Source organism: Variovorax atrisoli 110B, assembly GCF_000382045.1.
Taxonomy (GTDB): Bacteria; Pseudomonadota; Gammaproteobacteria; order Burkholderiales; family Burkholderiaceae_C; genus Variovorax; species Variovorax atrisoli.
In genome coordinates, this window is the sequence record NZ_KB907450.1 from 446,532 (window position 1) to 502,021 (window position 55,490).

General features: G+C 68.9%; 54 protein-coding genes and 1 riboswitch (2 of these 55 cut by a window edge). Of the genes, 36 read left to right on the forward strand and 18 right to left on the reverse strand.

The genetic code is table 11. The annotated features are described in order from the left end of the window. The 5 genes from murI to proV all read right to left on the reverse strand — a co-directional run. A protein-coding gene (murI, locus tag G369_RS0102180) for a glutamate racemase (RefSeq protein WP_019652334.1) crosses the window boundary here: on the reverse strand, positions 1-567 show its 5' portion. Its footprint begins 237 nt before the window's first position; the window shows 567 of its 804 coding nt (coding positions 1-567); it begins with the start codon at positions 565-567; its stop codon lies off the left edge, out of view. Position 568: 1 nt separating this feature from the next. Then, positions 569-2,122 (reverse strand): fumarate hydratase, encoded by a 1,554-nt coding sequence (locus tag G369_RS0102185; protein WP_019652335.1) that lies wholly within the window; start codon positions 2,120-2,122, stop codon positions 569-571. A 92-nt stretch (positions 2,123-2,214) separates the two neighbouring features. Continuing rightward, positions 2,215-3,237 (reverse strand): glycine betaine/L-proline ABC transporter substrate-binding protein ProX, encoded by a 1,023-nt coding sequence (gene proX, locus G369_RS0102190; RefSeq protein ID WP_019652336.1) that lies wholly within the window; start codon positions 3,235-3,237, stop codon positions 2,215-2,217. 17 nt (positions 3,238-3,254) lie between these two features. Then, the gene (gene proW / locus G369_RS0102195; RefSeq protein WP_019652337.1) at positions 3,255-4,433 is read right to left on the reverse strand and encodes a glycine betaine/L-proline ABC transporter permease ProW; all 1,179 of its coding nucleotides are present in this window, start codon (positions 4,431-4,433) and stop codon (positions 3,255-3,257) included. A gap of 22 nt (positions 4,434-4,455) precedes the next feature. After that, positions 4,456-5,721: a glycine betaine/L-proline ABC transporter ATP-binding protein ProV gene (gene proV / locus G369_RS0102200; protein ID WP_019652338.1), complete on the reverse strand. Its 1,266-nt coding sequence runs from the start codon at positions 5,719-5,721 to the stop codon at positions 4,456-4,458. A 511-nt stretch (positions 5,722-6,232) separates the two neighbouring features. Here proV and fumC point away from each other — a divergent pair. Then, positions 6,233-7,630: a class II fumarate hydratase gene (gene fumC, locus G369_RS0102205; protein WP_019652339.1), complete on the forward strand. Its 1,398-nt coding sequence runs from the start codon at positions 6,233-6,235 to the stop codon at positions 7,628-7,630. A 60-nt stretch (positions 7,631-7,690) separates the two neighbouring features. Here the strand turns inward: fumC and G369_RS0102210 are convergent, their stop codons facing one another. Next, a complete protein-coding gene (locus G369_RS0102210; protein ID WP_019652340.1) occupies positions 7,691-8,308 on the reverse strand; it encodes an NAD(P)-dependent oxidoreductase in 618 nt (205 codons plus the stop codon). A 104-nt stretch (positions 8,309-8,412) separates the two neighbouring features. Between G369_RS0102210 and G369_RS0102215 the strand changes: the two genes are divergently transcribed. After that, complete coding sequence (locus G369_RS0102215) at positions 8,413-9,345, forward strand: LysR family transcriptional regulator (protein WP_019652341.1); 933 nt, start codon at positions 8,413-8,415, stop codon at positions 9,343-9,345. 6 nt (positions 9,346-9,351) lie between these two features. On the opposite strand, the gene G369_RS0102220 is transcribed toward G369_RS0102215, so the two are convergent. Continuing rightward, positions 9,352-9,987, reverse strand: coding sequence for a YqhA family protein (locus tag G369_RS0102220; protein WP_019652342.1), 636 nt, complete (start codon positions 9,985-9,987; stop codon positions 9,352-9,354). Positions 9,988-10,150: 163 nt separating this feature from the next. Between G369_RS0102220 and acs the strand changes: the two genes are divergently transcribed. Continuing rightward, complete coding sequence (acs, locus tag G369_RS0102225) at positions 10,151-12,151, forward strand: acetate--CoA ligase (RefSeq protein WP_019652343.1); 2,001 nt, start codon at positions 10,151-10,153, stop codon at positions 12,149-12,151. 400 nt (positions 12,152-12,551) lie between these two features. After that, the gene (locus tag G369_RS0102235) at positions 12,552-13,052 is read left to right on the forward strand and encodes a DUF485 domain-containing protein (RefSeq protein ID WP_019652344.1); all 501 of its coding nucleotides are present in this window, start codon (positions 12,552-12,554) and stop codon (positions 13,050-13,052) included. A gap of 24 nt (positions 13,053-13,076) precedes the next feature. On the opposite strand, the gene G369_RS0102240 is transcribed toward G369_RS0102235, so the two are convergent. After that, on the reverse strand, positions 13,077-13,391 hold the full coding sequence (locus G369_RS0102240; protein ID WP_019652345.1) for a c-type cytochrome: 315 nt from the start codon (positions 13,389-13,391) through the stop codon (positions 13,077-13,079). A gap of 104 nt (positions 13,392-13,495) precedes the next feature. On the opposite strand from G369_RS0102240, the gene G369_RS0102245 reads away from it, so the two are divergent. Both G369_RS0102245 and G369_RS0102250 read left to right on the forward strand, forming a co-directional pair. Beyond that, positions 13,496-13,750 (forward strand): TIGR04438 family Trp-rich protein, encoded by a 255-nt coding sequence (locus tag G369_RS0102245; protein WP_019652346.1) that lies wholly within the window; start codon positions 13,496-13,498, stop codon positions 13,748-13,750. 57 nt (positions 13,751-13,807) lie between these two features. Then, positions 13,808-14,638 carry a DUF3592 domain-containing protein gene (locus tag G369_RS0102250; protein WP_019652347.1) on the forward strand — a complete coding sequence of 277 codons (831 nt, stop codon included), beginning with the start codon at positions 13,808-13,810 and terminating at the stop codon, positions 14,636-14,638. 108 nt (positions 14,639-14,746) lie between these two features. On the opposite strand, the gene ilvD is transcribed toward G369_RS0102250, so the two are convergent. Next, positions 14,747-16,441, reverse strand: a complete 1,695-nt coding sequence (ilvD, locus tag G369_RS0102255) for a dihydroxy-acid dehydratase (protein ID WP_019652348.1) — start codon at positions 16,439-16,441, stop codon at positions 14,747-14,749. Between the two features lie 100 nt (positions 16,442-16,541). Between ilvD and G369_RS0102260 the strand changes: the two genes are divergently transcribed. Together G369_RS0102260 and G369_RS37010 are read left to right on the forward strand one after the other, a co-directional pair. Then, a complete protein-coding gene (locus G369_RS0102260) occupies positions 16,542-17,510 on the forward strand; it encodes a LysR family transcriptional regulator (protein ID WP_019652349.1) in 969 nt (322 codons plus the stop codon). Next, positions 17,507-18,073, forward strand: coding sequence for a hypothetical protein (locus G369_RS37010; RefSeq protein WP_157773627.1), 567 nt, complete (start codon positions 17,507-17,509; stop codon positions 18,071-18,073). The genes G369_RS0102260 and G369_RS37010 overlap by 4 nt, the downstream gene beginning before the upstream one ends. 18 nt (positions 18,074-18,091) lie before the next feature. On the opposite strand, the gene G369_RS0102270 is transcribed toward G369_RS37010, so the two are convergent. Beyond that, positions 18,092-19,033, reverse strand: coding sequence for a LysR family transcriptional regulator (locus G369_RS0102270; RefSeq protein WP_019652351.1), 942 nt, complete (start codon positions 19,031-19,033; stop codon positions 18,092-18,094). Positions 19,034-19,177: 144 nt separating this feature from the next. Here G369_RS0102270 and G369_RS0102275 point away from each other — a divergent pair, with 144 nt between their 5' ends. The 8 genes from G369_RS0102275 (at position 19,178) to G369_RS0102310 (ending at position 26,921) form a co-directional block, all read left to right on the forward strand. Continuing rightward, positions 19,178-19,951, forward strand: coding sequence for an SDR family oxidoreductase (locus tag G369_RS0102275; RefSeq protein ID WP_019652352.1), 774 nt, complete (start codon positions 19,178-19,180; stop codon positions 19,949-19,951). 32 nt (positions 19,952-19,983) lie between these two features. Beyond that, positions 19,984-20,253 carry a hypothetical protein gene (locus G369_RS0102280; RefSeq protein ID WP_019652353.1) on the forward strand — a complete coding sequence of 90 codons (270 nt, stop codon included), beginning with the start codon at positions 19,984-19,986 and terminating at the stop codon, positions 20,251-20,253. Between the two features lie 57 nt (positions 20,254-20,310). Continuing rightward, complete coding sequence (lgt, locus tag G369_RS0102285; RefSeq protein WP_019652354.1) at positions 20,311-21,144, forward strand: prolipoprotein diacylglyceryl transferase; 834 nt, start codon at positions 20,311-20,313, stop codon at positions 21,142-21,144. Positions 21,145-21,283: 139 nt separating this feature from the next. After that, positions 21,284-21,952 (forward strand): GntR family transcriptional regulator, encoded by a 669-nt coding sequence (locus tag G369_RS0102290; protein ID WP_019652355.1) that lies wholly within the window; start codon positions 21,284-21,286, stop codon positions 21,950-21,952. A 28-nt stretch (positions 21,953-21,980) separates the two neighbouring features. After that, the gene (locus G369_RS0102295) at positions 21,981-23,459 is read left to right on the forward strand and encodes a malonyl-CoA decarboxylase (protein WP_019652356.1); all 1,479 of its coding nucleotides are present in this window, start codon (positions 21,981-21,983) and stop codon (positions 23,457-23,459) included. 134 nt (positions 23,460-23,593) lie between these two features. Then, entirely contained in the window at positions 23,594-24,580 is a 987-nt protein-coding gene (locus G369_RS0102300; RefSeq protein ID WP_019652357.1) for a Bug family tripartite tricarboxylate transporter substrate binding protein, read from the forward strand. Further along, positions 24,577-25,359 (forward strand): enoyl-CoA hydratase/isomerase family protein, encoded by a 783-nt coding sequence (locus G369_RS0102305; protein ID WP_019652358.1) that lies wholly within the window; start codon positions 24,577-24,579, stop codon positions 25,357-25,359. The genes G369_RS0102300 and G369_RS0102305 overlap by 4 nt, the downstream gene beginning before the upstream one ends. 23 nt (positions 25,360-25,382) lie before the next feature. Then, complete coding sequence (locus tag G369_RS0102310) at positions 25,383-26,921, forward strand: malonate--CoA ligase (protein WP_019652359.1); 1,539 nt, start codon at positions 25,383-25,385, stop codon at positions 26,919-26,921. Positions 26,922-26,943: 22 nt separating this feature from the next. On the opposite strand, the gene G369_RS0102315 is transcribed toward G369_RS0102310, so the two are convergent. Together G369_RS0102315 and G369_RS0102320 are read right to left on the reverse strand one after the other, a co-directional pair. Further along, entirely contained in the window at positions 26,944-28,017 is a 1,074-nt protein-coding gene (locus tag G369_RS0102315; RefSeq protein WP_019652360.1) for a phenylacetaldoxime dehydratase family protein, read from the reverse strand. Positions 28,018-28,034: 17 nt separating this feature from the next. Further along, positions 28,035-29,045, reverse strand: a complete 1,011-nt coding sequence (locus tag G369_RS0102320; protein ID WP_019652361.1) for a carbon-nitrogen hydrolase family protein — start codon at positions 29,043-29,045, stop codon at positions 28,035-28,037. Between the two features lie 183 nt (positions 29,046-29,228). On the opposite strand from G369_RS0102320, the gene G369_RS0102325 reads away from it, so the two are divergent. Then, positions 29,229-30,191, forward strand: a complete 963-nt coding sequence (locus G369_RS0102325; protein WP_019652362.1) for an AraC-like ligand-binding domain-containing protein — start codon at positions 29,229-29,231, stop codon at positions 30,189-30,191. A gap of 28 nt (positions 30,192-30,219) precedes the next feature. Here the strand turns inward: G369_RS0102325 and G369_RS0102330 are convergent, their stop codons facing one another. The 4 genes from G369_RS0102330 to G369_RS0102345 all read right to left on the reverse strand — a co-directional run bounded on the left by G369_RS0102330 (position 30,220) and on the right by G369_RS0102345 (position 33,709). Further along, entirely contained in the window at positions 30,220-31,047 is an 828-nt protein-coding gene (locus G369_RS0102330; RefSeq protein WP_019652363.1) for a sulfite exporter TauE/SafE family protein, read from the reverse strand. Positions 31,048-31,328: 281 nt separating this feature from the next. Next, positions 31,329-31,652: a cell division protein ZapA gene (locus tag G369_RS0102335; RefSeq protein WP_019652364.1), complete on the reverse strand. Its 324-nt coding sequence runs from the start codon at positions 31,650-31,652 to the stop codon at positions 31,329-31,331. Next, positions 31,649-31,873, reverse strand: a complete 225-nt coding sequence (locus G369_RS0102340; protein WP_019652365.1) for a hypothetical protein — start codon at positions 31,871-31,873, stop codon at positions 31,649-31,651. The genes G369_RS0102335 and G369_RS0102340 overlap by 4 nt, the downstream gene beginning before the upstream one ends. A gap of 114 nt (positions 31,874-31,987) precedes the next feature. Further along, entirely contained in the window at positions 31,988-33,709 is a 1,722-nt protein-coding gene (locus tag G369_RS0102345; RefSeq protein WP_019652366.1) for a ClcB-like voltage-gated chloride channel protein, read from the reverse strand. Positions 33,710-33,764: 55 nt separating this feature from the next. After that, positions 33,765-34,018, forward strand: a riboswitch (cobalamin riboswitch). 98 nt (positions 34,019-34,116) lie between these two features. Between G369_RS0102345 and G369_RS0102350 the strand changes: the two genes are divergently transcribed. From G369_RS0102350 to G369_RS0102430, 17 genes are all read left to right on the forward strand, one after another. Then, positions 34,117-36,033: a TonB-dependent receptor domain-containing protein gene (locus G369_RS0102350; protein ID WP_026346147.1), complete on the forward strand. Its 1,917-nt coding sequence runs from the start codon at positions 34,117-34,119 to the stop codon at positions 36,031-36,033. After that, positions 36,018-37,445, forward strand: a complete 1,428-nt coding sequence (locus tag G369_RS0102355; protein ID WP_019652368.1) for a cobyrinic acid a,c-diamide synthase CobB — start codon at positions 36,018-36,020, stop codon at positions 37,443-37,445. The genes G369_RS0102350 and G369_RS0102355 overlap by 16 nt, the downstream gene beginning before the upstream one ends. Continuing rightward, on the forward strand, positions 37,423-38,022 hold the full coding sequence (locus tag G369_RS0102360; protein WP_019652369.1) for a bifunctional adenosylcobinamide kinase/adenosylcobinamide-phosphate guanylyltransferase: 600 nt from the start codon (positions 37,423-37,425) through the stop codon (positions 38,020-38,022). The genes G369_RS0102355 and G369_RS0102360 overlap by 23 nt, the downstream gene beginning before the upstream one ends. Continuing rightward, positions 38,019-38,894: an ABC transporter substrate-binding protein gene (locus G369_RS0102365; RefSeq protein WP_019652370.1), complete on the forward strand. Its 876-nt coding sequence runs from the start codon at positions 38,019-38,021 to the stop codon at positions 38,892-38,894. The genes G369_RS0102360 and G369_RS0102365 overlap by 4 nt, the downstream gene beginning before the upstream one ends. Beyond that, positions 38,891-39,919 carry a FecCD family ABC transporter permease gene (locus tag G369_RS0102370; RefSeq protein WP_019652371.1) on the forward strand — a complete coding sequence of 343 codons (1,029 nt, stop codon included), beginning with the start codon at positions 38,891-38,893 and terminating at the stop codon, positions 39,917-39,919. Before G369_RS0102365 ends, G369_RS0102370 begins: the two co-directional genes overlap by 4 nt. Beyond that, complete coding sequence (locus G369_RS0102375; protein WP_019652372.1) at positions 39,916-40,704, forward strand: ABC transporter ATP-binding protein; 789 nt, start codon at positions 39,916-39,918, stop codon at positions 40,702-40,704. Before G369_RS0102370 ends, G369_RS0102375 begins: the two co-directional genes overlap by 4 nt. Before the next feature lie 66 nt (positions 40,705-40,770). Further along, positions 40,771-41,340, forward strand: a complete 570-nt coding sequence (gene cobO / locus G369_RS0102380) for a cob(I)yrinic acid a,c-diamide adenosyltransferase (protein WP_019652373.1) — start codon at positions 40,771-40,773, stop codon at positions 41,338-41,340. Between the two features lie 81 nt (positions 41,341-41,421). Continuing rightward, the gene (gene bluB, locus G369_RS0102385; RefSeq protein WP_019652374.1) at positions 41,422-42,111 is read left to right on the forward strand and encodes a 5,6-dimethylbenzimidazole synthase; all 690 of its coding nucleotides are present in this window, start codon (positions 41,422-41,424) and stop codon (positions 42,109-42,111) included. Next, entirely contained in the window at positions 42,111-42,584 is a 474-nt protein-coding gene (locus tag G369_RS0102390; RefSeq protein WP_019652375.1) for a MotA/TolQ/ExbB proton channel family protein, read from the forward strand. The genes bluB and G369_RS0102390 overlap by 1 nt, the downstream gene beginning before the upstream one ends. After that, a complete protein-coding gene (locus G369_RS35350) occupies positions 42,581-42,937 on the forward strand; it encodes a DUF2149 domain-containing protein (protein WP_019652376.1) in 357 nt (118 codons plus the stop codon). Before G369_RS0102390 ends, G369_RS35350 begins: the two co-directional genes overlap by 4 nt. Next, positions 42,934-46,947, forward strand: a complete 4,014-nt coding sequence (cobN, locus tag G369_RS0102400) for a cobaltochelatase subunit CobN (RefSeq protein WP_026346148.1) — start codon at positions 42,934-42,936, stop codon at positions 46,945-46,947. The genes G369_RS35350 and cobN overlap by 4 nt, the downstream gene beginning before the upstream one ends. Before the next feature lie 21 nt (positions 46,948-46,968). Continuing rightward, a complete protein-coding gene (gene cbiB, locus G369_RS0102405; RefSeq protein ID WP_019652378.1) occupies positions 46,969-47,937 on the forward strand; it encodes an adenosylcobinamide-phosphate synthase CbiB in 969 nt (322 codons plus the stop codon). After that, positions 47,934-48,950 carry an aminotransferase class I/II-fold pyridoxal phosphate-dependent enzyme gene (locus G369_RS0102410; protein ID WP_019652379.1) on the forward strand — a complete coding sequence of 339 codons (1,017 nt, stop codon included), beginning with the start codon at positions 47,934-47,936 and terminating at the stop codon, positions 48,948-48,950. The genes cbiB and G369_RS0102410 overlap by 4 nt, the downstream gene beginning before the upstream one ends. Before the next feature lie 40 nt (positions 48,951-48,990). Beyond that, the gene (locus G369_RS0102415) at positions 48,991-49,344 is read left to right on the forward strand and encodes a CidA/LrgA family protein (RefSeq protein WP_019652380.1); all 354 of its coding nucleotides are present in this window, start codon (positions 48,991-48,993) and stop codon (positions 49,342-49,344) included. Continuing rightward, complete coding sequence (locus tag G369_RS0102420) at positions 49,345-50,073, forward strand: LrgB family protein (protein ID WP_019652381.1); 729 nt, start codon at positions 49,345-49,347, stop codon at positions 50,071-50,073. A 7-nt stretch (positions 50,074-50,080) separates the two neighbouring features. Then, positions 50,081-50,665 carry a GNAT family N-acetyltransferase gene (locus G369_RS0102425; protein WP_019652382.1) on the forward strand — a complete coding sequence of 195 codons (585 nt, stop codon included), beginning with the start codon at positions 50,081-50,083 and terminating at the stop codon, positions 50,663-50,665. Positions 50,666-50,718: 53 nt separating this feature from the next. Next, on the forward strand, positions 50,719-51,183 hold the full coding sequence (locus tag G369_RS0102430) for an OsmC family protein (protein ID WP_019652383.1): 465 nt from the start codon (positions 50,719-50,721) through the stop codon (positions 51,181-51,183). Positions 51,184-51,198: 15 nt separating this feature from the next. Here the strand turns inward: G369_RS0102430 and G369_RS0102435 are convergent, their stop codons facing one another. Further along, the gene (locus tag G369_RS0102435) at positions 51,199-51,936 is read right to left on the reverse strand and encodes a flagellar brake protein (RefSeq protein ID WP_051127540.1); all 738 of its coding nucleotides are present in this window, start codon (positions 51,934-51,936) and stop codon (positions 51,199-51,201) included. A 206-nt stretch (positions 51,937-52,142) separates the two neighbouring features. After that, positions 52,143-53,057 carry a LysR family transcriptional regulator gene (locus G369_RS0102440; RefSeq protein WP_019652385.1) on the reverse strand — a complete coding sequence of 305 codons (915 nt, stop codon included), beginning with the start codon at positions 53,055-53,057 and terminating at the stop codon, positions 52,143-52,145. A 203-nt stretch (positions 53,058-53,260) separates the two neighbouring features. Between G369_RS0102440 and G369_RS0102445 the strand changes: the two genes are divergently transcribed. Both G369_RS0102445 and G369_RS0102450 read left to right on the forward strand, forming a co-directional pair. Next, on the forward strand, positions 53,261-54,145 hold the full coding sequence (locus G369_RS0102445) for an alpha/beta hydrolase (protein WP_019652386.1): 885 nt from the start codon (positions 53,261-53,263) through the stop codon (positions 54,143-54,145). Positions 54,146-54,293: 148 nt separating this feature from the next. Then, positions 54,294-55,490 carry the 5' portion of an efflux RND transporter periplasmic adaptor subunit gene (locus G369_RS0102450; RefSeq protein WP_019652387.1) on the forward strand. The gene runs 54 nt beyond the window's last position, so 1,197 of the gene's 1,251 nt are visible here — the first part of the coding sequence; the start codon lies at positions 54,294-54,296; its stop codon lies beyond the right edge, outside the window.

The following is a 55,490-nucleotide window of genomic DNA, read 5'->3' on the forward strand; positions in this document are numbered from 1 at the left end:
ATAGTGGGTGCAGCCGAGCACCACCGTGTCGACTTCGCCGGGGCCGTCGCCGAAAGGGCCGGCCTCGGCCATGTAGCGCTCGGCCAGCGCCGCGATGCCGGCCGAGTCGAAGCCTTCGATGGCCTTCACCAACCCGTCGCAGGGTACGGGCCGCACGTCGGCCGATCCCGCGAAGGAGGCGCGCAGGGTTGCGTACTTCGCACTGGCCAGCGTGCCGCGCGTGGCAAGCACCGAGACGTGCCCGGTGCGGCTTGCCGCCACCGCGGGCTTGAGGCCGGGTTCCAGCCCGACGATCGGCAGGTCGGGATGGTCTGCCCGCAGCAGGTGGATGGCGGCGGTGGTGGCCGTGTTGCAGGCCACCACCAGCGCCTTGACCCCGTGCTCGCGCAGCAGGTGTTCGACCACCGCGCGCGAGCGTTCGATCACGTAGGCGTCTCCACGCTCGCCGTAGGGCGCATAGGCCGTGTCGGCGAAGTAGACGAAGTGCTCGTGCGGGAGTTCGGCCCTCAGCGCGGCCAGCACGCTGAGCCCGCCGACCCCGCTGTCGAAGACGCCTACCGGGCTCAACTCAGGCTTCTTCCATCATGATGGTCTTGTACTCGCCCGTGGCGATGCGCTTCTGCCACTCGGCCGGGCCGGTGATGTGCGCGCTGGTGCCGCCGGCGTCGACCGCCACCGTCACCGGCATGTCGACCACGTCGAATTCGTAGATGGCTTCCATGCCCAGGTCCTCGAAGCCCACCACCTTGGCGGTCTTGATGGCCTTGCTGACCAAGTAGGCGGCGCCGCCCACGGCCATGAGGTATGCGCTCTTGTGCTTCTTGATGGCCTCGATGGCGACCGGGCCGCGCTCGGCCTTGCCGATCATGGCGATCAGGCCGGTCTGCGCCAGCATCATCTCGGTGAAGCCGTCCATGCGGGTGGCGGTGGTGGGGCCGGCGGGGCCGACGGCCTCGTCGCCCACCGGGTCGACCGGGCCGACGTAGTAGATGACGCGGTTGGTGAAATCGACCGGCAGCTTCTCGCCCTTGGCCAGCATGCCCTGGATGCGCTTGTGTGCGGCGTCGCGGCCGGTGAGCATCTTGCCGTTGAGCAGGAGCGTGTCGCCGGGCTTCCAGCTCGCCACTTCAGCGGGCGTGAGCTTGTCGAGGTCGACGCGCTTGCTCTTCTTCTCGTCGGGGGCCCAGTTCACCTCGGGCCACAGGTCGAGAGAGGGCGCCTCGAGGTAGACCGGACCGCTGCCGTCCATCACGAAGTGCGCGTGGCGCGTGGCCGCGCAGTTGGGGATCATCGCCACGGGCTTGCTCGCCGCATGCGTGGGGTACATCTGGATCTTGACGTCCAGCACGGTGGCCAGGCCGCCCAGGCCCTGCGCGCCGATGCCCAGGGCGTTGACCTTCTCGTACAGCTCGACGCGCAGCGCCTCGACCTTGCTCAGCTCTGCGCCGGAATTCTTCTTGGCCAGCAGCTCGTGCATGTCGAGGTCGTCCATCAGGCTTTCCTTGGCCATCAGCGCGGCCTTCTCGGCCGTGCCGCCGATGCCGATGCCCAGCATGCCCGGCGGGCACCAGCCGGCGCCCATGGTGGGCACGGTCTTGAGCACCCAGTCGACCACGCTGTCGCCGGGGTTGAGCATGACCAGCTTGCTCTTGTTCTCGCTGCCGCCGCCCTTGGCGGCCACGGTGACCTCAAGTTTGTCGCCCGGAACGATCTCCGTGAAGATCACTGCGGGCGTGTTGTCCTTGGTGTTCTTGCGGTCGAACTGCGGATCGGCCACGACCGAGGCGCGCAGCGTGTTGTCGGGGTGGTTGTAGCCGCGGCGCACGCCTTCGTTGATGGCGTCGTCCAGGCTGCCGGTGAAGCCGCCCCAGCGCACGTCCATGCCCACCTTGAGGAACACGTTGACGATGCCGGTGTCCTGGCAGATCGGGCGCTGGCCGGTGGCGCTCATCTTGCTGTTGGTCAGGATCTGCGCGATGGCGTCCTTGGCCGCCGGGCTCTGCTCGCGCTCGTAGGCGCGGGCCAGGTGGGCGATGTAGTCGGCGGGGTGGTAGTAGCTGATGTACTGCAGCGCGGCGCTGATCGATTCGATCAGGTCGGCCTGCTGGATCGTGGTCGTCATGGTGGGGGCTTTGTAGGAGTGTGGAAACGCCCCCCGATTATCTCAGCCGCGGCGCCTGCCCCGTCTGAGCCCACCCGTGCTGCCCGTCCCGCCTACCTTGCCGCGGCACGGGCCTGCTCGACCCAGCCGTCGAACAGCTCCTGGTGCGCCCGGATCCATCCGTCGGCATGGCGCTCCACGTCCTGCTGCGTGTTGGCGCCCTGGCTCATGCGCAGGTTCTGGGCGTTGATGTCGCCGATCGGCAGCTTCATCACCTCGAAGAGCTTCGCCGCGGCGGGGTTCTTCTCGATGAAGGCCCGGTTGGCGACGATCTGCTCGTCGTTGGCCTGGAATCCGTAGTTCCGGCCGTTGGGCAGCTGCGTGTCGACGTTGCCGCCGTCGCCTTGCGACGACGAGAAGGGCACCTGCAGCCACACCACGTCCTTGCCGGGGCGCAGCACGGCGCTGACCCAGTACGGCGTCCACGTGTAGTACAGCACCGGCTTGTCCTGCTTGAATCGCGCGATGGTGTCGGCCATCAGCGCGGCGTAGCTGCCTTGCCGGTGGCTGATGGTGTCGCGCAGCTGGTAGGCCGTCAGGTGGCTCTCGATGGCCAGCTCGCATCCCCAGCCCGGGTTGCAGCCCGTGAGGTCGGCCTTGCCGTCGCCGTCCGTGTCGAACAGCTTCGCGATGGCAGGGTCCTTCAGCTGCGCGATGTTGGTGATGCCGTACTGCTCGGCCGTCTTGCGGTCGATCAGGTAGCCCTGGACCGCGCCTGCGGAATACACGCCCTTGCGCCACAGCTTGGCGTCGCCGCCGCTGTTCTTGTAGAAGTCTGCGTGCAGCAGGCTCCAGTGGTTGGCCATGAAGGTGGCGTCGCCGTTGGCGATGGCCAGGTGCTCGGTGGCGGGCTCCAGGTCCTTCATGGGCTCGACCTTGTAGCCGAGCTTCTCCAGGCCGCGCATCACCAGCAGCGTCTGGAAGGCTTCTTCCGCAAGCGAGCTCTTCAGCGGCTGCACGGTGGCGCCCTTGCCGGGCAGGTCGTTGGAGGCCTGGGCGGCCGCGCCCGAGGCCATGAAGGCTAGGGCGAGCAGGCCGCGGGCGATGAGTCCGGTCTTGTTGCCGACGAAGTTCATGTGGCGGGTTCCTCCGTTCATAGCACCTGGGCGGAAAGGGCGGGCGCGGGCTCGGCGTCGGTACGCGACGGCGCCACGGCACGCTGCAGCAGGCGAAGCGCGAAACCCACCGGCCCGGTGTGCCACCAGCGGCGTCCGCCGCCGCGGCGCGACTTGCCCATGGCCTGCGTCAGGCGGTCCAGCGAGATCGCCAGCAGCACGATGCCCAGGCCGCCCACGGTGGCCAGGCCCATGTCGAGCCGGCCGATGCCGCGCAGCACCATCTGGCCGAGGCCGCCCACCGCGATCATCGAAGCGATGACCACCATCGACAGCGACAGCATCAGCGCCTGGTTGATGCCCGCCATGATCGACGGCATGGCCAGCGGCAGCTGCACCTTCACCAGCATCTGCCAGGGCGAGGCGCCGTAGGCGCGCGCGGCCTCGATCAGGTCGGGGCGCACCTGGCGCAGGCCGAGGTTGGTCAGGCGCACCAGCGGCGCCAGCGCGAAGACGATGGTCACGATCACGCCCGGCACGTTGCCGATGCCGAACAGCATCACCACTGGCACCAGGTACACGAAGGCCGGCGTGGTCTGCATCGCGTCGAGCACCGGGCGCATCACGCGCTGGGCCCGGTCGCTGCTGGCCAGCAGCACGCCCAGCGGCAGGCCGACGGCCATGCAGAACACCAGCGAGGTCAGCACCAGGGACAGCGTCACCATCGCCTCGGGCCAGATGCCCAGCATGGCCACCAGCAGCAGCGCCACCGTGGTGCCGATCGCCAGCGCGCGGCCAGCGAACTGCCAGGCCAGCAGGCCGATGAGCGCAATCATCGCCAGCGTGGGCAGGCCGGTGAGCAGGCCCTGGATCCAGTTCAGCGTGCCGTCGATGGGCAGGCGCACGGTCTGGAAGAAGGGGCGGAAGTGCTCGACCACCCAGCCCAGGCCGCTGTTGATCCAGGATTCGACGGGCAGCGAGCCGTCCCACAGGCGGTGCAGCTGCAGGCCGCCGGCGGCATCCGCGTGGCCGGCGAGTTGATGGGCGCCATCGAGCGGCGCGGGGGCGTCGAGCCAGGCGCTGGTCGCGGAGGTGTCGGGCGCGGCCGACAGCGCTTCCCACGGGTCGACAGGCATCGGCGCAGGCGAGGGCGTCGCGAGCGCGGTCGATGCGTCGTTCAGCGGTGCGAGTTCGGAAGACAGTACGGTGTCGTTCATCTGATGTGTCCTTCGAGTTCGTTCAGGCCGCGTTGGCGGCGTCGGCGATGGCGGCCACGGGTTGCTGCGGCTGGTGCGCCGGGTCGATGGGCGGCGTGTCGCGGTCCAGGAACTTCAGCAGCGTCGTCTTGCTGATCGCGCCGCAGAAGCGGCCGTCGGCCGCCACCACCGGCATTGCGCACGGCACCTGGGCCACCTGGCCGAAGAGTCCCGCCACGGGCGCATCGGCGTCGATCGTGCCGAGGTCGTTCAGGAACGCGTGGCGCAGCCCCAGCGGACCCGAATGGCCGTCGAGCGCGGCGCGCAGGGTGTCGGCCGACACGGTTCCCAGGTAGCGCTTGTTCGGGCTGGTCACGTAGGCGAAGTCGCGGTCCTGGTCTTCCAGCTGCTTGAGCGCCGCACGCGCGCCGCGCTCCGGGTGTTCGCTGACCACGGTGAGCTGCTTGCGCGCGATGTCGCCCGCCTTGAACACCGCCGCTGCGTCCACGCCGCGCACGAAGCTGCGCACGTAGTCGTTGGCGGGGCTGCGCAGGATCTCGTCGGGCGTGCCGACCTGGATCACCTGGCCGTCCTTCATGATCGCGATCCGGTCGCCGATGCGCATCGCCTCGTCGAGGTCGTGCGAGATGAAGACGATCGTGCGGCGCTGCTCTTGCTGCAGGCGCAGCAGCTCCGACTGCATCTCGGTGCGGATGATCGGATCGAGCGCCGAGAAGGCCTCGTCCATCAGCAGGATCGATGGGTCGGATGCCAGCGCGCGCGCCAGGCCCACGCGCTGCTGCATGCCGCCCGAGAGCTCGTCGGGATAGCTGTCGCCCCAGCCCGCCAGGCCCACCTGCGCGAGTGCCTTGTCGGCCTGCGCGAGGCGCTCCTTCTTGCCGGTGCCCGAGAGCTCGAGGCCGAAGGCGGTGTTCTCGCGCACCGTCATGTGCGGCATCAGCGCGAACGACTGGAACACCATGCTGATGTCCTTGCGGCGCAGCGCGCGCAGCTTGATGTCGGAATGTTCGTTGATGTCCGCGCCGTCGATCACGATGCGGCCCGCGGTCGGCTCGATCAGCCGGTTCAGCAGGCGCACCAGCGTCGACTTGCCCGAGCCCGAGAGGCCCATGATGACGAAGATTTCTCCGGCCTGGATCTCGAAGGTGGCGTCGAACACGCCGATCGACTGGCCGGTGCGCGCCAGGATCTCCTTCTTCGAAAGTCCTTGCCGGACCAGCTCCAGGGCTTGTTCGGGCTCGTCGCCGAACACCTTGAAGACATGGTCGATGAGAATTCCTTTGGCCATAAGTCGGGGCTCTCCTTGGTTGAAGGTTGACTGAGAGTTCGCCGTCCCGAAGGAACGGCGCAGCCACGCCCCGGCCCGTCAGAAGAAGGGGCGGCCGACAGGCACTGAAGACGACAGGGCGACGAAGCCAGTGCCCGCCGGATGCTTCATTCGCAGCGCGACGGGCCTGGTCGAGGGGCGCCGGCTGGAGGAGCGTGACGTGGCAATGGAGCCGGAAAGATCCGGCCGGTTTGCCGGGCAGGGCCCGGCGGGAGCACCTTGCACCGCGACGGGATTCGGAGATCCGCGAGTAGTGCAGGCTTGACCAGCGGCGTCATCATCATGACTTGCTGGTCGTCAGAAGACGTTGATTATAACTTTTCGACATGATGCGGTCAAGGCGAGCCGCTGGCCGGCGGTGTCGGCGGCGGCGCAATGCCCTCGTCAGATGAGAGCTACTCTCATCGGGGCGATACTCCGGGTCGCGCCGGCAAGCGGCGCGACCTTTCACGATCCTGCGGAGCTTTTTCTCATGACGACTTCCCCCAAGACCCGTGCCGAGCGCGACACCTTCGGACCGATCGACGTTCCGGCCGACAAGCTGTGGGGCGCGCAGACGCAGCGCTCGCTGCAGAACTTCGACATCTCCGGCGAGCAGCAGCCGCGCGAGATCATCAAGGCGCTGGCCCAGGTCAAGCGCGCCTCCGCCGTGGTCAACCATGCGCTGGGCCTGCAGGACGAGAAGAAGACCCAGGCCATCGTGGCCGCGGCCGACGAAGTCATCGCCGGCAAGCACCCGGGCGAGTTCCCGCTGGTGGTCTGGCAGACCGGCTCTGGCACGCAGACCAACATGAACGTCAACGAGGTGCTGGCCAACCGCGCCAGCGAGATCCTCGGCGGCGAGCGCGGCGAAGGGCGCCTCGTGCACCCCAACGACGACGTGAACCGCAGCCAGTCGAGCAACGACGTGTTCCCGACGGCGATGCACGTGGCCGCCGTCGAGGCCATCACCCACAAGCTGCTGCCGGCCATCGGCAAGCTGCGCGCGACACTGGAGCAGAAGTCGAAGGACTTCGCCGACATCGTGAAGATCGGCCGCACCCACCTGCAGGACGCCACGCCCCTCACGCTGGGCCAGGAGTTCTCGGGCTATGTCGCTCAGCTCGCCCATGGCGAGGCACATGTGCGCGCCGCGCTGCCGCACCTGTGCGAACTGGCGCTGGGCGGCACGGCCGTCGGCACTGGCCTCAACGCGCCCAAGGGCTATGCGGAACAGGTGGCAGCGGAGCTGGCGAAGCTCACCGGCCTGCCTTTCGTGACCGCGCCGAACAAGTTCGAGGCCATGGCCAGCGTCGATGCGCTGGTGCACGCCCACGGCGCGCTGAAGACGCTGGCTGCCAGCATGAACAAGATCGCCAACGACGTGCGCTGGCTCGCCAGCGGCCCGCGCAGCGGCATCGGCGAACTGAGCATTCCCGAGAACGAGCCTGGCTCGTCGATCATGCCGGGCAAGGTCAACCCGACGCAGAGCGAAGCCGTGACGATGCTGGCCGCGCAGGTGTTCGGCAACGACGTCGCCATCAACATCGGCGGCGCCTCGGGCAACTTCGAGCTGAACGTGTTCCGTCCGATGGTGGCGCACAACTTCCTGCAGAGCGTGCGCCTCCTGGCCGACGGCATGGTGAGCTTCAACGACCACTGCGCCGTGGGCATCGAGCCCAACCGCGAGCGCATCACCGAGCTGGTGCAGCGCTCGCTGATGCTGGTCACGGCGCTCAACACGCACATCGGCTACGACAAGGCCGCCTTCATCGCCAAGAAGGCGCACAAGGAAGGCACCAGCCTGCGCGAGGCGGCGATCGCTTCGGGCCACCTGACGGCCGAGCAGTTCGACCAGTGGGTGGTGCCGGAGAACATGACCGGGCGTTGATCCGGCCAGCGCAAGCAAACAAGGACCCGCGAGGGTCCTTTTTTTGTTGTTGCCTGCGGCTCAGTAGCCGATGGTGTAGCGCTGGCGGGAATGCGCCGGCTTTTCCAGCTCGTCGATGAACGCGATCGCGTAGTCCGCGAAGGTGATCCAGCTGCGGCCTTCGGCGCTCACGAGCAGGTCGTCCTTGCCCAGTCGGAACTTGCCGGTGCGCTCGCCTTCGACGAATTCGGCCGAGGGCGAGAGGAAGGTCCAGTCCAGGTCCTTCTCGTTGCGCAGCGTGTCGAGGAACACGCCGCCGGCAGAGGCTTCGGCGCGGTACGCGTCGGGGAAGTTGGGCGTGTCGATCACCTTCAGGCCGGGCGCCGCGAACAGGCTGCCCGCGCCTCCGACGACCAGCAGGCGCTTCACGCCGGCACGCTTCGTCGGCTCGATGATGGCCGCGGGCGGCACGGTGGCGAAGTGCGCTGCGCTGAACACTGCGTCGTGGCCGGCAAGTGCCTTCTCGAGCGCTGCGCCGTCGAGCACGTCGAGGTCGACGGCCTTCACGTTGGCACGGCCCGCCAGCTTGGCGCTGGCCTTGCGGGCGATGGCGGTGACGGTGTGGCCGCGGCGCAGGGCCTCCTCGAGAAGCTGGCTGCCGGCACGTCCGGTGGCGCCGATGATGGCGATGTGGCTCATGGTGACTCCTGTGAAAGATCGGATGGGATGAGCCGCATCTTAGGTTTCTGCTTTCGAAAGAAATACCTCGATTTACGCGCTTGTTTATTCCTAGAATCGTTCGAATGGACCGATTGAACGCAATGCGCGTGTTCGTTACCGTGGTCGATTCGGGCAGTCTTTCGGCCGCGGCCGACAAGCTCGACATGTCCCGCCCGGTCGTCACGCGCTATGTCGCCGAGCTGGAGCAATGGACCGGCGCGCGCCTGCTGCACCGCACGACGCGCCGCCTGAGCCTCACTGCGGCGGGCGAGGAACTGCTGCCGCGATGCCGGCAGGTGCTGGAGCTCACGGGCGACATGCAGGCGGCGGTGCGCCATCCGGCGGAGGCGCCGCGAGGACAGCTTCGGATCACCACCGGCACTTCCTTCGCGCAGGCCCAGCTGGCCGATGCGATCGCGGATTACGTGCGGCTCCATCCGGCCGTGATGGTCGACCTGGTGCTGCTGGATCGCACCGTGAACCTGGTCGATGAGCGCATCGACCTTGCGATCCGCACCGCGGCCGAGATCGACCCCAACCTCATCGCACGCCGTCTCACGACCTGCCGTTCGGTGGTCTGCGCCTCACCGGCCTATCTGGCCCGGCATGGGCACCCGCAGCGCGTGGACGAACTGGCGCAGCGCAACTGCCTCACGCATTCGTATTTCGGCCGCAGCCTCTGGAACTTCACGCGAAAGAGCGACGGCGAGCCGGTGTCGGTGGCAGTCGACGGGAACGTGTCGGCGAACGACGCGGTCAGCCTGATGTCGCTGGCGCGCGCCGGCGCGGGCATCGCGATGCTGCCGACCTACCTGACTGCGCAGCGGGTACATGACGGGGAGCTGGTGCCGCTCTTCCCCGATTTCGAGCCGCAGGTGGTGGGCATGTATGCGGTGTACGCCTCGCGCAAGCACATGCCGGCCACGCTGCGCACGATGCTCGACTTCCTTGCCGAGCGCTTCTCCGACCCGCCCGCCTGGGACGTTGCATCGCAGGCAGGCCAGGGTAGGGGCTAGGGGAGATCAGTGCGGGTCGGCGGGCGGATGGGCGGGCGCCATCAGCCGGTCGGTGTAGGCGATGGCCATCGCCGAGAACAGGAACGCGATGTGGATCACGGTCTGCGCGATCAGCACGCGGTCGGTGTAGTTGTCGGCGTTGATGAAGGTCTTCAGCAGGTGGATGGAGCTGATGCCGATGATGGCGGTGGCCAGCTTCACCTTGAGCACCGAGGCGTTCACGTGGCTCAGCCACTCGGGCTGGTCGCGATGGCCTTCGAGGTCCATGCGGCTCACGAAGGTCTCGTAGCCGCCCACGATCACCATGATGAGCAGGTTGGAGATCATCACCACGTCGATCAGCGCGAGCACCACGAGCATGATGACCGTCTCGTTCAGCGTGCCCACGGGAGCCGTGGTCTTGTAGCCGATGCTGGTGATCAGCGCCTGCAGCGCCTCCTTGGAGCCGAAGGCGGCCTCCACCAGATGCAGCAGCTCGACCAGGAAGTGCACCACGTACACAGCCTGCGCCACGATCAGGCCCAGGTACAGCGGCAGCTGCAGCCAGCGGCTCGCGAAGATCAGCTTGGGCAGGGGGCGAAGCGGCGAACCACGGCGTGGTACGGGCGGGTTCCGGGTGTCGAAAGGTTCGGGAGCAGACATCTGCAGTGCGGTTGTGGAGGACCGGGAATTCTAGGGGTGTCCCGGTGACGCACTCGTGATAACCCCGAGAGGGCCATCGAACAGGCTCTAACATGGCACCCGTCAGTGACCCGTAAGTGGGTCCGCCGACATTACGGCCGCACCCATCCTGGAGACAAAGAGCATGAGCAGCAGCGCATCTAAGAACATTGAATCCGTCCTGGTCGAGAACCGCGTCTTCCCGCCGGACGCCCGCGCCACGCAGGGCGCGCGCATTTCCGGCATGGCCGCCTACGAGGCCCTGTGCAAGGAGGCCGAGCAGGATTTCGAGGGTTTCTGGACCCGCCTGGCCAAGGACAACCTGAACTGGACCAAGCCCTTCACGAAGACGCTCGACGAATCGAATGCGCCGTTCGTCCAGTGGTTCGGCGATGGCGAGCTCAACGCCAGTGCCAACTGCCTCGACAGGCACATCGGCACCCCGGTCGAGAACAAGACCGCCATCGTCTTCGAGGCCGACGACGGCGCCGTCACCAAGGTCACGTACAAGGAACTGCTCGCGCGCGTGAGCCAGTTCGCCAACGCGCTGAAGGCACGCGGCATCAAGAAGGGCGACCGCGTCATCGTCTACATGCCCATGACCATCGAGGGCGTCGTCGCCATGCAGGCCTGTGCGCGCATCGGCGCCACCCACAGCGTGGTGTTCGGCGGCTTCTCTGCCAAGGCGCTGCAGGAGCGCATCATCGACGCGGGCGCGGTGGCCGTCATCACCGCCAACTACCAGCTGCGCGGCGGCAAGGAACTGCCGCTGAAGGCCATCGTGGACGACGGCATCGCGCTGGGCGGCTGCGAGTCGATCAAGACCGTGCTGGTGTACGAGCGCACGCCCACCGCGTGGAACCGCGTCGAGGGGCGCGACATCACCTTCACCGAGGCGCTGAAGGGGCAGGGCACCGAATGCGCGCCCGTTGCTGTCAACGCCGAGCATCCGCTCTTCATCCTCTACACCTCGGGCTCCACCGGCAAGCCCAAGGGCGTGCAGCACTCCACCGGCGGCTACCTGCTGTGGGCGAAGCTCACGATGGACTGGACCTTCGACATCCGCCCCGAGGACGTGTTCTGGTGCACCGCCGACATCGGCTGGATCACCGGCCACACCTACGTCGCCTACGGCCCGCTCGCCGCCGGCGCGACGCAGGTGGTGTTCGAGGGCATCCCGACCTTCCCGCACGCGGGCCGCTTCTGGCAGATGATCGAGAAGCACAAGGTCAGCGTCTTCTACACGGCGCCCACCGCGATCCGCTCGCTCATCAAGGCGGCCGACGGCGACGAGAAGGTGCATCCGAAGAACTGGGACCTCACCAGCCTGCGCATCCTCGGTTCGGTAGGCGAGCCGATCAATCCCGAGGCCTGGATGTGGTACCACCGCAATGTGGGCGGCGAGCGCTGTCCCATCGTCGACACCTTCTGGCAGACCGAGACCGGCGGCCACGTCATCACGCCGCTGCCGGGCGCCACGCCGCTGGTGCCGGGCTCGTGCACGCTGCCGCTGCCGGGCATCATGGCCGCCATCGTCGACGAGACGGGCAAGGACCTGCCCAACGGCGCGGGCGGCATGCTGGTCATCAAGCGGCCCTGGCCCTCGATGATCCGCACGATCTGGAACGACCCCGAGCGCTTCAAGAAGAGCTACTTCCCCGAGGAGATGGGCGGCACGATCTACCTCGCCGGCGACGGCGCGGTGCGCAGCGCCGACCGCGGCTACTTCCGCATCACCGGCCGCATCGACGATGTGCTGAACGTGTCGGGCCACCGCCTGGGCACGATGGAGATCGAATCGGCGCTGGTCGCCAAGACCGACCTGGTGGCCGAGGCCGCGGTGGTGGGCCGCCCCGACGACGTGACCGGCGAGGCCGTGTGTGCCTTCGTCGTGCTCAAGCGCGCCCGCCCGACCGGCGAGGAAGCCAAGCAGATCGCCAACGAACTGCGCAACTGGGTCGCCAAGGAAATCGGCCCGATCGCCAAGCCCAAGGACATCCGCTTCGGCGACAACCTGCCCAAGACCCGTAGCGGCAAGATCATGCGCCGCCTTCTGCGCAGCATCGCCAAGGGCGAGGCGATCACGCAGGACACCTCCACGCTGGAGAACCCTGCGATCCTGGAGCAGTTGTCGCAGACGAACTGATCCGGGATCCGGCCGCAGGCCGGTGCGTGCGAAGCACGTGAGCAGGTGAAGACGGCACTCATATCGCGCAGCGATGTGATGTGCCGGCAGAACCCTGCGATCCTGGAGCAGTTGTCGCAGACGAACTGATCCGGGATCCGGCCGCAGGCCGGTGCGTGCGAAGCACGTGAGCAGGTGAAGACGGCACTCATATCGCGCAGCGATGTGATGTGCCGGCAGAACCCTGCGATCCTGGAGCAGTTGTCGCAGACGAACTGAGCAGTAGTGCTGTAGGACATGGCCGTTTATGCGGCCATTTGCGCCGAACGCGGCTCTTCGCTGAGGTAAAACCATCGGATCACCGCGCGCCTCGAAGCGCGCGAGTCCCAGATGTGTTCGATCTTTCCGAAGGAGGCCTGCAATGGGCGTGAGATCCGCTTTTCTTTTCGTCGTCGTGCTGCTCATCGTGGCGCTTGCCGCGCTCAACTGGGGCACGCTGTCCACGCCCACCGAGGTGTGGCTGGGCTTCATGACCGTATCGGCCCCGCTGGGCCTGATCATGCTGGGGCTGACCGCGGTGCTGGCGGCCTTCTTCCTCGTCTACGTGCTGTACCTGCACAGCTCGGTGCTGATCGACACCAAGCGCCACACCAAGGAAATGCAGGCCCAGCGCGAGCTGGCCGACAAGGCGGAAGCCTCGCGCTTCACCGAGCTGCGCAACTTCCTGGAGGCGCAGGAAAACAAGCACATGGCGCAGAACGCAGAGCGCCAGTCAGCGATCCTCTCGCGGCTCGAGCAGCTCGAAACGGCGATCCGCCTGCGCTCGGACCAGACCGACAACACCCTGGCCGCGCACATCGGCCAGCTCGAGGACCGCATCGAGCGCCGGCCGGTGCCGGTGGACATCAACCCGCAGATCTGACGCGGCCGATGCCCGGGGGCGGGCTTACTTCGTCGACAGCACCCAGGCCGCGAGCTTCTTCGCGTCGGCCTCGCTGACCTGGTTGTTCGCCGGCATGGGCACCGGGCCCCACACGCCGGAGCCGCCCTTCATGATCTTGTTGGCGAGGGTGTCGACGGCACCCTTGTCGTCCTTGTACTTGGCAGCCACGTCCTTGAACGAGGGGCCGAGCACCTTGCGCTCGACCGCATGGCAGCTCATGCAGTTCTTCGACGTGGCCAGCGCCAGATCGGCGAAGGCAGGCGCGGCGAGCACGGTGAGGCCGAGGCCCAGGACTGCCGGCAGGAAGACTCTTTTCATGGGTGTAATTGTTAGGGGCTGAGTTACATTCGTCTCAATGCGATTGTAGGTAGTGCCGTGCACGGCACCGGATGCGTTGCCAATACAACCCCGAGGGATTCGCGATGTGGTTTCTGGGATTGGGCCTGCTTGCTCTGGCCCTCAAGTATTTCGAGATCGGCATGGTCGCCACCTGGAGCTGGTGGATCGTGCTGTCGCCGTTCGCAATGGCCGTCGCGTGGTGGGCCTGGGCCGATTCGTCGGGCTACACCAAGCGCAAGATCGTCGAGCGCGAAAACCGCCGCAAGCAGGAGCGCATCGACCGGCAGAAGAACAACATGGGCATCAAGACCACGAACGGGCAGCGCCCGCGCCGCTGAGCGGCCTCTCTCGTCCCGGCCCGGGTCTTCGCACCGAATGCATCACGCAGGCGTGCCATGGACGAGGAAGCCACCACCCGCGCGCTGATCGTCTTCGGACTTTCGCTGGTGCTCGGCCCGGCCATCGGCGGGCTCGTGGGGTGGCTCAGGAACTTCTTCTGGGGCGTGGGAGTGGGCGCCTTGGTCATCGGCTGCGCAGGCCTTTACGGTGCTGCTTCGCTGGGCTGGAGCCGCTACCAGTCGATCGCCGGCACTGCCAGCGTGCGGGGCAGCCTGGTGGAGTTCGTCGACGAGCAGAACAAGGACAGCAAGGGCCGCGTCACGGTGTCGCGCGCGCCGGTCGTCGAATACGTCACGCCCGATGGCCAGAAACGCCGCGTCAAAGGCCTTGGCGGCGGCCTGGCGGACAAGGAATGGGGCGACCCGGTCGAAGTGCGCTACCGCGTGGCCGACCCCGCGCAGGCGCTGGTGGCCGATTTCCAGAACATGTGGGGCGGCGTCTGGGGGCTGGGCATCTTCGGAGCCTTTCCCGCGATGTTCGGCCTGTTCTTCATCGGCATGGCGCGCAGTGAAGCGCGCGAGAAGCAGGGCATCTACACCCGGCCGCAGCCGCGCGAAGCCACGCCAGGCCAGAAGCGCTGGCGCACGCGCGGCACCGTGTTCGCCAACCTCGTCTTCCTGGCCGGCTTCGCGCTCGTGTTCCTGTGGCCCGATCCGAGCCCGATGAAGCAGTTCGGCGCGGGTTTCACGACCATCGGCGCCGGCGCGATCCTGCACTTTCTCGTGCAGAGCCTTCCGCCGGCGATGGATTTCCAGTCGCGCAGCATCCTCGCGATCGTGGGCCTCGGCTTCATCGCCTTCGGCTACGGTGCCTGGATGATGGCTTAGATGGGGCTCGCCCCCAGGCTCCGTGCACTTCGCGTCACTTCGCCAATTCCCTCTGGGCGGCGACACCGGGGCCCGGCAAAGCCGGTTCCCCGGTGTTTCACGCAGGGGTCAGAACTTGTCGAGCACCGCGCCCGAGCTTGCGCTCGATGCGTTGAACGCGAACTTCGCCTGCACGCCGCGCGTGTAGCGCGGAGCCGGCGCCTTCCAGCCTTCTCGGCGCTTGGCGATCTCGGCTTCGGGCACGTTCAGCTCGAGCTTGAGCTGGTGTGCGTCGATGGTGATCGAGTCGCCCTCGTTCACGAAGGCGATGGTGCCGCCGGCAGCCGCTTCGGGCGCCACGTGGCCCACGACCATGCCCCAGGTGCCGCCGGAGAAGCGGCCGTCGGTGATGAGACCCACGCTCTCGCCGAGGCCAGCGCCGATCAGCGCGCCGGTCGGCGCCAGCATCTCGGGCATGCCCGGGCCGCCCTTGGGGCCCAGGTAGCGGAGCACCATCACGTCGCCGGCCTTGATCTTGCCGTCGAGGATCGCCTTGAGCGCCGACTGCTCGTCGTCGAACACGCGCGCCGGGCCGGTGATGACGGGGTTCTTCAGGCCGGTGATCTTCGCGACTGCGCCTTCGGGCGAGAGGTTGCCCTTCAGGATCGCGAGGTGGCCTTCGTCGTACATCGGGTTGTCGATGGTGCGGATCACGTCCTGGTCGGCGCGCGGCACGTCCGGCACGTCCTTCAGCACCTCGGCGATGGTCTGGCCGCTGATGGTGATGCAGTCGCCGTGCAGCAGGCCCGCGTTCAGCAGCACCTTCATCACCTGCGGAATGCCGCCGGCCTGGTGCAGGTCGACCGCGAGGTACTTGCCCGAGGGCTTGAGGTCGCAGATCACCGGGACCTTCTTGCGCATGCGCTCGAAGTCGTCGATGGACCAGTCCACGCCCGCGGCGTGCGCGATGGCCAGGAAGTGCAGCACCGCGTTGGTCGAGCCGCCGGTGGCCATGATGACGGCCACGGCGTTCTCGATGGCCTTCTTGGTGACGATGTCTCGCGGCTTCAGGTCCTTCTTGATCGCCTCGATCAGCACCTTGGCCGATTCCTTGGCCGAGTTCTGCTTCTCGTCGTGCGGGTTGGCCATGGTCGAGGAGTAGGGCAGCGACATGCCCAGCGCCTCGAAGGCGCTCGACATGGTGTTGGCGGTGTACATGCCGCCGCACGAACCGGTGCCGGGAATGGCGCGCTTCTCGATTTCCTTCAGGTCCTCGTCGCTCATGTTGCCGGCGGCGTTCTGGCCCACGGCCTCGAACACGCTGACGATGTTGAGGTCCTGGCCCTTGTACCTGCCCGGGAGGATGGTGCCGCCGTAGACGTAGATGGCGGGCACGTTGGCGCGCAGCATGCCCATCATGCCACCGGGCATGTTCTTGTCGCAGCCGCCGACCACCAGCACGCCGTCCATCCACTGGCCGCCCACGCAGGTCTCGATGCAGTCGGAGATGACTTCGCGGCTGACCAGCGAGTACTTCATGCCCTCGGTGCCCATGGCCATGCCGTCGGAGATGGTGGGTGTGCCGAACACCTGCGCGTTGCCGCCGGCTTCCTCGATGCCTGCGATGGCCGCGTCGGCCAGCTTCTGCAGGCCCGAGTTGCAGGGCGTGATGGTGCTGTGGCCGTTGGCGACGCCGACCATCGGCTTCTTGAAGTCGCCTTCCTCGTAGCCCATGGCGTAGAACATCGAGCGGTTGGGGGCGCGGCTCTTGCCTTCGACGATGTTGGCGCTGCGGCGGTTGATCTGGATTGGCTTGGTGTCCATGGTGTCTCTTCTGTCGTGGGGAGATCGGGGAGCCCAAGTATCGGACTTCTGATTGATTGCTTCCAATCCATTTTCAATCGTCGATTGATATGCTCGGCATATGAATGAAGCACTCATCGACCTGCGCGCCTGGCGCCAGTTCGTCGCCGTGGCCGAGGAACTGCACTTCGGCCGCGCCGCGCAGCGGCTGCACATGACGCAGCCGCCGGTCACGCAGGCCATCGCCCAGCTCGAGAAGACGCTGGGCGTGGTGCTGTTCGACCGCACCCGCCGGCGCGTGGCGCTCACGCCCGCCGGCGAGGCGTTGCTGCCCGACGTGCGCGAGCTGCTGGCGCGCGCCGCAGCGCTGCCAGCACGGGCGCGCGCTGCGGCCGCGGGGCAGGTGGGGCGCGTGCGCATCGGCTTCGTCTCGACGGTGGGCTTCGAGCAACTGCCGGCCTGGGTGCGCGAATTCCGCGCCCTGTGCCCCGAGGTGGCGCTGGAGCTGGTCGAGGCTACGGGCGACGTGCAGCTCGAAGCCTTCGCACGCGGAGAGATCGACGCCGGCCTGATGCTGCATTCGCCCGGTGCCGCGCCGCCGGGCCTTGCGCGCCTCGCCGTGTCGCAGGAGCCTCTGGTGCTGGCGCTGCCCGGGCGCCACCCGCTCGCGCGTACCGGCAAGCTGCTGCTGGCCGACGTGCTGGCCGAGCCGCTGGTGATCTTTCCGCGCCGCATCGTGCCTTCGCTGCACGACGCCATCTTCGACCTGTACCACGCGGCCGGCCGCACGCCGCAGCTCGGGCAGGAGGCCATACAGATGCAGACCATCGTGAACCTCGTCTCGGGCGGCATCGGCGTGGCCTGGGTGCCCGAGAGCGTCACGCAGTTCCGCCGTGCGGGCGTGGTGTACCGTCGCGCCGAGGAGTTCGCGCCGGCCGCGCGACGCCGCAGTCCGCCGGAGCTGCCCGGCTGCGAGACCAGCCTGGTATGGCCCGAGGGGGCCGTCGATCCGGCGCTTGCGCGCTTCGTCGACTTCGTGCGCGAGCGCGGCGGCGGTCCGGAGCATCGAGAAGAGGAGGTCGAACGATGACGAAGAGACAGAGACAGAGACAGGGCCGATTGGCCCGTTGCCTGCGGTCCGCCATGGCGGCCGCTGCGCTGTGCGCGTCGACGGCCATGGCACAGACGCCGCCCCCGGTGCCCCAGTTCAAGGACTACCCGGCCAATGCCCCCTACACCGGCAAGAACCATCCGCTCGTGCTCGACAGCGATTTCGCCCGCAGCTACCGCACCCGGCTGCGCGAGGCGATCGCCACCGGAAAGCCCAGCTTCGCCGGCCGCTACATCGTCACGCGATGGGGCTGCGGCACGGGCGGCTGCAACGTGGGCGCGGTGATCGATGCGAGCACCGGCCATGCCATCAGCATGCCGTTCGCGCTGATGAGCGTGTATCCACTGAAGCCGCAGTACGAGAAGGAAGACGGCCAGGAGCTGATCTACAGGCTGTCGAGCCGGCTGCTGGTGCAGGCGGGCGACATCGACAGCTCGAACAGCAGCGGCAAGGACGTGGTCGAGTTCTACGAACTGCGCGACGGCGAGTTCAGGTTCATCCGCAGCGCACCCTACGGACGCGCGGCCCAGCCGAAGCCCTGAGCCGATCGCATTGATCGGTCAACGCGCCTTTCGCGGCCGGCCCGGCGCAGGCGGCGCTGGCTTGTCGAGCGCATCCGCCAGCACCGTTTCGAGCCACCCCGCGAAGGCCTGCATGCGCCGCGACAGGTTGCGCCGGTGCGGGTACACCAATTGCACCGGCAGCGGCTCGGCGCGCGCGTCGGGCAGCACCTCGACGAGTTCGCCGGCCGCGAGGTGCTCGCGCACGTCGTAGGCCGGGATCTGGATCAGGCCCAGGCCGGCCAGCGCGCAGGCGATGTAGGTCTCGGCATTGTTCGCAGCCACCTGGCTGCGCATGCGCAGCGTCGCGATCTCGCCATCGCTGAGCCATTCCCAGGGCGCGGCGCGACCGCTGGTCGGTGAGGCGTAGTTGACGGCCAGGTGTTCCGGCAGGTCGGCAGGCGTGCGCGGCGTACCGTGCCGCTCCAGGTAGGCCGGGCTCGCGCAGTTGATCAGCGCGAAGTGCCCCAGCGGCCTTGCCACCAGGCTGCTGCTGGTCAGCGGACCCACGCGCAGCGCGCAGTCGATGCCCTCGAGCACGAGATCCACGGCGCGGTCGGTCGAGCCGAGCTCGAGCTCGATGGCCGGATGCCGCTCGAAGAAGTCCGGCAGTGCCGGAGCGATCAGCAGCCGCGCGATGCGGCTGGGCACGTCGACCTTCAGGCGGCCGCTCACCTGGCCGCGCGCAGGGAGGAACTGCTGCTCCATGTCGTCCATGTCGGCCACCAGCGCGCGAGCCCGCTCCAGCGTCGCCTCGCCGTCGGGCGTGAGGCCCACGCGGCGTGTGGTGCGGTGGAGCAGGCGGGTTCCGAGGCGGGTTTCGAGCTGCTGCACGGCGGTGGTGACGCTGGCGCGCGGAAGGCCCAGACGGTCGGCCGCGCGCGTGAAGCTGCCGGTTTCGGCCACGCGCACGAAGACCTGGAGAAGCTCGATGCGGTCCATGGAGAGGGGGAGGCGGAAAGGAATCGGATTGTTCGTGAAATCCTGAATAGTCTAGCCTTGAATGAGCTATTTATCTGTGCGGAAGCGATCAATAGACTGGCCGCTCCAGTCACACATCCGAGCTTCAACCAAGGAGGTCATTCCATGTCCGCACGTACGCTCAAGAACAAGGTCGCCGTCATCGCCGGCGGCGGCAAGAACCTCGGCGCCCTCATCGGCCACCAGCTGGTCGATGGCGGCGCCCGGGGCATCGCCATCCACTACAACAGTGACGCCTCGCGCGGCGATGCCGAGAAGACCGCCGCCGAACTCAAGGCCAAGGGCGCCGACACGCTGCTGGTGCAGGGCGACCTCTCGGTGGTCGACAACTGCGTCGGCCTGTTCGACAAGGCGGTGAAGCACTTCGGCCAGGTCGACATCGCGATCAACACCGCCGGCGTGGTCATCAAGAAGCCGATCCTCGACGTCACCGAGGCCGACTACGACAAGAGCTTCGACGCCAATGCCAAGGCCGCCTTCTTCTTCATCCAGCAGGCCGGCCGCACGCTGGCCGATGGCGGCAGCATCGTCACGCTGGTGAGTTCGCTGCTGGCGGCCTACACGCCGTTCTATGCGATCTACTCGGGCTCGAAGGCCGCGGTGGAGCACTACACGCGCGCCGCATCGAAGGAGTTCGGCGAGCGCGGCATCTCGGTCAACGCCATCGGCCCCGGCCCCATGGACACGCCGTTCTTCTACGGCCAGGAGAGCAAGGAGGCCGTGGAGTACCACAGCAGTGCCGCCGCGCTCAGCAAGTTCTCGAAGAAGGGCCTGACCGACATCGAGGACATCGCACCCATCGTGCGCTTCCTCGTCACCGAGGGCTGGTGGATCACCGGCCAGACGATCTTCGCCAACGGCGGCTACACCACGCGCTGATCGGGCAAGATGCCGCTAGGAGGACGAGCGACATGCACACGATCTTGGTGATGGGCGGCGGCTTCGTGCTGCTGGCGGTGTTCCTGCTGGCCGGGCGCCTGCTGGGCGACGGCTCTTCGGCGGCGCTGGCCGTGGCGGCCAGGTGGTTCATTCCGGCGTGGTTCGTAGGCGCGGGCATCAACATGGCCGTGGGCGTGATCAAGGCCGGCTATTCGGTGGCGGAGGAACTGCCGATCTTCCTGCTCATCTTCGCGGTGCCGGCCGTGGTCGCGGGGCTCGTGTGGTGGAAGTTCGGGCGCTGATTCCCGTCTGAAAAGCCCCGCCTCGGCCCCGACATCCGGCCGGGGCACAATCCGCGGATGCTCATGTATCCGCATATCGACCCCATCGCCCTGCAAATCGGGCCGGTGGCCATCCATTGGTACGGCCTGACCTATCTGGCCGCCTTCGCGCTGTTCTATTTCCTCGGCACGCGCCGCCTGCGGCACGAGCCTTTCCGCCGTCTGGTGGATGCCGGCGTGTGGCAGCGCAGGGACATCGAGGACATTCTTTTCCTCGGCGTGATGGGCGTCATCGTCGGCGGGCGGCTGGGCTATTGCCTTTTCTACAAGCCCGAGTTCTATCTCACGCATCCGCTCGAGATCCTCTACGTGTGGCAGGGCGGCATGAGCTTCCACGGCGGGCTGCTCGGCGTGATTGGTGCGATGGTGTGGTTCTCGCACTCGCGCAAGCGGCCGTTCTGGCAGGTGATGGACTTCGTCTCGCCCTGCGTGCCGACGGGCCTCGCGGCCGGCCGCGTGGGCAACTTCATCAACGGCGAGCTGTGGGGCCGCTTCAGCAGCCCCGACCTGCCATGGGGCATGGTGTTTCCGCAGAGCGGATCGATGCTGCCGCGCCATCCCTCGCAGGTCTACCAGTTCCTGCTGGAGGGGCTGCTGCTCTTCGTCGTGATGTGGCTCTACGCGCGCAAGGAGCGCAAGCAGGGGCAGGTGGCCTCGGTGTTCCTCATCGGCTACGGCGTGCTGCGCTTCGTGGCCGAGTTCTTCCGCGAACCCGACGACTTCCTCGGCCTGCGGGCGCTCAATCTGAGCCAGGGGCAGTGGCTGAGCATCCCGATGATCATCGCGGGCATCGGGCTGTGGTTGTGGTTCGGCCGCACCGGCAGCAAGACGGCCACCGCCGCGCGCGCCTGAGCTTCCACGAAAAGGGCCCCTCGGGGCCCTTTGTCTTAAGGGTAACTACCCGCCGCTCATTCGACGCACGGCACTTGCGCCGGCCGGTTGGCAGGCTCAGAATTACGCGTAATTACAGAAAATTATGCGGCCCTGATCCATGCGCCTGGTCCCCAACTCCCTGCACGACGAAGTCGCCGCCACGCTGCGCGAGCAGATCTTCGACGGCTCGCTGGCCCCCGGCAGCTTCGTCGACGAGATCGCACTGTGCGAGCGGCTCTCTATCTCTCGCACGCCGTTGCGCGAAGCGCTCAAGGTGCTCACGGCCGAGGGCCTGCTGCGCCACGAGCCGCGCCGCGGCTGCTTCGTCAACGAGGTGACCGAGCGCGACCTCGACGAGATCTTCCCGGTCATCGCGCTGCTCGAAGGCCGCTGCGCCTACGAGGCGGCCCGCAACGCCAGCGACGCCGAGCTGCAGGAGCTCGACGCGCTGCACGAGCGTCTCGTGCGGCATGCCAGGGCCAAGCGCATCAACGACTACTACGCCACCAATCACATCATCCACGAGGCGATCATCAAGCTGGCCGACAACAGGTGGCTGGCCCAGGTCATCGGCGACCTGCGCAAGATCCTCAAGCTCGCCCGGCTGCAGCAGCTGCATGCGCCGGGGCGGCTCGAGCAGAGCCTGTCGGAGCACCTGGCCGTGTTCGCGGCGCTGAAGGCGCGCGACAGCGAAGGCGCCGACGCCGCCATGCGCACGCACCTGACCCGCCAGCGCGAGGCGCTGCGCGAGGTCGCGCGCCAGCAGAAGTCCAGGGTGATGTCGTGACGATTCTTCCAAGCATTGGAGTGCCCCGATGAGTGCGACCGAATGGTTCCAGGCGCGGCTGCGTTCTGGCGAGAAATCCAAAGTGCCCGTGGCGCCCGAGGGCGCGGCAAAGAGCGCTCCGCGCAATGCGCCCAAGCCCAGCGTCCGCACGACCGCCGAACGCCTGCAGGCCACCCTGCGCAAGGCCGACGAGGCCCTGTCGCCGCGCGCTCTGCGCCGTGTGCTGGCCGACCTGCAGGCCGTGATCGACCCGCGCGTGAGCGAAGTCGAGGGCGGCCGCCGTGCGCATGCCATCGCCGACGCCTACCGCGCCGCCACGGCCGACGAGCGCCGCGACTACTGGGCACTCATGAGCGAGCATTTCGCCGCCGATGCGCAGAAGCTCAAGGCGGCACGCGACCAGCACCAGGCAGCCGTCGGCACGCCCGACGAGGGCCAGGCCGAACTGCGCCTGCGCCGCGCGCTGGTGTCGCCGCGCATGCGCCTGCTGCAGCGTTTCGCGGTCGAGCCCGAGGGCATGCGCTTCCTGGTGGATCTGCGCGCCGACCTGCTGCCGTGCCTGAAGGCCGACAAGCGCCTGCTCGCGCTCGACGCGGAGCTGGAGCAGCTCTTCTCCACCTGGTTCGACGTCGCCTTCCTCGAACTGCGCCGCATCGACTGGGATTCGCCGGCCTCGCTGATCGAGAAGCTCATCCGCTACGAGGCGGTGCACGACATCAAGAGCTGGTCCGACGTGAAGAACCGGCTCGACGACAGCGATCGCCGCTGCTACGGCTTCTTCCATCCGCGCCTGCCCAACGAGCCGCTGATCTTCGTCGAGGTGGCGCTCGTCGACCGCATCAGCGACGGCATCACGCCGCTGCTCGACGAAACCGCGGTGCCGGTGCCCGCCGCCCGGGCCACCACGGCCATCTTCTATTCGATCAGCAACACGCAGAACGGCCTGCGCGGCGTGAGCTTCGGCGACTCGCTCATCAAGCGCGTGGTCGAGACGCTGCAGGAAGAGCTGCCGCGGCTGAAGACCTTCGCCACGCTCTCGCCCATTCCGGGCTTCCGCACCTGGCTCGCGAAGAACGCAGCCGACCTGCTGCCGCGCCTGGACGAGAAGCGCGAGGCCGAGCTGGGCCGCCTCGTCGGCTCGCTGCCTCCCACGGCCGAACGGCTGCTCGCCGCGGCGGATGGCGCCGCCAGCTTCGACGCCAGCTTCGACGCCAAGTCGCCGCTGCGCCAGTGGCTGATGCAGGCTGCGGCCGAATACCTCGGGCGCGCGCTGGTCGACGGCACGCCGGCCGATCCGGTGGCGCGCTTCCACCTGGGCAACGGCGCGCGCGTCGAGCGCCTGAACTGGGCGGGCGATCCTTCGCCCAAGGGGCACAAGCAGTCCTATGGACTCATGGTCAACTACCTCTATGACCTCAAGCGCCTGGACAAGCACCGCGCCTGGCTCGCCGAGGGCAGGGTGGCAGTATCGGGAGACGTGGAAAGCCTGTATTTCAAGAAAGGCTGAGGTCCGCCGAAAGAGGAAGCAGAGGACGTAGAAGAAGTAGAGGAAGTCGAAGCAGAGCAAAGAGCCGGTGCGCCAAAAGGCCGGCAGCCGCACGGGGCGGCAAGATCCACAACGACACACAGGAGATGAGACAAATGAACCCAAGCTTTCAGCGCCGCGACGTACTGCGCGTGGCCGCCGCCGGTGCGGCCGTTCTGTGCGGTGCCGCGCGCGCCCAGCAGGGCTGGCCGACCAAGCCCGTGACGATGATCGTGCCGTTCCCGGCCGGCGGCGGCACGGACGCCTTCGCGCGGCCGCTGTCGGGGCAGTTCTCGCGCGTCGCGGGCCAGACGCTGGTCATCGACAACCGCGGCGGGGCCGGGGGCACGCTGGGCGCCAGCATCGCCGCCAAGGCGCCGGCCGACGGCTACACGCTCTTCATGGGCGCGGTGCACCACGCGATCGCGCCGTCCATCTACCCGAGGCTCGACTACGACATCGAGAAGGACTTCGTGCCGCTGATGCTGCTGGCCAACGTGCCGCAGGTGGTGGTCATCAACCCGAAGCGGGTGCAGGCCAACACGATCCAGGAATTCATCGCGCTGGCGAAGCGCAACCCCGGCAAGTTCAACTACGGTTCCGCCGGCTCCGGCACCTCGCACCACCTGGCGGGCGAGCTCTTCAAGATCCAGACCGGCACCTTCATCACGCACATTCCGTACCGCGGCGCTGGCCCGGCGCTGTCGGACCTGATCTCGGGCAACGTCGACCTGATGTTCGACGGCCTGGGCTCCTCGGCGCAGCACATCAAGAGCGGCCGGATCAAGGCGCTGATGGTGGCCGGCACCAAGCGCAACCCGGCCTTCCCCGACGTGCCCTGCGCCGCCGAGGTGGGCCTGCCCGAGTACACCGTGACAACCTGGTACGGCCTGTGGGCGCCCAAGGGCACGCCGGCCGACACGCAGACGCGCGCCATCGACGACATGAAGAAGTCGCTGGCCACCGACGACCTGAGGGGCATCTGGGCCCAGAACGGTTCAGAGATCCCGAACCTCACCACCACCGCCTACGGCAGCTTCGTCAATGCCGAGATCAAGCGCTGGGCCGCGGTGGTGAAGGCCTCGGGCGCCAAGCTCGAATGACGACTGGAAGCGCCATCTCCCTGCGCCGCGACGGCGCCATCGCGGTCGTCACGCTGTCGAACGCGGGGCGCCTCAACGCCATGACGCGCGCCATGTGGCGCGAACTGCGCGCAGTGTTCGACGGCCTGCGCAGCGACGGCGACAGCGCACTGCGCTGCGTGATCGTGCGCGGCGAGGGCGGGGCCTTCTGCGCGGGCGGCGACATTTCCGAGTACCCGTCGTTCCGCTTCAGCGAGCCCAGCCTGCGAGAGTTCCACGAGAACGAGGTCTGGGCCGCCCTGCAGGCGATGCTCGACTGCCCGCTGCCGCTGGTCGCGCAGATCGAAGGCGCCTGCATGGGCGCGGGCATCGAGATCGCGAGCTGCTGCGACATCCGCCTGGCCGGCGCGTCCGCGAAGTTCGGTGCGCCCATCGCCAAGCTCGGTTTCCCGATGGCGCCGCGCGAAGCGGCGCTGGTCCATGGCGCCATCGGCGACGTGCTCGCGCGCGACATGCTGCTGGCCGCCGGCGTGCATGGTGCGCAGCGCCTGTACGACGCTGGCTTTTTGCTGCAGGTGCTGCCCGACAACGAGGTGCCGCTCGCTGCCCAGTCGCACGCCGAGCGCATTGCCGCGCTCTCCCCGCAGGCCGCGCGCCTGCACAAGGCCACCTTCGCCGTGCTGCGCGCCGGCGCACCTTCGGCCCACGGCCTGCTGGCCACCGCCTACGATTACGCCGATTCCGCGGAACACCGCGAGGGCATCGCCGCCTTCCTTGCCAAGCGCACCCCGAATTTCTGAAGCCAAGCCAAGCAATCGTCCGAATGAAGAAGTCCGCCAACGCCAACCTGTTCGCCGCCCTGCGCGCGGCATTCCCTGCCGACCTCGACGGCATCGCCGTCGAAACCGACAGCGGCCTGTTCTATTCCTGGCGCGACCTCGAACGCGCCAGCGCCATGATCGCCAACCTGCTCGACGCTCTGAAGCTGGAGAAGGGCGCGCGCATCGCGGTGCAGGTCGAGAAGTCGGTCGAGGCGATGCTGCTGTACCTCGCCACGCTGCGCGCGGGCTACGTGTTCCTGCCTCTGAACACCGCTTATCAAAGCGCAGAGATCGAATACTTCATCGGCAACGCCGAGCCGGCCGTGGTGGTGTGTACCAGCCGCAACGCCTCGTGGGTCGCGCCCATCGCCACCGCGGCGGGCACGAAGCACGTCTTCACGCTGGACGATGACCGCACCGGCACGCTGCTCGACGTGGCCGCGCAGTGCAGCGACCAGCACGTGCCCGCGCAGCGCAAGGCCGACGACATGGCAGCCATCCTCTACACCAGCGGCACCACCGGCCGCAGCAAGGGCGCGATGCTCACGCACGGCAACCTGCTGTCGAACGCCGAGGTGCTGAAGGACTACTGGGGCTGGACCGAAGGCGATGTGCTGATCCATGCGCTGCCCATCTTCCACGTGCACGGGCTGTTCGTCGCGCTGCACGGCGCGCTGCTCAACGGCAGCAAGATCCTGTGGTTCGCGAAGTTCGATCCGAAGCGCGTCGTGCAGAAGCTGCCCGAGGCCACCGTGTTCATGGGCGTGCCCACGCTGTACGTGCGCCTGCTGGCCGAGCCGGGGCTCACGCGCGAGGCGGTGCGCAACATGCGCCTGTTCATCGCGGGCTCGGCGCCGCTGCTCATCGAGACCTTCGACGAATGGCGCGAGCGCACCGGCCACACCATCCTGGAGCGCTACGGCATGAGCGAGACGGTCATGCTCACCTCCAACCCCTACCGGCCGGAGCAGGGCGAGCGCCGCGGCGGCACCGTGGGCTTCGCGCTGCCTGGCGTGCAGCTGCGCGTGCGCGACGACGGCGGCCGCGACTGCACCACCGACGAGATCGGCAACATCGAGGTCAGCGGCCCCAACGTGTTCGCGGGCTACTGGCGCATGCCCGAGAAGACGAAGGAGGAGTTCACTGCCGACGGCTTCTTCAAGACCGGCGACGTGGGCAAGATCGACGGCCGGGGCTACATCACCATCGTCGGGCGCAGCAAGGACCTGATCATCAGCGGCGGCTACAACGTGTATCCCGCCGAGATCGAGGGCTACATCAACGAGATGGCGGGCGTGGCCGAAAGCGCCGTCGTCGGCGTGCCGCACCCCGACTTCGGCGAGGTGGGCGTGGCCATCGTCATCCCGAAGGCGGGCGCGGCGCTCGACGGCGACGCCATCGTGGCGGAGCTCAAGTCGAAGCTTGCCAACTTCAAGATCCCCAAGCGCTGCTTCGTGGTGCCCGAGCTGCCGCGCAACGCCATGGGCAAGGTGCAGAAGGCGCTGCTGCGTACCGAGCACAAGGGGCTGTTCGCAGCCTGAGCCCGCGGCCTGAGCCGTCGGGTCAGGGCCCGGCGGTCGCTGGCTCGAGTCCGTTCATCAGCCCGCTGCCCGCGTGGCAGTTGACGTACTCGTAGCTCTGCTCGTCGGCCTTGAGCACCGACACCTCGTGGTACACGCGCAGCTGCAGCTGGAAGTTCAGCGCCTGCACGTAGCGCATGAAGCTGCCGAAGATCGCGACGTGCGTGGGATGCGACTCGGCCCAGCGCTCCATGTCGGCCAGCGAGCGCCAGTAGCTCAGCCCGAAGGACTTCTGCAGCGGTGCGCCCAGTGCGTCGAGGTGGCTCATGTAGCGGTTGCTGTAGCAGCCGATGGGCAGGCCCTGGTCGCGCAGGAAGTCCATGCCCTCGCGCAGCACGGGCTCCATGTCCTCGAGATAGAGCCTGCGTTCCTGCCCGGTGGTGTCGGTCCACTCCTGGCCGGAGCGGATCATCGCGATGTTCTCGTGCCCTGCGATGCGCACGCGCTGCCCCGGAGCCGGTGCGCCCGCGATCACCGCCCGCGCGCCCGAGGGCGCCATCGCATCGGTCTGCGACAGCGGGATGCGGTCGCGCATCGAACCCCAGTAGCCGTGCTCCTGCAGCTCGCCGCTGACGCCGCCCATCACCACGCCGACGCCCTCGAAGCGGTCGGGCGTGTTGAACATGGTCTCGAAGTGCTCGACGCGGGGCGAGGCGATCTCGCGGAAGTAGCCAAGGCCTTCCCTGAGGCGCTCGTCGGAGCGCCACCAGGCGTCGATGGCCGGCGTCGCGCACCAGCGTGCGTAGGCGGCTGGGTCGCTCCAGTAGGCGATGGCGATCATGTTGTCGAAGCCCTGCGCGTCGACGTAGTGCGTCAGGTCGTGATGGCCGGGGCCGTCGGGCAGGGCGAAGTCGCGCGCGATCTTCATCAGCGCCGCGCAGGCGCGGCCCTGCATCTCGGGGCCTCGCGACTGCACGCCGAAGTAGCCCATCACGACCTGCTTCACCGATACCGGGGCGCGGGCCGACCACACCGGGTAGGGCGGCACGTAGTCGTCTTCCACGCGACGGTGGCGCGTGCGGGGGCACCTCAGGTGCGCGTCGATGGCGGATTCCATGGCTTGCCTCCGAGGGTTCAGGCTGCGACGGGCTCGGGCATGCCCGCTTCGGGCTCAGGCGACGCCGCCTGCTGCACCACGACAGGCTCGCGGCGCGTCTTGTTGAGCAGCAGTTGCGTGACGTCGGGCCGCGAGTAGTGGCCGCTGGGGTCGGCGGCGGCCTTGGCGAGCGAGATCATGCCGAGGTCGATGTCGGCGACGACCAGGCCTTCCTCGTCTTCCGCCAGCGGGGTGCCCAGCGGCGAGCCGTCGGGCGCGAAGATGCGCGCGTAGCCGCCGCCGATGCGCAGCATCTGCTGCTTGCCGGCGTCGGTGCACATCAGCTCGCTCATGGCCTTCGACACGGTGGCGCAGGGCGCGATCACGAAGCACTGGCCCTCGGCGGCGTAGACCTGGCTCGCGGCATTGTTGACCTCGGGCCCCAGCGCGTAGGCCGCGCCGCGGTACAGCGAGAAGCTCGGCCATGCGCCGCAGTGGATCTGCTCGTTCTGCGAATACATCGCGTACTTGCTCAGCGGCTGCAGGTGTTCCCAGCACGAGAGCGAGCCGATGTTGCCCAGTGGTGTCTCGACCACGGCGAGGTCGGAGCCGTCGCCCTCGCCGAACACCGTGCGCTCCACGTGCGTGGGCTTGAGCTTGCGCCGCGTCTGCACGGTGCGGCCCTGGTCGTCGATGAGCGCCTGCGCGATGTAGAGGCTGCCGGCCGCCTTCTCGCTGTAGCCGAGAGACACCCAGATGCCGAGCCTGCGCGCCGCCTGCGCGACGCGCTCGAACTCGGCCGAGCCGACGACCAGCGAGTTGTCGTGGTAGCGCTGCACGAACTGCATGCCCCAGGCCGGCGAATCGAGCCAGATCCACCACGGGTAGCCGGGCACCCAGGTCTCGGGAAAGGCAATGAGCTTCACCCCCTGTTTCGCGGCCTGCGCCATGAGGTCGATGGTCTTCTCGATGGTGCCGTCGAGGTCGAGGAACACGGGGGCGGCCTGCACTGCGGCAACGCGCAGCTTGGGATGGACGGTGGTCGGCATGAAAGTTCTCCAGATGCAATCGAAGTAACGGGGCGTGGACCGCAGGCACCGGGTTTGCGCTGTGGCATGCGGGTTGCTTGAAGCGTAGATTCGCGCCGCCTGAACGCCTTGACCCGGTTTGGCGGCGTTCTTGTTCCAGCGTTGCATCCGTTCGCTGCCCCTGAGGCCTTCCGAGGAACCCCGATGACCCAACTGCTCAGTACCGACGCCGTCCCGCGCGACCAGCGGCTCGCCTACTGGACCGACATGATCTGCAACGTCTACGTGCAGCTGGGCTGCGACCCGGTGCGCGAGGGCGATTCGGGCGATTTCGAGGGCAGCATCCGCCAGCACACGCTGCCGGGGCTCGACGTGTCGGTCGTCACCTCGAGCCCGCAGAAGGTGATGCGCACGCCGGGACACATCTCGCATTCGAGCGACGACTACTTCCTCGTGAGCATCCAGGCGAGCGGCCGGGGCGTGGTGCGGCAGGACGGGCGCGACGCGGTGCTGTCGGCCGGCGACTTCGCGCTGTACGACAGCACGCGGCCCTACCAGCTGTTGTTCGACGAATCATTCGAGCAGATCGTGCTCAAGCTGCCCGGCGAGCGTCTGCGCAGCGAGCTGCGCGATACGCAGGCGCTCACGGCCACCACCGTTTCGGGCCGCGAGGGCGCGGGGCACCTGCTGCTGGGAATGATCCGCACGCTGCGCGAGGACATCGACACGCTGCAGCCGGCCTCGGCCCTCGCGGTGGCCAACGGCGTTCAGAACATCCTGGTGGCCGGACTGCAGACGCTGCCTGCGGCGAGCGCGCCCTCGCTGAGCAACCTCACGGCGTACCACCTCGCGCGGGTCAAGCGGCGCATCGACGAGCAGCTTGCGGACCCTTCGCTTTCGGTGAGCACGCTGGCCGCGGAGCTGGGCGTGTCGGTCAGCCACATCCACCGAGTGTTCAGGAGCGAGCCGCTCACGCCGTCGCAATACATCTGGGAGCGCCGGCTGGAGGCCTGCAGCCGCGACCTGCTGGAGCCGCGCCTCGCGGGCCGGCCCGTGGCCGACATCGCCTACGGCAGGGGATTCAACGACGCGGCGCATTTCAGCCGCGCGTTCAAGGAGCGTTTCGGCTGCTCGCCGCGCGAATGGCGGCAGCAGCGGATCCAGTAGCCTCGGCAGGAGGCCGCCGGAGCATCGATCAGCCGTGCAGGCCCTTCCAGAGCATGTAGGCCGCCAGCAGGTAGAGGATGCTCGCGAACACGCGCTTGAGCTTCTTCACCGGCAGGCTGTGCGCGGCCTTCGCGCCCAGGGGCGCCGTCAGCACGCTGCACAGCGCGATCACCGCCAGCGCGGGCAGCCAGATGTAGCCGAAGGAGCCGGCCGGCAGGCCCTGCACCGACTGCCCGCTGACCGCATAGCCCAGCACGTTCGCCACCGCGATCGGGAAGCCCAGCGCCGCGCTGGTCGCCACCGCGTTGTGGATCGACACGTTGCACCACGTCATGAACGGCACGCTGATGAAGCCGCCGCCGGCACCCACCAGGCCCGAGACGAAGCCGATGGCACCGCCCGCGGCGAGCTGGCCGCCGGTGCCCGGCATCTGCCGCGTGGGCGCGGGCTTCTTGTCGAGGAACATCTGCGTGGCCGAGAAGCCCACGAAGAGCGCGAAGAAGATCGCCAGCGCCGTGCCCTTGAGCAGCGCGAACACGCCGAGACTGCCCACCAGGCTGCCGATGACGATGCCGGGCGCGAGGCGCCGCACGATCTCCCAGCGCACCGCGCCGCGCTTGTGGTGCGCGCGCACGCTCGACACCGAGGTGAAGATGATGGTCGCCATCGAGGTCGCGATGGCCATCTTCACCGAGAGGTCGGCCGGCACGCCGCGGTGGCCCATGATGATCGTGATGAACGGCACCATCAGCATGCCGCCGCCGATGCCCAGCAGGCCTGCGAGGAAACCGGTGCCGAGCCCGAGGGCCGCGAGTTCGACGATGAGGAGGGGATCGAGCAGGCTGGAGACGTTCACGGAAATTCTGTATCGCAAAAAGCAACGGCCCCGAGCAGTGTGTGCAAGGGGCCGTGGCGGAATTAGGTGTCTGCAAGTGGGCGCCGGACTCGCATCCTGAACCGGGGTTCAGGTGGGCGAGGGCAGCAGGACTTCGGGTTCATCTGACGCGAGATGATCACACCCGTCGAGCGATTTACCAAGCCCGGCTCCGTAGAGCATTGGAACAAGGACATATAAAGCCCAACGCGCACCGCAGACAGTTCGGATTTTACCGCTGCAGCCCTGCCGGCGGAACCCGCTCAGAGCAAATGTCCATCGCCCGCCAGGGCCTGATCGAGTCTTTGAATGAGCTGGGCGGCCTTCGGGTCGGTGTCTGTGGTATCGGCTGGCGCCGCCGGTGCGGCGGGCGCGCTGGCGGCGGCCTGTTGCGCGGCGAGGTCGAATGCCAGGTTCAGCGAGGCCAGTACCGCGATGCGGTCGCGGGCCTTGACCTTTCCCGCATCGCGGATCTTGCACATGGCGGCATCCACGCGTTCGACGGCTTCGCGCAGCTGCGCCTCGCCTCCGTCGGGACAGCCGAGCAGATAGCTCTGTCCCATGATCTGTACTTCAATCTGCTTCATGCGGGGGAGTCTTCGGAAGGTGGTTCAGCCGGCAGCCGTTCGAGCAGGGCGTCGAGGCGGGTGCGGGCCGCGACGAGCCGCGACTTCAGTGCGTCGCGTTCGCGCGTGAGCGCATCGACCTGTTCCTGCAGCAGCGCGTTGGTGCGCTGCACCTCTTCGTGACGCACGAGCAGTCGTTCGACGCGCTCGGCGATCTGGTCGATGGGGCTGGAGGCGGGCATGGTTGGCGATTGTAGTTTCCCGGGGAGGCGGTCCTGCCGAGGCCGGACGCGGCGCCCGGCGTGCCCGGATTCTGCGGCTTTGCCGCCCGCCGATCAAACCCCTCGCGAGTCGCTTCAGGCCTCGCTCAGCCGCACGTAGGTGGCCAGCAGCGCGCTCTTGGCGACCACGCCCAGCAACACCGGGTTGGCGGCGCTCTCGATCAGCGGAAGCCGCTCGCCCAGGTGGTCGAGGAAGCGCTGCAGTGCCTCGCCAAGACCGGTATCGGCAGTGACCGGCTGGATCGCCTGAGAGAGCAGGGCGCCTGCCGTCGTCTCCTGCGGCGCGGTACCGAGCGACGAGAGCGGCACCACCCCGAGGTAGCGGTTGTCCGCGTCCACCACGTACAGGTACTTGACGGGGTACTGCAGGAAAAGCCTGCTCATCGCCTCGCGGTCCGCCTGCGGGCCGACCACGGTCTCGGCCGGCTGCACCAGGTCGCGCATGTGCAGCCCGCGCAGGCGCATCTGGTCGTCGCGCTGGGCGTTGCGATGCAGCGTGATCTCGTACATCGAGCCTGCGTTGGCCGAGCGCGCCACGAAGTACGCGATGACGCTCGCGGCCATCAGCGGCAGCATGACCTGGTAGCTCAGCGTCATCTCGAAGATCATCAATATCGCCATCAGCGGTGCCTGCGTGGCGCCCGCCAGGAAAGCGCCCATGCCGACGATGGCATAGGCGAATGGCGCCGAGCTCGCCGCCGGCCACAGCGCCTGCACGCCCTGGCCGAAGAGCGCGCCGATCATGCAGCCGAAGAAGAGCGCCGGCGTGAACACGCCGCCCACGGCGCCCGAACCGGCCGTCGCCATCGTCGCAACCGCCTTGGCGAGCAGCACCAGCGCGATCAGCGTCCATGCCCATGGCGTGTGCAGCACCGAATTCACCACGCTGTAGCCGTTGCCCCACACCTCCGGCATCGGCACCGACACCGCACCCATGACGAGCCCGCCCAGCGCCAGCCTCCACGGCAGCGCGAGCGGCAGCCGCGAGAACAGCGCCCGGCTGCCCTGCAGCGCGCGCAGGAAGCCCACCGCCGCGAAGCCCAGCAGCACGCCGAGCACGCAGAACAGCACGACCTCGGTGCCGTGGATCTCCGGGAACGGCGGCATCTTGTAAGGCGGCTGGTAGCCCGGCAGCGCCCGCATCGCGACGTTGGCCACCACCGACGCGATGATGATCGGCCCCACGCTCTCCATCGCGATGGAGCCCAGCACGATCTCCGCGACGAAGAAGGCGCCCGCGATGGGCGCGTTGTAGGCGGCCGTGAGGCCGGCCGCCGCGCCGCAGGCCACCAGCAGCCGCAGCCGTTCGGCCGGAAAGCGGAACACCCGCCCGAGCAGCGAGGAGGCCAGCGCCGCCAGCTGCACCATCGAGCCCTCCCGCCCGATCGAGCCGCCAGTGCCGATGCTCACCAGCGACGACGCGCTGCGCGCCAGCGTCTGCGCCACCGGAATGCGCCCGTCGCCGAGCACGATGGCTTCCATGTAGTCCGACGTGGCGCTGCGCGAAGCCACGCGCCTGGCGAGCACCAGCAGCAGCCCCGCCACCAGTCCGCCCAGGGTGGGGCAGGCGATGCGCGCCCACCATGGCAGCTGCTTCGCCATGGCGACCAGCCCCTGGCCGGGGCCGAGCACCAGGTGCTCGAAGGCGAGGAGCGCGGCGCGGAACAGTTCGGTCGCCAGCGTGCCCAGCAGTCCGGCCACGATCGACCACAGAAGCATCGACTGCCAGCCCGAGACACCGAAGAGCCGCTGCAGCGCCGAACGCAGGTTCAGGAAGATCGAGGCGGGCCGCATCATGGTCGTCGATGGTAGCGGGGCCGCAACTTTCGACTTAAGAGGCGCATGGCAGGACATAGAATTCCGCCCGTTGGTGCTCGCGCCGTGGTTCGCACGGCGCAGTTCAACGGGAAGCAGGAGTGGAAGCCCCGGTTCGCACCGGAACAAGGCCGAAGCCGCCTGCGCTGCCCCCGCAACGGTCAAGCAGACGGCGCCGCAAGGCGCCAACACCTTTCCATCGAGCCACTGGGCGCCCTGAAACAGGCGCCTGGGAAGGCGGCAAGGCGTCGTTCTGCCAGCCCGGATACCGGCCAACGAGGCGGCTGCCGCATGCGTCGAGGATCGAATGACGAACGCATGCGCGGCCATTGCGCCCAGGCGCCGGCGGGGAGGCCGGCCAGGGGTATTGACGTTCGTTCGCTTGATTCATGATTTCCCGTGTTTGCTCTTTCCGCGGTAGCGCTCCTGCGCGCCGCTTCCGCCACGCCTGCCTGCCGCTGGCGCTGGTTTCCGCCTTCGGCGGCATGGCCCATGCGCAGGAGGCCTCCACCCTGCGCGAAACGGTGGTCACGGCCAACCGCACGCCTCAGGCGCTGTCGGAGCTCGTGGGAGACGTCTCCGTCGTCGACAGCGAGACCATCGAGCGCAGCGGTGCGACCGGCGTGGCCGACCTGCTTTCGCGCCTGCCCGGCATCGAGATATCGCGCTCCGGCGGCGTGGGCAACACCACCAGCCTCTTCATCCGCGGCGCCGAGACGCGCTTCACCGCCGTCTACCTCGACGGCGTGCGCATCGATTCGCAATCGACCGGCGGCGCCGGCTGGGAAGGCATTCCGCTGTCGCAGATCGACCGCATCGAGGTGCTGCGCGGGCCGGCCGCCGCGGTCTACGGCTCCGATGCCGTGGGCGGCGTGATCCAGCTTTTCACCAGGCGAGGAGAAGAGGGCGTGTCGCCCTACGCCGGCATCGGCTTCGGCAGCAAGGGGCTGCGCAGGATCGAAGGCGGCGTGAGCGGCAAGTCGGGCCTCTTCGACTATTCCTTCGGCGTGGCGCATGAAGAGAGCAAGGGCTACAACGTGCAGCCCGTGAGCAAGCGCAACGTGACCAAGGACGGCTTCACCAGCCCCGACCGCGACGGCTACAACAGCACTTCGGGCAACGCGAAGCTGGGCTTCCAGATCACGCCCGACCAGCGCATCGAGGCCACGCTGCTTTCCAGCGACATCAAGGCCGGCTACGACGCAACGGTGTCCTACAGGACCAAGCTGCCGTTCCTGTTCGCCAACGACGTTTCGAGCAACAAGCTGCAGACCGCCGGCCTGAGCTGGTCGGCCAAGTGGAACGACGTCTACAGCACCCGCGTGCAGGTGACCGACTCGCAGCAGGTCTACAAGACCCAGCCGTCGTTCTACCGTACCGAGACCCGCCTGCGCGGCTACCTCTTCCAGAACGAATTCCGCTTCGGCCCGCACCTCGTCACCGCCACGCTGGAGCGCCGCGAGGACGCCCTGGAGAACGCGCCCACCACCACCTCGAAGCTGCTCGCGCGCGACCGCTCGCAGGACGCGATCTCGCTCGGCTACGGCTTCGTGCAGGGCCCGCACTCGCTGCAGCTGCACGTGCGCCACGACAAGGACAGCGAATTCGGCGGCAAGACCACCGGCAGCGCGGCCTACGGCTACGCCATCACGCCGTCGCTGCGCTTCACGGCCTCGGCAGGCACCGCCTTCCGCGTGCCCACGCTGTACCAGCGCTTCAGCGAATACGGCCTGGCCACGCTCAAGCCCGAATCGAGCCGCAACCTCGAGCTGGGCCTGCAGTACACCGAGGGCGCGACCCAGCTGGGCGTGGTGGCCTACGCCAACCGCGTGCAGAACCTGATCGTGTTCGACGGCTCTGCCAAGGGCTGTGCTTCGTCGTTCGGCTGCTACTCCAGCACCGCCCGCGCGCGCTACCAGGGCGTCACGCTCTCGGGCAGCCACCGCATCGGCGACGTCACGCTGCGCGGCTCCCTCGACTTTCAGGATCCGCGCGACCTCGCCACCCACAACCTGCTCGCGCGCCGCGCGCAGCGCCATGCCACCCTGGGCGCCGACTGGCGCATCGCGGGCTGGACGCTGGGCGCCGAGGTGCAGACCTCCAGCCGCCGCTACGACGACGCCGCCAACAGCGTGAAGCTCGGCGGCTACACCGTGCTGAACCTGTCGGCCACCACCCAGCTCACGCGCGACATCAACCTCGTCGCGCGCGTCGACAATGTGGGCAACAAGGACTACCAGTTCGCGCGGCTGTACGCCAATGCCGGCCGTACCGCCTACGTCGGTCTCAAGTGGACGCCTCACTAAGCAGCCAAGCACTCCAGCCGGGCGGCGCCGCCGGTGCCGCGGCGGCCTCCTGCGCCGCCGTGCTGGTGGCCGCCCCGGCCTCGGGGCAGGGCAAGACAACGGTCGCGGCCGCGCTGGCCCGGCTGCACGCGCGCCAGGGCCGGCGAGTCCGCGCCTTCAAGTGCGGGCCCGACTTCCTCGATCCCCACTGGCTGGCGCTCGCCACCGGCGCACCGGTGCATTCCCTCGACCTCTGGATGACGGGCGAGGCCGACTGCCGCGCGCGCCTGCATGCGGCGGCCGCCGAGAGCGACCTGCTGGTCATCGAGGGCGTGATGGGTCTCTTCGACGGCAATCCCAGCGCCGCCGACCTTGCGCAGCGCTTCGGCGTGCCGGTGCTGGCGGTGATCGACGCGCAGGCCATGGCCGGCACCTTCGGCGCGCTGGCCTACGGGCTGCAGAACTTCCGCGACGGGCTGCCGTGGGCCGGCGTGCTGGCGAACCGGGTGGCCAGCGAACGGCACGGCGCCATGCTGCAGGAGGCGCTGCGCGACCCTTCGCAATGGCTGGGCGCCTTGCCGCGCGACGCCCGCTTCACGCTGCCGGAACGGCACCTGGGCCTGGTGGCCGCCACGGAGCTGGGCGACGCGATGTCGCGGCTCGACGCGGCCGCCGACGTGCTGGCCGACACGCCGCTGGGCCGCATGCCCGTCGGCGAGCTGCCGCAGGTGGGCTTCGAGGCACTAGCATCCGACGAGGCACGAGCCGTGCCGCCATTGCTCGCTGGCCGCACCATCGCGATCGCACGCGATGCAGCGTTCTCGTTCATCTATCCGGCAAACCTCGATGTGCTCGGGGCGCTCGGTGCCGAGCTGAGCTTCTTCTCGCCGCTCGCAGGCGACGCCTTGCCGGCCTGCGACGCCGTCTGGCTGCCCGGCGGCTACCCGGAGCTGCATGCTCCGGCGCTGTCGGCCCGCACGGCGCTGCGCGAATCGCTCGCTGCGCACGTCGCCGCCGGCAAGCCGGTGTGGGCCGAGTGCGGCGGGATGATGGCGCTTTTCGACGAACTGGCTCTTCAGGAAGACGGTGGTGAAGTGCACCGCCTCTGGGGCCTGCTGCCTGGTCGGGTGACCATGCAGAAGCGGCTTTCGGGCCTGGGGCCCCAGCAGCTCTCGCTCGATGGCCACGTCCTGCGCGGACACACCTTCCACTATTCGAGCTGCGAGACACCGCTCGTGCCGGCCGCGCGCACCGCCCGTCCTGGTGCCACGCAGGCCGTGGGCGCGCGGGCCGGGGAGGTGCTGTACGTGCATGGCCCGGTGCGCGCGAGCTATTTCCATGCGTGGTTCGCCTCCAGTCCGCAAGCCACCGCGCGCCTTTTCGGCGCCATGCCCATCGAGTTGGAGAGCCATGCTGCATTCGACCAAGCCTGAAGCCGTGGTGCACGAGTTCATCCTCGGCGGCCAGAAGAGCGGCAAGTCGCGCCGCGCCGAGCAGCGCGCCGTCGATTGGCTCGCGGCCGGTGCCCGTGCCCGCCGCGCCGTGCTGATCGCGACCGCCCAGGCCTATGACGACGAGATGCAGGAGCGCATCGTGCGCCACCAGGCCGACCGCGCCGAGCGCGTGCCCGGCATGCGGACCATCGAGGAGCCGGTCGAGCTCGCGCGCGCCATCGTCACGCAGAGCACGCCCGAGACGCTGGTGGTGGTCGACTGCCTCACGATGTGGCTGACCAACCTGCTGATGCCGATGCCCATCGAAGACGCCCGCCCCGTGACGCGCACCCCCGCGACGCACATCGCGATGCTGCTGGTTGCGTTGCGCGATGCGCCGGGCCCGGTGGTGCTGGTCGGCAACGAGATCGGCCTGGGCGTGATACCGATTGGCCGCGAGACGCGCGCCTTCGTCGACGCCCTGGGCCGGCTCAACCAGGACGTGGCCGCCGCATGCGGACGCGTCACGCTCATGGCGGCCGGCCTGCCGCTGAGCCTGAAGGCGCCCGCCGCATGAGCATGAAGAAGATCCGCAATCCGCTCGCGGCGATCGGCCTCGTCCTGATGGCGCTGGCCGCGCATGCGCTCGACGTGGTCGACGAGCGCGGCGTGTCGGTGAGCCTGCCGCAGCCGCCGCAACGCGTCGTCACGCTGCTGCCTTCGCTCACCGAGTCGGTCTGCGCGCTCGGGGCCTGCAACCGGCTGGTGGGCGTGGACCGCTACTCCAACTCGCCCGAACAGGTGAAGGCTCTGCCGCAGCTCGGCGGCGGCATCGATCCGAACGTGGAGGCCATCGTCGCGCTCAAGCCCGACGCGGTGCTGCTGGCCAAGTCCTCGCGCGTCACGCAGCGGCTGGAGGCGCTGGGCATGAAGGTGCTGGTGCTCGAACCCAAGAGCCACGCCGACGTGCGCCGCGTGCTCGACAAGCTCGACCAGGTGCTGGGCACGCACGAGGCAGCGAAGGTCTGGCGCGTGATCGACGCCAGCGTGTCGGCCGCCGCGCAGTCGGTGCCCGCGGGGGCGAAGGGCATGCGCGTGTACTTCGAGGTCAACAGCGCGCCGTATGCGGCGGGCGAGTCGTCCTTCATCGGCGAGACGCTCTCGCGGCTGGGCATGAAGAACATCGTGCCGGCCTCGCTGGGCCCGTTCCCCAAGCTCAACCCCGAGTACGTGGTGCGCGCGAACCCCGACCTCATCATGGTCAGCGTGCGCAGCGCGCAGGGGCTGGAGCAGCGGCCCGGCTGGGCTGGCATCCGCGCGGTGCGCGAAGGCCGCATCTGCCGCTTCAGCGCCGAGCAGTCCGACGTGCTTGTGCGGCCCGGCCCGCGCATGGACGAGGCGGCACGGCTGATGGCGCAGTGCATCGTTGAAAAGGGCGGCAAGCTATGAATGCGGCTGCCGCCAGGCACACGGCCCATCTGCGCCGCGTACTGCTGCTCGGCGCCGGCCTGCTGGTGCTGGGCGCGGCGCTGATGCTGCTGGGCCTGGGCATCGGCAGCACCGGCTTCGAGAGCCTGTTCGCCGCACGCCACGACCCGGTGGCGCTGCAGATCGTGTGGGACATCCGCCTGCCTCGCACGCTCGGCGCCTGGCTGGCGGGCGCGCTGCTGGGGCTGGCCGGCGCGGTGGCGCAGGGGCTCTTTCGCAATCCGCTGGCCGACCCGTACCTGCTGGGCAGCGCCTCCGGCGCCTCGCTCGGCGTGGCGGTGGCGCTGCTGATGTTCGGCGGCTCGGCCGCGAGCATGCAGTGGGTGATGCGGCTCGGGCTCACCGGCGCCGCCTTCCTGGGCGCGGTGCTCGCAGTGATGCTCACGCTGATGCTGGCGCGCGGCGTGCAGCAGACGCTGCGGCTGCTGCTGGCGGGCGTGATCGTCGGCGTGGTGCTCGGTGCGGCGAAGGACCTCATCACCATCGCTTCGGCGGACATCCTCCAGGCGATCCAGGGCTTCATCCTCGGCAGCACCGGCCTCGTCGGCTGGAGCGCCTGCGCGGTGATGGCGATGGTCGGCGCGGCCTGCCTGCTCGCGGGCTGGGCGCTGGCGCCGGTGCTCGACGGGCTGGCGCTGGGCGAAGCCACCGCGCGCAGCCTGGGCCTCCCGCTGGGGGCGATGCGCGCGGCGCTGGTGGTGGTGCTGGCGCTGGCCACCGGGGCGGCCGTGGCGCAGACCGGGCTCATCGCCTTCGTCGGCCTGGCGGCGCCGCACCTGGTGCGCTCGGCCGTCAAGACCACGCATGCGCGGCTGATCGTGCTGTCGGCGCTGATGGGCGGGTTGCTGCTGATGGCGGCCGACCTGCTCGCGCGCTGGCTGATCGCGCCGCAGGAACTGCCCGTGGGAGTGCTCACGGCCGTGCTGGGCGGCAGCTACCTGCTGTGGCTGATGCACAGGCGCAGCGCGCGGAGCGGCGTGGCATGAGCCGCAGCAACGACATCGACGCCGCGCTGGAAGCGCACCGGCTGAGCGCCACGCTCGGCGCCAGCGAGGTGCTGCACGGCATCGACCTGAAGCTGCGGGCCGCGCGCTGGACCAGCATCGTGGGCCCGAACGGCGCGGGCAAATCGACGCTGCTGAAGGCGCTGGCGGGGCTGCTTGCTCATCGCGGCGAAGTGCGGCTCTTCGGCGAGGCGCAGGACAGGGTGCCCGCCCGCGTGCGCGCCCGCCGCCTTTCGTGGCTGGGCCAGAGTGGCACGGGCGAGGGCAGCGCCGACGACCTGATGGTCTACGACGTCGCCATGCTCGGCCGCCTGCCGCACCAGCGCTGGCTCGCCACGCCAGGCGCCGCCGACCGCGAGGCCGTCGAACGCGCACTGCGCAGCACCCAGGCCTGGGACTGGCGCGACCGTCCGCTGGGCCAGCTCTCCGGCGGCGAGCGCCAGCGCGTGCTGCTCGCCCGGGCGCTCGCCGTCGAAGCCGAGGCGCTGCTCATGGACGAACCCCTCGCCAACCTCGACCCGCCCCACCAGGCCGACTGGATGAAGATCGTCCGCACCCTCGTCGCCGAGGGCCGCACGGTGGTCAGCGTGCTGCACGAACTGCCGATGGCCCTGGCCGCCGACGAAATGGTGGTGATGGACCAGGGCCGCGTCGTGCACCACGGCACTTGCGACGACCCGGCCACCCATGCCGCGCTGGAGCAGGTCTTCGACCATCGCATCCGCGTGCACCGCGTGGCTGAGCAGTGGATCGCGCTGCCCCTATGAGATGCGGGATCGAACGCGCCCTCTGCGTCCGGCAACCCGCATTCGCCAGCCTTGAAAGACCGACAAATGCAAATTGAGACCCCACCCAGCGAAAAGCCCTACGAGAAGCCGGAAGGCGAACGCCGCGGCATCGTCATCGTCAACACCGGCGACGGCAAGGGCAAGAGCACGGCCGCATTCGGTCTGGCCTTGCGCGCCCACGGCCGCGGCAAGGCCGTGAAGATCTACCAGTTCATGAAGGTGCCGACCGCGCGCTTCGGCGAGCACCGCATGTTCGAGCAGATCGGCATTCCCATCGAAGGGCTGGGCGACGGCTTCAGCTGGAAGAGCCAGGACCTGGAGCGCTCGGGCCAGCTCGCGCGCGACGGCTGGGAGAAGGCGAAGGCGGCGATCCTCTCGGGCGAGTTCTTCCTCGTGGTGCTCGACGAGATCACCTATCCGCTGATCTACGGCTGGCTGCCGCTCGAAGGCGTGCTCGAAACCCTGCGCGCGCGGCCGAAGCATGTGCACGTGGCGCTCACCGGCCGGCGCTGCCCGCCGGAGATCATCGAGCTGGCCGACACGGTGACCGAGATGACGCTGGTCAAGCACGCCTTCAAGGCCGGCATTCCCGCGCAGCGCGGCATCGAGGATTGACATGGGGCGCGCTCACGCCGACGGGGCACATTCGCGCAGGGGAGTACCCGGTGGCCTGTGCCCCCACCCCGAAAGAGCAGCGTGACTACCCCGGCTTTCACCAAGAAAGACAAAGAGGCGGTCTACCGCGCCATCCACGAACGCCGTGACATGCGCCATTTCGCAGGCGGCCAGGTGGAGCCCGACGTATTGCGAAGGCTGTTGGAAGCAGCACACCACGCGCCCAGCGTCGGCTTCATGCAGCCCTGGCGCTTCATTCGTATTCGCGGCCAAGCGCTGCGCCAGCAGTTGCACCATGTCGTCGAAGAGGAACGCGTGCTCACGGCCCGCGCGCTCGGCGAGCGTGAAGACGAATTCATGCGGCTCAAGGTGCAGGGCCTGCTCGACGCCGCAGAGCTGCTCGTGGTGACTCTGGCGGACGGACGCGAGAAGCACGTGTTCGGCCGCCGCACGCTGCCGCAAATGGACCTGGCCTCGGCCTCCTGTGCCATCCAGAACCTCTGGCTCGCGGCGCGCGCCGAAGGGCTGGGCATGGGCTGGGTGTCGCTGTTCGATCCGGCCGAGGTGTCGGTCCTTCTGGGCCTGCCCGAAGGCGCCGAGCCCATCGCCTTGCTGTGCCTGGGTCCCGTGCACCAGTTCTATGAAGAGCCCATGCTGCAGCGCGAACGCTGGGCGAAGCGCGAACCGCTCGCGTCGCTTGTGTTCGATGAAAGCTGGGGCCTGCCTTCGGACCTTTTCGACAAACCTTCTTCTTCCACGGAGCCGACCTGATGCTGGCCTTCGATACCGTTCTCTTCGAGCTTGCGCGCCTGTTTCTCTGGCCGGTGACGCTGGGTGTGCTGCTTTCTTTCGTCTATGCGGTTTACTGCCTTGGCGCGTTCGCCATCGAGTATCTGCAGCGCCGCCGCGATCCGTTGCGCGCGCTGGTGCTGCAACGCCATGCCGCCGCGAGCCAGGAGCAGATGGAGCTGGTGGTGCTCAAGCAGCTCGAGGGCGTGCGGCTGTGCAGCCGCGTGGCGCCGATGCTGGGGCTGATCGCCACCATGATCCCGATGGGCCCGGCGCTGGTGGCCGTGGCCTCGGGCGAATCGCAGGGCGTGGCGCAGAGCCTGGCGCCGGCCTTCGCGAGCGTGATCGTGGCGCTGGCCTCCGCCTCGATCACCTTCGTGGTCTACACCGTTCGCCGCCGCTGGCTGATGCGCGAGCTGGTGACGGTGCTCGATGCACGGGACCGCCTCTCATGAGCCGGCGCCAGTTCTCGATATTGAGCAGCCTGGACAGCGACGACGACGACCCGGTGCTCTCCACCATCAACCTGATCGACGTGTTCATGGTGGTGATCGGCATGCTGATGATCGCGGTCATCAACAACCCGATGAACCCTTTCGCGCAGGACAAGGTGACGATCATCCGCAACGAGGGCCAGCCGAACATGGAGATCGTCACGCGCGAGGGCCGCAAGATCACGCGCTTCAAGGCCAGCGGTGCGACCGGGCAGGGTGATGGCGAGAAGGCCGGCACCGCCTGGCGGCTGAAGGACGGGACGATGGTCTACGTGCCGGCCGATGCGGAGCCGGCCGGCTCGGGCGGGAAGTGACCCGGCTTCTTCTTTTCGCCTGGCTCCTCCTCGCCGGGGCGGGATTGCTCCTCCCGGCGCACGCGCAGCCGCAAGGCACGAATCGCGTCGTCGTGCTGAGCACCTCGCTGGTGTCGCCGGCGCGCGTGGTGCGGCTGCAGGCGGCGGCGCGCGAGGCGGGGGTGCCGCTGCAGGTGCTGTCGGCGTCGCAGGACTCGCCCGAGGCGCTGGCCGCGGCCATCGACGGGGCCAGCCTGCTCGTGATCGACGCGCCGCACGTCAGCGTGGCGCAGGCCGCCGCCGCGCGGTTCGGCGATGCCGTGTCGCGCAGCACGGTGCCCTATGTGCTGGTCGGCGAGTTCGCGCTGGTGGCCAAGGGCCAGACCACCGCCGCGGCGCCGCTGGCGGCGCAGCGCGGTGTCGATGCCCCGTGGGCCCAGCGGCTGCGCGAGTTCTGGCGCTTTCCGGGCGCGGCCAACCTGGTCGCGTCGATGAAGGCGTTGCGGCAGCCGGGCATGATGCAGGGGCTGCCGGAACCCGTACCGCTTCCGCTCGCCGGCATCTACCACCCCGGCTGGCCGCGCGTCGAAACGGACGTGGCAGCCATCGAAATGCTGGCGGGCAGCGGCACGGTCGCCATCGCCGTCAACAGCGCCACGCTGGCCGGCGACGACACCGCCTGGCTCGATGCGCTCATCGCGTCGCTGGAGGCCCGTGGCCTGCGCGCCTATGCCTTCTACGGCCCGCGCCAGCAGAAGGACCTGTTCTTCCGCATGACGCACGACGGCGAACGCCGGGTGGCCGATGCCATCGTCAACGCATCGCTGGTCTTCAGCCCCAACGAGCGCAAGGCCGAGCTGGAGCGCATCGGCGTGCCGGTGCTGCAGACGCTGCCCTCGCTGGCGATGGACGCCGACCAATGGGCGCGGAGCAGGGACGGCCTCGCGCAGACCGACATCGCCTCCTACTACAGCCCGAGCGAGCTGGCCGGCATGACCGACCCGATGCTCGTAAGCGCACGAGATGCGGCGAGCGGCACGCTGCAGCCGCTGCCCGCGCAGATCGACGCCGTGGCCGCTAAGGCCGCCGCGCTGCTGCGGTTGCAGCGCACGCCGCCGGCCGAGCGGCACGTGGCGATGCTGGTCTACAACTACCCGCCGGGCGAGGCCAACTTCGGCGCCTCCTTCCTGAACGTGCCGCGCAGCGTGAGCAACATGCTGGCGGCGATGAAGTCGGCCGGCTACGCCACCGAACTGCCCGGCACCGATGCGCTCATCGCCCAGGTGCAGGCGACGATGCGGGCCTACTACCCGAAGCCCGCGGGCCAGGGCGACGAGCTGCAGCCGCTGCTCGACAGGGACCTCGCCGACACGCTGCCGCTGGCCGACTATCTCGCATGGTTCCGCGCGCTGCCGCAGGAAACGCAGCGCCGCGTCGAAAGCTACTGGGGCCCGCCCGGGAAGTCGACCATGCTGCGCACCGTGGCGGGCCAGCAGTCCTTCGTGATCCCGCGCGTGCGCTTCGGCAACGTGGTCGTGCTGCGCCAGCCGCCGCGCTTCGAGCCCGGCACGCAGGTGGTGGGCAAGGCCGGGCAGGTCTATCACCGCTCTGCCGTTCCGCTGAGCCACGGCTACCTTGCGACCTATCTCTGGCTGCGCCAGCGCTTCGGCGCCAGCGCGGTGGTGCACGTGGGCACGCACGGCACGGTCGAGTGGTCGGCGGGCAAGGAGCGCGGGCTCTCGGTGCAGGACGATCCGCTGCTCGCGCTCGGCGACCTGCCCAACGTGTATCCCTACATCATGGACAACCTCGGCGAGGCCACCACCGCCAAGCGGCGAGGCCGCGCGACCATGGTGAGCCACTCGACGCCGCTGTTCGCGCCCGCCGGCTTCCGCCCCGGCGTGCAGGAGATGCACGAGCGCATGCACGAGTGGGAGACGCTATCGCCGGGCGCCGTGAAGGCCGCCCTGGAGAAGCAGCTCACGGCCGAGTTCGCCGAGCACCGCTACGACCGCGACCTGGGCTGGACGCCCGCGCGCATCCGCGCCGATTTCGCGGGCTTCATCGCCGTGCTGCATCCCTACCTCGACGAGCTCGCGCAGACCGCGCAGCCGCTGGGCCTCGCGACCTTCGGGCAGGCGCCCGACGCGCAGCGCCGGCGCATGACCATCCTGCAGATCCTCGGCAAGCCACTGGTCGAAGCACTCGGCGAGGACATCGACGAGGCTTTCCTGATCGATGCGAAGAGCGTCTCCGCCTCGCGGCCCGCGCGCTGGGTGGAGCAGGCGCTCGTCGACGCGCAGGCCGCGAGCGCCATGGGCAGGACGCTTGCCGACCGGCAGAAGCTGCTGGAGCTGGCCGGGCGCGCGCGAAAGCTCGACGACGTGCTCGCGCACAACGAGGAAATCGAGGGCCTGCTGACTGCGCTCGACGGCCGCTACCTCAAGTCGAGCTATGGCGGCGACCCGGTGCGCAACCCCGACAGCCTGCCCACCGGGCGCAACCTCTACGGTTTCGACCCGAGCCGCGTGCCCACGCGCGCGGCCTGGGAGACCGGCGTCGCCGCCATGGATGCCTGGATCGCGCAGCACACGAAGACGCATGCCGGCAAGCCGCCCGGGAAGATCGCCTTCACCCTCTGGGCCGGCGAGGCCTCGCGCCACCAGGGCGTGCTGGAGAGCCAGGCCTTCTACGCGATGGGCGTGAAGCCTCGCTGGGACGAGGGCGGGCGCATGGCGGGCATCGAGATCATTCCCGCGTCGCAGCTGAAGCGGCCGCGCATCGATGTGCTGCTCAGCGTCACCGGCTCCTACCGCGACCAATTCCCGGCCGTGATGCGCTGGCTCGACGAAGCGGTGCAGCAGGTGTCGGCGCTGCGGGAGCCCGGCAATGCGGTGGCGCGCAACAGCGAGGCGATGGCGCGCAGGCTTCGCTCGGAAGGCACCGCCGCGGACGAGGCGCAGCGCTGGTCGACGGCCCGCCTGTTCTCGAACGAGCAGGGCAGCTACGGCGCCGGGCTGGAGGAAGCCGCGCTCGCAAGCGACGTATGGAAGAACCAGCAGCGCGGCGGCGGCGACGCGCAGATGGCGCAGCTCTACATGGATCGCATGGGCCACGCCTACGGCAAGGGCCTCGACGGCGCGGCGCGTCCGGGCGCGTATGCCGGCAATCTCGCGCAGGTGGACGCGGCGCTGATGGCGCGCAGCTCCAACCTGTACGGCGTGCTGACCAACGACGATCCGTTCCAGTACCTCGGCGGCATCGCGCAGGCGGTGCGGCATCTCACCGGCAAGGACCCGGCCCTGTACGTGCAGAACCTGCGCGACGGCACCGAGGTGCGCACCGACACGGCGGCCGGGGCCATCGCGCGCGAGATGCAGACGCGCTACCTGCACCCGCAGTGGATCGAGGCGCAGAAGGCCGAGGGCTACAGCGGCACGCTGCAGGTGCTGAAGACCGCGCAGTTCCTCTGGGGCTGGCAGGTCACCGCGCCGCAGGCGGTGCGGCAGGACCAGTGGCAATCGCTGCACGACGTGTACGTGCGCGACCGCTACGGGCTGGGCACGCGCGAATGGCTGGAAGGCGACAACCGCGCGGCCTTCGCGCAGACCCTGGAGCGCATGCTCGACGCGGTGCGGCTGAACTACTGGAAGCCCGATGCCGCCACGCGGCGCGAGCTGGCGCAGGCCTATGCGCAGGCGGTGCGGGCGACGGGGCTGCGCGAGCGCAATGCGGGCGTGCAGCGCTTCGTGCAGGCGGAACTGTCGCCGGCTCCGGCTTCTTCGCCCAGGCCGGCTCCGGCGGTCGCGCCCGCGGTGGTGCAGGCGCCTGCACCGGCCCCTGAATCTGCTCCCGCTCCGGACGGCCCGCAGCCCGTCAGCGGCCTGAAGCTCGAGCCGACATCGGCGGAAGCACCACCGCCCAAGGCCGGCGAAGCCATCGTCCTGCGGCTCTGGATGGCGCTGGGCGCCGCGCTGCTTCTTGCGTTCGGCGCGACGACGCAATGGCGCCGGGGCAGGGCGGCCGCCTGATTCGCGAGAATGGCGGCTCCCATGCCCTTGCCGAGTTCCGAATACGCCATCGCCTTCGCCGCCGCGCTGTGGATCGCGCTGGCCGTCGATCGCTGGCTGGGCGAGCCGCCCGCGGCGCTGCATCCGGTGGTGTGGATGGGTCGCTATCTGGGCATGGGGTCGCGCATCGCGCCGCGCATGCATCAGGCGAAGGCGGTCGATCTGCCGATGTTCTTCTGCGGCGCGCTGGTGTGGTGCGTGGGGGCGATGTGCGTCTGGGGCATCGCGATGGGCCTGCAGACGCTGGCGATGCTGCATCTGCCGGCCTGGGCGGTGGCGCTGGCGCTGGGCCTGCTGCTCAAGCCGCTCTTCGCCTGGCGCATGCTGCGCGACGAGGTGCTCGCTGTCGAGGCGGCACTGGGCGTTTCGCTCGATGCCGGCCGCCAGCAGCTGGCGCGCCTCGTCAGCCGTGACGTCGAGCGGCTCAGCGAGCGCGAGGTGCGCGAGAGCGCCATCGAATCGCTCGCCGAGAACCTCAACGACTCGCTGGTGGCGCCCGTCTTCTGGTTCGTGCTGCTCGGGCTGCCGGGCGCGGCGCTCTACCGCTTCGCCAACACCGCCGATGCGATGTGGGGCTATCGCGGCGAGCGCAGCGGCCGCGACTGGACCTGGTTCGGCAAATGGGCCGCGCGTGCCGACGACGTGCTCTCGTGGATTCCCGCGCGCATCACCGTGGCGCTGCTCGCGCTGGCGGCATGGCGCTGGCCCGGCGGGCTGGCGTTCGAGGCGCGCCGCACGCCGTCGCCCAACAGCGGCTGGCCTATGGCCGCGATGGCGCTGCTCTTGGGCGTGCGGCTGGCGAAGCCCGGCGTGTACGCGCTGAACGCCGAAGGCGCCGCGCCGACGCCGGCCGACACCGGCCGCGCCGCGCAGCTCGGCCAGCGCGGCGTGCTGCTGCTGGCCGGCGCTGTCCTCCTGATCGCGGCCGCGGTGCTGCTCTTCGTGCCATGACCGACGCCGATTCCCTGTTCACCCACGGCGGCCCGGACGCGCTCGGCGCGCCCGCGCACGACTTCTCCACCAACGCGAACGCATGCGGCCCGTGCCCCGAGGCGCTGGAGCGGGTGCGTGCCGCCGACCTGTCCCGCTATCCCGACCCGGCTTACACGGCGCTGCGCGAGCAACTCGCGGCCATGCATGGCGTGCAGGCTTGGCGCATCGTGCTCGCGGCCGGGGCCAGCGAATTCATCCGGCGCATCACGACCTGGGTGGCGGTCGAAGACCGGGGCGGGCATGGCGAAGTAGTGCTGCCAGCCATGTCTTATGGCGACTACGCCGCAAGTGCCCGGGTGCTCGGGTTGCAGGCGGTGCGTGCGCCGGCTGCGGCGCGACGGCCATTGCTGGCTTGGTGCTGCGAACCCTCCACGCCGCTCGGGCAGGCGCAGCCGGGCATCGGCGAAACCGTCGACGCGCTGCCCGAAGGCGTGCCCTGCGTGCTCGACCGCGCCTACGAGCCTCTGCGGCTGGAAGGCCGCCTCGCGCTCAACCAGCGTCAGCTGGATCGCGTCTGGCAGATGTGGTCGCCCAACAAGGCGCTCGGCATGACCGGCGTGCGCGCGGCCTATGCGATCGCCCCGGTGGATGCGCAGGACGCGGTGCAAGCGCTGGTTCGCCTCGCGGCCTCGTGGCCGGTGGGCGCGGACGGCGTGGCAATGCTCTCGGCCTGGACGCAGCCCGGTGTGCAGCAGTGGCTGCGCGACAGTCTCGCCACCCTGCGCGAATGGAAGAATTCGCAGACGGCCCTGTGCCGGGAGATGGGCTGGCAGGTCTGGCCGAGCGAGGCGAACTTCCACGTCGCCAGGCCGGGTGCAGACGATTTCGCCGGCATGCTCGAGCGCCTGCGCGCGTCGGGCATCAAGCTGCGCGACTGCGCCTCCTTCGGCCTGCCTGGCCATGTGCGCATGGGCGTGCTGCCGCCGGCCAGCCAGCAGGCGCTGAAGCAGGCCTGGACAGGCGCCACCTGAACGCCCGGACCAGCCAGAAACCCAAGTACGGAAGAAACAGATGCTCTACGCCATCACCACGCTTTTCCTCTGCCAGCTTGCCGGCGAACTGCTCGTGCAGTGGCTGGGGCTGCCCGTTCCCGGTCCGCTGATCGGCATGGTCTTCCTGTTCATCGGCCTGCTGGTGCGCGGCAGCGTGCCCCAGGTGCTGAGCGACGCCTCGGGCCATCTGCTGCGCAACCTGATGCTGCTGTTCATTCCGGCCGTCACTGGCGTGATGCTGCATTTCGAGCGGGTGGGGCGCGAGTGGCTGCCGTTCCTCGCGGCCGGCATCGTGGGGGCGGCCTTCACCATGACGGTCACCGCGCTCACCTTCCGCTGGATGATCCGCATCACCGGCAAGGACGCCCGGTAAATGACGGCGCCCGCGAAGCTCTTCGAGATCTGGGTGTTCCTGGCCCAGTCGCCGCTGCTGTGGCTGTCGCTCACGCTGCTGGCGTACTTGGGCGCGCTGTGGCTGCACACGCGCAGCGGACGCAACCCGATGGTCAACCCGGTGCTGATCTCGGTGATCGTCATCGTCACGGTGCTGCTGCTCACGCGCACGCCCTACGACACCTATTTCGAGGGCGCGAAGTTCGTGCACTTCCTGATCGGCCCGGCCACGGTGGCGCTGGCCGTGCCGCTGTACGGGCAGCTCGAGAGGCTGCGCCGGCTGTGGCTGCCGATCGGCGTGGCGCTCATCGTGGGTTCGGTCGCGGCCATCGTCTCGGCCGTGGGCATCGCCTGGGTGCTGGGCGGCTCGCACGAGCTGATGATGTCGCTCGCGCCCAAGTCGGCCACCATGCCCATCGCGATGGGCGTGGCCGAGAAGATCGGCGGGCTGCCTTCGCTGGCGGCGGTCGCCGCGGCCGTGGCGGGCATCTCGGGCGCGATCATGGCCACCGGCCTGTTGAACCTGCTGCGCATCAGGGAGCCGGCGGTGCGCGGCTTCGCGGTCGGCATGGCGGCGCACGGCATCGGCACGGCGCGCGCCATCCAGGTGAACGAGACGGCCGGCGCGTTCTCGGCGCTGGCGATGGGGCTCAACGGCATCGCGACCGCGCTGCTGGTGCCGCTGATCGTCAAGCTGATGGGGGCGTAGCGAACGCATGGGCAAGACAGCCGTCGAGCCGCGTCCGATGGAGCTGGTGTGGCCCTCCCGGGCCCGCCTGCCCGGCTACGTCGCGGCGCTCAACCGCGGCTGGTCGCGCGACGAGACGCGGCCGGAGTCGGGCGCCGAGGAGCGCGCCGCCATCGAGGCCGATGCCGACCGCTTCCTCGCGAGCCTGGTGGACCGCGAGGCGAAGGGCGGACGCATCGTCTTGCCCGACGGCTCCAAGGTGCGGCGGCTGCCGGGCTACAAGTGCTGGATGTGGGACGGCGAGTTCTGCGGCAGCATCGACCTGCGCTGGCAGCCCGGCACCGACGCATTGCCCCTCTACTGCCTGGGTCACATCGGCTACAGCGTGGTGCCCTGGAAGCAGCGCAGGGGCTACGCCACGCGCGCGCTCGGCGAGATGCTCAGGCTCGCGGCGCGGGAAGGCCTCCGGCGCGTGGAGATCACGACCAGCCCCGACAACTTCGCCTCGCAGAAGGTGATCGTGGCCAATGGCGGCGAGCTGGTCGAGACCTTCGTCACCCTGCCGAGCCAGGGAAGCGTGGCGAAGCTGCGCTACCGCATCGCGCTTGCCTGAGCCGCCCCTGGCGCAGAATCGCACTCCCGCAAACCGAGCCGGAGAAGAATCACATGGCCCAGTACACAGCGGAAGTCCTCTGGCTGCGCGGCGAGCAGGACTTCCTGTCGAACACCTACAGCCGGCGGCATTCGCTGCGCTTCGACGGCGGCGCCGAAGTGGCTGCGTCTTCCTCGCCGCACGTGGTGCCGCTGCCGATGTCCGACGCATCGGCCGTCGACCCCGAGGAGATGTTCGTGGCCTCGCTGTCGAACTGCCACATGCTGTGGTTCCTCACGATGGCGGTGAAGCGCCGCTTCGTGGTCGACCGCTACTTCGACGCGGCCGTCGGCGTGATGGAGAAGAACACCGAAGGAAAGATGGCGATGACGGTGGTCACGCTGCGCCCGCAGGTGAGCTTCTCCGGCGAGAACCTGCCCACGCGCGAGCAGGTCGAGCAGATGCACCACCGGGCGCACGAGGAATGCTTCATCGCCAACTCGGTGAAGACCGAGGTGCGCTGCGAGCCGGTGTTCTGACCCGGCCGCGCGGGGTCAGCCGACCAGCGAGCGGCTCTTCATCTCGAGCCGGGTGACGAGGCGCTGCAGCGCGCTTTCCGCGCCCGGTGGCAGCGCCAGGAAGCGGAAGCCCAGCTGGTAGCGCGGCGTGCCGTTGGGCTGCAGGCCGGGGCGCAGCGACACCAGTTCCAGGTCGAGCGTGAGGCGCCCCAGGGCGCCCAGCGACAGTTCGCAGTCCCTCAGGAAGGTGCCTACCGGCAGCGCGGCTGCGCGTTCGTCGCGGGTGCGAAGGCCGACGCCGCCCAGCGACAGGTCCTGTACCTCGAAGGAGAACGCCTCGCCCTGGGGCAGGGTGCCGGAGCAGGTGTACGAATCGGCGATCGGCGCATCCACGCGGAAGTACTCGCGCCGCTGCAGGTAGACCAGCATCTCCGGAAAGTCGGCCTCGAACGCCGGCAGGCCCTCGTAGCGGGTCTCGCGCGGCGAGGCGATGGAGAACTCGATGCGCACGCCGTCCTGCTGGGCTTCGAAGTGGCAGCGCGGCGCCGCCAGCAGGCTCTGGTTCTGCTCGGGCGAGGCGCCCCAGTCGAAGATGAAGACTCGGGAGCGGGTGTCCACGTCGAGCAGCTGCGTCACCAGGTGGCCGCCCGCGTACTGCACCGTGAGATTGTCGCGTCGGCTGGCGAGGTTGCGCAGGTGCACGCCGATCTCCACCGGCGTGCGGCGGGTGAATCCGCTGGTGTGCTCGGCTGCATTCGACTGTTCTGTATCCATGAGCTTGTGGTGTGTGTTGTCCGGCGCGCGCATTGCACCGCCGCTCCCGGGGCCTGCCTGCGGACGTCGCTGGTCGGGCCGCGGTACGCATGCGGGCGGAATCGGGACGGTTTTTCGGCATCCGGCCGAACTGGTTAACGGCATTTGCCGCCGGGAATTTAGGGCGGCACGGCGAATTGTCCGCCGCAGCTGCTGCGGCCCCGTGGTCAGCGGCGCTGCAGCCTCGGGTTCTTCGCGAATAGCTCGGCTGCCCAGTCCACGAAGGCGCGCACCTTGGCGCTCAGGTGGCGGTTGGGCGGGTACACCACGTGGATCGGCAGCGGGTCGCGGTGCCAGTCGGGCAGGATCTGCACCAGCTCGCCGCTCTCGAGCAGCGGCTCGGCCATGAAGGTGATGCACTGCGAGATGCCGAAGCCGCCCAGCACCGCGGTGATGTGCGCGTTGCTCTCGTTCACGGACACCCGATAGGGGCCGTTGAGCTCGATCACCTCGTCGCCCTTCTTGAACTCGTGCGGGTACACGCGCCGCGTGGTGCCCGAGAAGTAGCTGACCACGTGGTGGCGCTTCTCGATGTCGTTCGGGTGCTGCGGAATGCCGTAGCGCTTCACGTAGGCCGGCGAGGCCACGGTGACGAAGTCGAGCGTGCCGATGCGCCGAGCCACCAGCGACTGGTCGCTGAGCTCGCCCGCGCGGATCACGCAGTCGACGTTGTCGCTGATGAGGTCGACCGTGCGGTCGCTCACGCCCAGGTCGACCTGGATGTCGGGGTAGCGGTCGCAGAAGGTGGCCAGCGCGGGCAGGATGAGCAGCCTGGCCACCGATGTGCCGACGTCGATGCGCAGCCGCCCCGTGGGGTTGGCCTGCGCGTTCGTCATGCTGGCTTCCATGTCGTCGAAGTCGTTGAGCAGGCGTGCCGCCCGCTCGAAGTAGGCCGCGCCGTCGGGCGTGACCGTGACGCGGCGCGTGGTGCGGTTGAGCAGCTTCACGCGCAGGCGCGATTCGAGCGCCTGAATCTGCTTGGTGACCGTGCCCTTGGGGAGGGCCAGCGAGTCCGCTGCCCGGGTGAAGGTGCCGGCTTCCACGACGCGGACGAAGATCCGCATGGCCTGGATTTGATCCATCGAATGCCTGTTCTGGGTACCCGGCCCACACCGGGGGAGGCGGATTCTCACACAAGGAGACAATTCCCTCCGGTGGCACCGCCTGTTGCCTTGAGCTGTGCTGATTGTTGTCCGTTTGGAAACAGAGTGGGGTCGGCCGGCCTGTTTATGTACAGATCGGCCGACTTATATTTCAACCATCGCCCAAATCCCCGAGGTCGCCCATGTCACCCGTTCCATCGTCCCGTTCTGCCGAAGCCGCCGCCCGCGCTGCGGCGCAAGGCGTGGAAGCCGATCTGTCGATCGAGCTGCCCGGCCGCGAACCGGTCGGTGCCCGCGTGTACGGCCAGCGCGCCAAGGGCGAGGTGGCACCGCTGGTGCTGCATTTCCACGGTGGTACCTTCGTCTGCGGCGGCCTGGACAACGGCCGCAACGTGGCAAGGCTGCTGGCCGGCGCGGGTGCGGTGGTGGTCTCGCTTGCCTATCCGCTGGCGCCCCAGTCGCCGTTCCCGGAACCCATCGAAGTGGGCTATGCGGCCCTCGAATGGCTCTACAAGCAGCGCACCAAGCTCGGCGGCAAGGGCTCCCAGGTCTACCTGGCCGGCGAGGAGGCCGGCGGCAACCTGGCGGCAGCCGTGGCGCTGATCGCCCGTGACCGGGCCCATCCGCCGATCGCAGGCCAGATCCTGCTGTCGCCCATGCTCGACCCCTGCGCCGGTACCGCGTCGCTGCGCAACGCCACCAGCGATGCGACCGAGTGCCGCTGGGCCAGCGGCTGGGAGAAATACCTGAGCTGCCCCTCGAACGCCATGCACCCCTATGCGGTGCCCAGCGGCTCGCTGCGGCTGTCGGCGCTGGCACCGGCGCTGGTGCTGGTCGGCGCCGACGACGCGATGCACGACGAGGCGATGACCTTCGCCAACCGCCTGCGCGCGGCCGGCATTGAGGTCACGAGCAGCGTGCTGCCCAGCGCCTCCAACTGGCCGAAGGCGCTGTACGACACCGAGAACACGGGCTGCGTGGCCTGTGAAGCGGCGGTGCAGCAGCACTTCCGCGAGTTCTTCAGCGCGACCACACCGCCGCCCCCGACGGCCGACCACCCCAGCTAGTTCCCGCCGGTCACCGGCTGCCTGATCGACACGCTGCCAGCGCGGCCGCGTGCCGGGGCCCCTTTTTTCCTGAAATCCCGCCTCCTGGTGCCAAAAGCGCCGGGGTGGCTTGTTGCATCCCAAAAGTCATCGAGAAGGACTGAACATCATGTCGAACAACGAGAAAAAGCTGTCTTCCGCCGCCCGCAAGGGCCTCTGGCCCGCCCTGACCGGCCTCACCGCGCTGCTGGCCGTGGCCGCGGCGGTGGTGGGCATGTACAGCTTCAAGGCCGAAGCCAACAACGCTCCGGCGGCGCCCCAAGCCACGCCGGTGTCGGTCGCCACGGTGGCGGCGAGCGAGATCAACGCCTGGGACGAGTTCTCGGGCCGGCTCGAAGCCGTGCAACGCGTCGACGTGCGTTCCCGCGTGGCGGGCGCCGTGCAGGCGGTGCACTTCCGCGAAGGCGCGCTGGTGAAGCAGGGCGACCTGCTGGTCACCATCGACCCCGCGCCGTACGCGGCCGAGGTCGAGCGCGCCGAGGCGCAGGTGGCTTCTGCCCAGGCCCGCCAGTCCTTCAGCCGCAGCGAGCAGGAGCGCGCCAAGCGCCTGTGGGATGACAAGGCCATCGCCCAGCGCGAGTACGACGAGCGCGTGAATGCCGGCCGTGAAGCCGAAGCCAACCTGCGCGCGGCCCAGGCCTCGCTGCAGTCGGCGCGCCTGAACCTGGGCTACACCCAGGTGCGCGCACCGGTGTCGGGCCGCATCGGCCGTATCGAGGTGACGGTGGGCAACCTGGTGGCGGCCGGTCCGGGCGCCCCGGTGCTGACCACGCTGGTGTCGGTGAGCCCGATCTACGCGAGCTTCGATGCCGACGAGCAGGTCATCACCCGCGCGCTGAAGGAACTGCCCAGCGGCTCCAGCGCGCGCGGCCAGATCGAGAGCATCCCCGTGCAGATGGGCACCGCCGGCATGGACGGCACGCCGTTCACCGGCAAGCTGCAACTGATCGACAACCAGGTCGACGCCCGCAGCGGCACCGTGCGCGTGCGCGCCTCGTTCGACAACAAGGACGGCGCCCTGATCCCCGGCCAGTTCGCCCGCATCCGCATGGGCCAGGCCCGCAACGACACCGCGCTGCTGGTGAGCGAACGTGCCATCGGCACCGACCAGAACAAGAAGTTCGTGATGGTCGTGGGCGAGGACAGCAAGGCTGTCTACCGCGAAGTGACGCTGGGCGCCTCGATCAACGGCCTGCGTGTCGTAAGCAAGGGCCTGAAGGCGGGTGACCGCGTGATCGTCAACGGCCTGCAGCACATCCGCCCGGGTGCGCTGGTGGCGCCGCAGCAAGTGACGATGGACGCCAAG

Bases quoted from the DNA above. Each gene is read 5' to 3' on its own strand.
- G369_RS0102185 (WP_019652335.1), bottom strand. From the start codon at position 2,122: ATGACGACCACGATCCAGCAGGCCGACCTGATCGAATCGATCAGCGCC.
- proX (WP_019652336.1), bottom strand. From the start codon at position 3,237: ATGAACTTCGTCGGCAACAAGACCGGACTCATCGCCCGCGGCCTGCTC.
- proW (WP_019652337.1), bottom strand. From the start codon at position 4,433: ATGAACGACACCGTACTGTCTTCCGAACTCGCACCGCTGAACGACGCA.
- proV (WP_019652338.1), bottom strand. From the start codon at position 5,721: ATGGCCAAAGGAATTCTCATCGACCATGTCTTCAAGGTGTTCGGCGAC.
- fumC (WP_019652339.1), top strand. From the start codon at position 6,233: ATGACGACTTCCCCCAAGACCCGTGCCGAGCGCGACACCTTCGGACCG.
- G369_RS0102210 (WP_019652340.1), bottom strand. From the start codon at position 8,308: ATGAGCCACATCGCCATCATCGGCGCCACCGGACGTGCCGGCAGCCAG.
- G369_RS0102215 (WP_019652341.1), top strand. From the start codon at position 8,413: ATGGACCGATTGAACGCAATGCGCGTGTTCGTTACCGTGGTCGATTCG.
- G369_RS0102220 (WP_019652342.1), bottom strand. From the start codon at position 9,987: ATGTCTGCTCCCGAACCTTTCGACACCCGGAACCCGCCCGTACCACGC.
- acs (WP_019652343.1), top strand. From the start codon at position 10,151: ATGAGCAGCAGCGCATCTAAGAACATTGAATCCGTCCTGGTCGAGAAC.
- G369_RS0102235 (WP_019652344.1), top strand. From the start codon at position 12,552: ATGGGCGTGAGATCCGCTTTTCTTTTCGTCGTCGTGCTGCTCATCGTG.
- G369_RS0102240 (WP_019652345.1), bottom strand. From the start codon at position 13,391: ATGAAAAGAGTCTTCCTGCCGGCAGTCCTGGGCCTCGGCCTCACCGTG.
- G369_RS0102245 (WP_019652346.1), top strand. From the start codon at position 13,496: ATGTGGTTTCTGGGATTGGGCCTGCTTGCTCTGGCCCTCAAGTATTTC.
- G369_RS0102250 (WP_019652347.1), top strand. From the start codon at position 13,808: ATGGACGAGGAAGCCACCACCCGCGCGCTGATCGTCTTCGGACTTTCG.
- ilvD (WP_019652348.1), bottom strand. From the start codon at position 16,441: ATGGACACCAAGCCAATCCAGATCAACCGCCGCAGCGCCAACATCGTC.
- G369_RS0102260 (WP_019652349.1), top strand. From the start codon at position 16,542: ATGAATGAAGCACTCATCGACCTGCGCGCCTGGCGCCAGTTCGTCGCC.
- G369_RS37010 (WP_157773627.1), top strand. From the start codon at position 17,507: ATGACGAAGAGACAGAGACAGAGACAGGGCCGATTGGCCCGTTGCCTG.
- G369_RS0102270 (WP_019652351.1), bottom strand. From the start codon at position 19,033: ATGGACCGCATCGAGCTTCTCCAGGTCTTCGTGCGCGTGGCCGAAACC.
- G369_RS0102275 (WP_019652352.1), top strand. From the start codon at position 19,178: ATGTCCGCACGTACGCTCAAGAACAAGGTCGCCGTCATCGCCGGCGGC.
- G369_RS0102280 (WP_019652353.1), top strand. From the start codon at position 19,984: ATGCACACGATCTTGGTGATGGGCGGCGGCTTCGTGCTGCTGGCGGTG.
- lgt (WP_019652354.1), top strand. From the start codon at position 20,311: ATGCTCATGTATCCGCATATCGACCCCATCGCCCTGCAAATCGGGCCG.
- G369_RS0102290 (WP_019652355.1), top strand. From the start codon at position 21,284: ATGCGCCTGGTCCCCAACTCCCTGCACGACGAAGTCGCCGCCACGCTG.
- G369_RS0102295 (WP_019652356.1), top strand. From the start codon at position 21,981: ATGAGTGCGACCGAATGGTTCCAGGCGCGGCTGCGTTCTGGCGAGAAA.
- G369_RS0102300 (WP_019652357.1), top strand. From the start codon at position 23,594: ATGAACCCAAGCTTTCAGCGCCGCGACGTACTGCGCGTGGCCGCCGCC.
- G369_RS0102305 (WP_019652358.1), top strand. From the start codon at position 24,577: ATGACGACTGGAAGCGCCATCTCCCTGCGCCGCGACGGCGCCATCGCG.
- G369_RS0102310 (WP_019652359.1), top strand. From the start codon at position 25,383: ATGAAGAAGTCCGCCAACGCCAACCTGTTCGCCGCCCTGCGCGCGGCA.
- G369_RS0102315 (WP_019652360.1), bottom strand. From the start codon at position 28,017: ATGGAATCCGCCATCGACGCGCACCTGAGGTGCCCCCGCACGCGCCAC.
- G369_RS0102320 (WP_019652361.1), bottom strand. From the start codon at position 29,045: ATGCCGACCACCGTCCATCCCAAGCTGCGCGTTGCCGCAGTGCAGGCC.
- G369_RS0102325 (WP_019652362.1), top strand. From the start codon at position 29,229: ATGACCCAACTGCTCAGTACCGACGCCGTCCCGCGCGACCAGCGGCTC.
- G369_RS0102335 (WP_019652364.1), bottom strand. From the start codon at position 31,652: ATGAAGCAGATTGAAGTACAGATCATGGGACAGAGCTATCTGCTCGGC.
- G369_RS0102340 (WP_019652365.1), bottom strand. From the start codon at position 31,873: ATGCCCGCCTCCAGCCCCATCGACCAGATCGCCGAGCGCGTCGAACGA.
- G369_RS0102345 (WP_019652366.1), bottom strand. From the start codon at position 33,709: ATGATGCGGCCCGCCTCGATCTTCCTGAACCTGCGTTCGGCGCTGCAG.
- G369_RS0102350 (WP_026346147.1), top strand. From the start codon at position 34,117: ATGATTTCCCGTGTTTGCTCTTTCCGCGGTAGCGCTCCTGCGCGCCGC.
- G369_RS0102360 (WP_019652369.1), top strand. From the start codon at position 37,423: ATGCTGCATTCGACCAAGCCTGAAGCCGTGGTGCACGAGTTCATCCTC.
- G369_RS0102365 (WP_019652370.1), top strand. From the start codon at position 38,019: ATGAGCATGAAGAAGATCCGCAATCCGCTCGCGGCGATCGGCCTCGTC.
- G369_RS0102370 (WP_019652371.1), top strand. From the start codon at position 38,891: ATGAATGCGGCTGCCGCCAGGCACACGGCCCATCTGCGCCGCGTACTG.
- G369_RS0102375 (WP_019652372.1), top strand. From the start codon at position 39,916: ATGAGCCGCAGCAACGACATCGACGCCGCGCTGGAAGCGCACCGGCTG.
- cobO (WP_019652373.1), top strand. From the start codon at position 40,771: ATGCAAATTGAGACCCCACCCAGCGAAAAGCCCTACGAGAAGCCGGAA.
- G369_RS0102390 (WP_019652375.1), top strand. From the start codon at position 42,111: ATGCTGGCCTTCGATACCGTTCTCTTCGAGCTTGCGCGCCTGTTTCTC.
- G369_RS35350 (WP_019652376.1), top strand. From the start codon at position 42,581: ATGAGCCGGCGCCAGTTCTCGATATTGAGCAGCCTGGACAGCGACGAC.
- cbiB (WP_019652378.1), top strand. From the start codon at position 46,969: ATGCCCTTGCCGAGTTCCGAATACGCCATCGCCTTCGCCGCCGCGCTG.
- G369_RS0102410 (WP_019652379.1), top strand. From the start codon at position 47,934: ATGACCGACGCCGATTCCCTGTTCACCCACGGCGGCCCGGACGCGCTC.
- G369_RS0102415 (WP_019652380.1), top strand. From the start codon at position 48,991: ATGCTCTACGCCATCACCACGCTTTTCCTCTGCCAGCTTGCCGGCGAA.
- G369_RS0102420 (WP_019652381.1), top strand. From the start codon at position 49,345: ATGACGGCGCCCGCGAAGCTCTTCGAGATCTGGGTGTTCCTGGCCCAG.
- G369_RS0102425 (WP_019652382.1), top strand. From the start codon at position 50,081: ATGGGCAAGACAGCCGTCGAGCCGCGTCCGATGGAGCTGGTGTGGCCC.
- G369_RS0102430 (WP_019652383.1), top strand. From the start codon at position 50,719: ATGGCCCAGTACACAGCGGAAGTCCTCTGGCTGCGCGGCGAGCAGGAC.
- G369_RS0102435 (WP_051127540.1), bottom strand. From the start codon at position 51,936: ATGGATACAGAACAGTCGAATGCAGCCGAGCACACCAGCGGATTCACC.
- G369_RS0102440 (WP_019652385.1), bottom strand. From the start codon at position 53,057: ATGGATCAAATCCAGGCCATGCGGATCTTCGTCCGCGTCGTGGAAGCC.
- G369_RS0102445 (WP_019652386.1), top strand. From the start codon at position 53,261: ATGTCACCCGTTCCATCGTCCCGTTCTGCCGAAGCCGCCGCCCGCGCT.